The organism is Pseudomonas sp. NFPP12, from assembly GCF_900103205.1.
Lineage (GTDB): Bacteria > Pseudomonadota > Gammaproteobacteria > Pseudomonadales > Pseudomonadaceae > Aquipseudomonas > Aquipseudomonas protegens.
In genome coordinates this window covers 729,028-786,698 of the sequence record NZ_FMWW01000003.1, presented here as the reverse complement: position 1 = coordinate 786,698, position 57,671 = coordinate 729,028, and the positions used below count along the sequence as shown (strand labels likewise).

Genomic DNA, 57,671 nt, shown 5'->3' with positions numbered 1-57,671 from the left:
GGCCTCACCGGTAATGCTGGTGGCTTCCAGGGCAATGGCTTTGCCCGAAGTCTTCTGCTGAGTCTCTTCAGCCGCCTGGACCATATGGCCTGCGGAGCCGGCGGTGATCGCCACGCCAATTGCAGACGCCAGCAGGCGTGGTGAACTGACAGCGGATGGTGGTTGTTGGCGTGACATGTTTTTCCCCTCCCCAAGGATTTGAGGCGGCGGAATATAGGGGAAAGAAACATTTGTTATCAATTGCGAAATATTGCTATTCGCACTTAATTTACATTCTTTACAATTTGCCTTTACGGTTTTTACGTTCTCATGCGTCCCGGGGTTTTACACAGTCAATAAGAATCAATATCATTGACGGCCTTTCGCTCTGCAGGTACCTGGCCATGTTGCTGCACATCCCTGGCGTGTTCACCCGTGACGAGGTCGGGCGCATCCGTGAAGCCCTGGAACAGGCGGACTGGGCGGACGGCAAGATCACCGCCGGTTACCAGTCGGCCAAGGCCAAGCACAACCTGCAACTGCCGGAAGGTCACCCTCTGGCCCAGGAGATCGGCGCGGCGATGCTCGATCGCCTGTGGCAGAACCCGCTGTTCATGTCCGCCGCCTTGCCGCACAAGGTGTTTCCGCCGCTGATCAACTGCTACACCTCCGGCGGCAGTTTCGATTTTCATATCGACAACGCGGTGCGCCAGCCCAAGGGCAGCCCGGAGCGGGTGCGTACGGACCTGTCGTCGACCCTGTTCTTCAGCGACCCCGAGGATTACGAAGGCGGCGAGCTGGAGATCCAGGACACCTTCGGCCTGCAGCGGGTCAAGCTGCCGGCGGGGGACATGGTGCTGTATCCAGGCACCAGCCTGCACAAGGTCAACCCGGTGACCCGGGGCGCTCGCTACGCCTCGTTCTTCTGGACCCAGAGCCTGGTGCGCGAAGATAGCCAGCGCGCCTTGCTGTTCGAGATGGACGGCGCGATCCAGGAACTGACCCGGGACGTGCCCGAGCATCCTTCGCTGATCCGCCTGACCGGCACCTACCACAACCTTCTGCGTCGCTGGGTCGAGGTGTAAGCCGTGACTTTTCAACTTCGTCGCGAGGAGCTCCTCGACGGCGCGCAACTGAGCGCCATGCTTGAAGAGAGCCCGGCCCGCGCGGCCCAGGCGGTGCTGGCCGCTGCTTCCGAGGGCCTGCTGGAAGCCCAGGCGCTGCTGGGGCAGATCCTCCTCGACGGTCGCGGCATCCAGCAGGATCAACCCCTGGCGGTGCGCTGGTTCGAGATCGCCGCACAACGTGGGCACCTGATGGCGCGCAACATGCTCGGGCGCTGCCATGAGCACGGCTGGGGTTGCCCGGCGGACGCCGCCAGCGCGGCCGGGCACTATCGCCTGGCTGCCGAGGCGGGGCTGGACTGGGGGCTGTACAACTACGCCAACCTGTTGGCCACCGGTCGCGGCGTGGTGCAGAACCATGCCTTGGCCCTGGCCTGCTACCGTCGTGCGGCGGACCTTGGCCATGCCAAATCGATGAACCTGCTGGGGCGCTACCTGGAGGAAGGGCTGGTGTGCCAGGTAGACCTTGAAGCGGCGCGGGACTGGTACCGGCGCTCGGCCGAAGGCGGGGATTTTCGCGGGCAGTTCAGCCATGCGGCGGTGCTGGCCGATACCGGGCGTACCGACGAAGCCGTGGAGTGGCTGCAACGGGCTCTGGCCGGTGGCAACCTGAATTTTCTCCGGGTAGCTGGTGGTTCGTTATTGAGTGCTGGTAGTCCACAGGTCCGAGGTATGGCCCGGGCTTATTACCAGCGCGCTGCCGAGATAGGGGATGTGAGGGATCAAGAGCAGTTAGCTATTCTGCTTGAGCAGAAACTGCTCAGTTAACCAACGGCGAAGCTGTTTTTTGGATGACCCTGTGCTGAGGGGGCCCCCATGCGCCGTCAGATTCTGCTCTCAGGCACTACTACTATTTCTGCCTGGTCCTCGGAGTTGAGTTTTCGTTGGCCACCTTGCTTAGTAGCTTTTCCATCGCCAGGCGTCCTCTTATGGCGTCGAAGTTTTTCTGAATGTACTGCGCTCCGTTGCTGCCCATTCGCTCCCTTAGCGCCTGGTCTTTCATCAGAGTTGCCAGTACCGAGGCTAATTGACGGCTATTGTTCGGTGGAAAGTTCACCCCTGCATCAGCGGCGCTGATGATCGCTGCGGCCTCTCCTTCTACACCGCACAAGACCGGTTTTCCACAGGCCATGTAATCCAGCAACTTGGTAGGGATAGCTCCCTTGAACAGGGATATGTCCTGCAACGTAACCAAACACACATCTGCCGAATTTATGAACCCCCGGGCCAAGCTTTTGGATACCGGTGCCAGTAGCTGCACATTATCAATCTGCAACTGGGCGATGCGACGTTCTATATGAGCCCGCTTCATACCATCGCCGATCAGGAGAAAAAGTAGTTTCTCATCCTTGGAGTGAGCTGCGGCATCGATGATCACGTCCAGGTTGTTGGCTTCTCCCAAAGCGCCGAAGTACAGCACGATCTTGCGCCCCTCCCAACCTTGTTCTTGGCGCACAGCCTGGCCGGCCTTGGCGTCGGGGAAGAGCATCTGGGTATCAATGCCGCAGGTGATAACCTCCAGTTTCTTCGCAGGCCAGCCACGTGCCTGGATGTCATCGTGAATACCCTGGGTCAGGGTCACAATCCGTGCAGCCTTGTCGTATAGCAGGCGTTCCATCCAGTACATGATGCCGATCAGTTGCCGGTTGCTCAGGATACCCATCTGTATCGCTGACTCCGGCCACAAGTCACGAACCTCAAACACCATGGGGATCCGGCGTAACTTGCAGACCAGCCAGACGGATAACATCGGAAAAATCGGTGGCGAAGAAGCCAGTACTACATCAGGCCGAGAAACCTTCATCAATCCAATAGGGGCCGTCAAGGAGAAAGAAATGAAGCTGATCAGGCGTCCGAGGTAGCTGCGATGCAGCTCGGAGTAGGTATAAGTACGGATGATTTCAACGGCACCGTCCTGTTCCCGGCGGACTAGGCGCTTATACCAGGGTTGCATCGGTTGATCTCGTTGCATATACCCAGTTTCGCCAGACACTACTGTTACGTTGTGGCCTTGAGCTGCCAGGTGCTGGGTAAGTTCATATACCAGCGAATGCCCGGGTGAGGAGTGCCCTTGGTAGTATTGATAAACCACTGCCACTTTCATTTGAACATTCCATAAATCTGTTTGAGCTGCTGGCTCTCACGCTGCCAGCTCAGCTCCTCGCGGACTGCAGTAAGGCGTTCGCTCCAGCCCTGCAGGCGTTTCTCGTCGGCAAAGAAGTTTGTGATTGCCGAGGCAATTTGTTGGGGGCTGCCAAGGTTGGTAACGTGACCGATCTTATGGCCTTCTATCAGACGCCTCAGTTCAGGCAGGTCGCTGCCAAGAATCGGCAGGCCGGCCGCGATGAACTCGAACAGCTTGTTTGGTGTGCAGTAGTAGTTATTCAGACATATAGGCTGATAGGGAATTACTCCCGCATCGGCCGCTGCGGTGATTTCAAGCAAGCGGGCTTGCGGAACTGCAGGATGCAGATGCACTCGCGACTGCAACCCTCGGCGCGCTATCAGCCGCTGCAGGGAGGTGGTCAACTGCCCACCTCCCAGCAGTACCAGATGGATTGGCAAGGAACGCAGGAGTGCCATGGCTTCCACCAGTTCGGGCAAATTGCGTCCAGCGGAGAAACCTCCCTGGAACAACAGAATCTGGTGCTCCACTGGAACGCCGAAGCACTGGTGTAAATAAGCGGATTTTGGTTGTAGCGGGCCTATGCGTTCGGCGTTATGGATAACAGATACCTCGGCCAGTCCATAACGCTCCTGCAATTCATGGGCAATGGACGGGTTGACCGTAATGACCCGATCACAGGCATGTATATGCTTGCGCTCGATCTTTGCCCAGCTCAGTTGCTGGCCCCGGGAAAATTCCTGCTCGCAGTAGAGTTCATGACTGTCATACACCAAGCGGGCGCCAGACTCTTGCGCTAGTTGGCGTGCAACCGCAAGCATCGGCAGATCGTGAGCTACCACCACCTGAGCAGGATGTCGTGTCCCGTCAGCAAGAAACAGATTGAGATAAAAGCGTTCCTGATCAACGAGGAAGCGCCAGGCCAGCGACTTGAGGAAACGCATCAGCCGACCGTTCATGGGCAAATGCCGGCGTACTATCCGGTAGGCGTGCAATACCCTGTTTTCTCGGCGCGCTGCGGATTCTTGTTGCGCCCCTATGCGCACGACACGCGGGTCCTCTGTACCTGCAATATCATCCAGAGGCATGGCCAGTATTGTCACATGCCAGCCATCTTCTTCCAGGCTGTCCGCCTGCAGGAGAATGCGCCGATCGATCTGCCTATCGTTGCAAAGCATGAGGGCCCGCGGTTTAGGCTGCAGTTGTTCAGATTCCACTGGGTTTCATATCTCCATCGATGAAGATGCAATGCCACAGTTCGAGGCACAGAAGCCCCCAAACGACGCGGCCAAATTCACGCTCGTTGGACAGTGCTTGTTCCACTGCCGGGATGTGGTAAAGGCCTCTTTGACGGGCACGATCAGAGAGCAGGGTGTCACGAACGAAATCCCGTGCAACGCCTTTGGTCCATTGCGTCAAAGGTGTGGGGAAGCCCATTTTGTCTTTACGGTGAAAGATGTTAGGGGGCACCGCACTGCGTACGGACTCTTTGAAAAGGTGCTTCACCCGGCCGCCGGAGAACTTGATGTTGGGCGGGATGGTGGCGAGGAACTCCACGATGCGATGGTCCAACAGCGGTACTCTGGACTCGATGGAGTTCGCCATACTGGTCCGGTCTTCAACATGAAGGAGTGCCGGCAGAGACCCCTTTAGATCAAAATAGGTCATCTGGTTGACCAGCGAGTGCAATTCAGGGCGATTGAAGATTCGCTGGAACGAGTCGAATGATGAGTAGTTTGATGTGCCGCGCAAGGACTCCTGATTGAACAGCTGGCTCATTCCTTCGCTGCGATCAACCAGGCGGAAGTAACGCTCATCGGCGGGGCCAAACAGGCCATCTCGCCACAAGCTTTGCAACATGGGTTGATAAGTACCGAGCAGAGGCAGGTTGGGTACGATGGACTCAAGTGACACTGCATAGCGACGTTGGTGAGCTGTCTGATTAATTGCGCCAGACAAGCACTTCTCCAGGTAGGCGGCCATGTATCGTGCATAGCCAATGAACAGTTCATCACCACCTTGTCCGCCCATCACGACTTTCACATGATTGCTTGCCAGTTGAGAAACATAGTACTGGGGGATGGCCCCCGGGCCGGCCAGCGGCTCGTCCATGTAATACATCAGCTTGGGCAATATATCCGGCAACGTGTGACCAGAAATGTAGATCTCGTTGTAGTCTGTTCCTGCGAAGGACGAAACCTCCTTGGCGTAAGCGGTTTCATCAAATTGTGGTCCCTCGCTGAAGGCCCCGGTAAAGGTTTTCATCTGTTCGCCGCCGAGCATGCGTGATGCGAGGCAGACGATCGAACTGGAGTCCAGTCCACCCGAAAGGTGGGCTCCTAAAGGCAAGTCCGAGCGCATGTGCAGGCGAATAGAGTCGTCAAGTAAGCCTGAGAGAGTATCGATGAAGTAACGCTCATCATGCTCTTCATCGATGTTGTACTGCAGGTCCCAGTACTGATGGAGCTTGAGCTTGAGCGCAGAATCCTCATACCAGGCAGTCAAGCAATAGCCAGGTTCAAGCTTGTTGATTCCCTTGAAGAGGGTTTTCTCATCTAGGCAGAACTGAAAGGTCAGGTAGTCTTGCAGGCCTTCAGAGTTGGTTTGCGCTTGTACTGATTCATCGGCAAGGAGAGCCTTGATCTCCGACGCGAACATCAGGCGTTGCCCATCGAAACTGTAATAGAAGGGCTTGATGCCCAGCCGATCGCGTGCGCAGAACAACTTTTGTTCCGCCTTGTCCCAGATCGCTAAAGCAAACATTCCCTGCAATCGAGTCAGGCACCGCTCCCCCCACTCTCGATAGGCGTACAACAACACTTCAGTATCTGAATAGCTATGGATCGGATGTCCCTTGCTAATCAGTTCGCGGCGCAACTCTAAATAGTTGTAGATAGCGCCATTGAATACCAGGATATAGCGCCCGTCCTCGGTCACCATAGGTTGCTTGCCGTTTTCCGGGTCGATAATCGCTAGACGTACATGCCCAAGTCCGACCGGGCGCTGGTCATCAAGCCAAATGCCATCGTCGTCGGGGCCTCGGTGGCGAATTGCCGCCATCATTTTGGTTAACCTAGCCCGAAGTTCATTGGATGAGCCCGAGGTGCTCAGTTGACCTGTAATTCCACACATCAGTTTTTCACCGTGTTTCAAATATTGCCATGTCTATCTATTAACAGATAATTAGCTTGTTTCTCAGTTTCTGCTGATAAGCCCGATTAGTAGTTTTTTTCGGCAGGGCTTTTTAATGGTCGATACAAGCTTGATATGATTGTGGCGCATGAAGCTCATATTAAAAACCATATGAAAATCTTAGAGGCTGTTTTGGTAGAGAACTCCTTCAGTGATTTTTCCTGTACCCCAGGTAATGCTCAGGATATCTGCGTTCGGAAGAAAGTCTTGTGGAGCATACCCGCTGAAACGAGTATCCCATTTTTTTGCTCCTGTGATGGAGGACTCATCAGGCAAGCAATTTCCGCCTTGGATGTCCGTAAAACTGCAAGAAACTTTATACCCGAGGGTTGGATCCTTTATTTTCCAATTGTTATTCTCCTTTACCTCAACGATCGTATGGTTGGCCAAACCATTTCGTAGACCAAGAATCCGCCACTTACAGTTTTCTGTATAGCAGTTTTCATATACGTATCGAGCAGCAAAATGGCCGCAATGAAGAACATCATCTTTTTTCGGAGTATTGCCGTAGAAGGCTTTATTCGACTCCAATATACTTCTTGGGAAATGATGGGTTCCGTAGAATTTTTGCCCCTCGACGTCTAATGGTTCTATTTTTTCTGCTTTTCCTGACACAAGCTCGATGTTTCTGATCAGTAGCCTGTTTTGTGCTGCACCTTTTCCTAATGTTAAAGAAAATGTTGTAGGGCCATGGCTTTCAGGTAAGGGAATTATGCTATAGGGCGTGCCGAGTCTTGAGCTGAGATGCAGATTTTCGTCGTTTATTGTGTGGTTTATCGTGGCTGCAAAGCCTTTTTCGTTAGTAGACGTTATCTTCACCAAGTTTGGAACTTCGTTGCGATTTAACCAGAATATTTTAAGCTGTGCGGCTGTAGAGGGGGACGTGCTGGTTATGCAAAGCTCGGAGCCAGAGATATCTACTGCGGAAATATAGTGGCTGAGATCTCCAGGTTTTATTGTTTCTGGCTCATAGCCTTTGTAGTATTTTCCAGCACCGCAGGACTGTAGTTTTACGCTGGTCGTATCAGTCCAGTTCTTCTCTGAAATCAGGGATACCAAGGCCGCCTCCCCCAGGCTAACTTCATGATTGCTGTCCAAGCGTCTGAAAAAGCTCCATGCCATATCCTGAAGTTCATTTTTTGAACAGGATCTGCTGATGCTGCAGTAGCGCCAGAAGTTGTAGAAACTTTTTCCAGCAAAGCTTTTGAATGAAGAGTCTAATAAATCAGTGTTGTCTGCAGTCGCATATAGGCTGGCAACATCACTCACTGTAAGAGGGGCGCTGTTTCTTAATGAGTCTAATTTTTTAATGAAATCATGTTTTTTTGAGCTGATATCTTTCTGGTCAAGAAACTTGCCATTGCTGATGACTTTGTCGTTGACTAGCCAGTTGTCTTGGCTAGGTAGTTTAACTGGGATTAGAAGGTTGCTGGGCTTTTGCTCGGTGTAAAGAAGAGCTTGTGATGTCGAGGATGAAAATAGCAGTGTGTCATTATCTATTTTTTGGCTCTGCAGGAAGTCTAAGTTTGGTTTGATATTCCAGACGAGTTCGTTTGGTTCAGGGACTTTGTATGTAGTTAACGACCCGTCATGGTTATAGAGGCGACCAAAACCTAAGGTGGTACGTTTACCAAAAAAATACTGAGAGGGGGCGGCTGTATTTTGGTAGTTAGTCCAGTCGTTTCCAAATTTTTGGCTCTTGTATTTTTTGGATGACGCCCAACCTTGTTCTACTGGTGTGATAATTTCTTTGAGCTGGAGGTTGTGAAGGTTGTAGATATAGATGCTGGCACGCATTGATGAGGTGACTAGTATTTCGTCAAACTGATTTAATACTGCACTATATGGATAGCTAAAGTAATTAAGTCCTGGCCCCAGGCCACCAAAGGTTTGCAGCGGAGAGAGGGTGTTGGAGTCAAGCAGGCCGATCATTCCTGAATGAGCATCGGAAACGAGTAGCTTGCCCTCTCCGCTGTTAGTTATAGAGGTAGGCCAGAGGTACTCTCCATTCTGCATGTTCCACCCAGACTTGCCTTGGGAGAGGATGCTCTCGCCGGTATTTTTATTTAGTTTTTGGATATTCTTATTGGCAAGGCTTGTTGCGTATATGAAGTGCTCGTCCGCAGTGATGCCATGGGGTTTGCGTAACTCCGAAGTCCAGATTTTATTTCCATTCTTGTTGAAGGCTATAAGATTATCCGAGTCATGGTTGGCGGAGTAAATATTGCCAAAGCTATCCACGAAAATGTTTTTTGGACCTCTTCCAGAGTCGTCTTGAATAGAAGTCTCAACAGTGAACGTGCAGTCTTCAGGGCTTATATTGCCGGTCAATATGTTGTTGCCGGTTTGATTTGCGATATACAGAGTTTTGTTGGTAAAAAATAATCCTGTGGGAGTCCAGGTTTTTTTAATTGCTAAGTCTGATTGCCACTCCGGTTTTACTTCGCAGACGCTCTTTCTCGACTTGTTTAGCAGGATGATGTTTTTGTAGCTGGCAATCGCTATGGTGTCTTTGTCAATCTGGGCTGTTGAGAGCCAGTTATCCGGGGCCGTACTGCTTTCTTTGACATTGCTGTTATCGTATTTTGAGATTTTTACGTCTTTGGCAATTCCAGTGCCCTCAAAGTTCAGCATGGTCGAGGTTGTAGTTTTGTCTGTTGTATTGGATGACAATAGGCCGTAACTTAATACAATAGTTATTGTTATTGTGGAGGAGAATAAAAAAATCTTACTTGAAGTCTTCATTAAAAATTTGCGGCCGGAGTTGTTGGGCGGACTGCGTGATCTGTATTGGGTGAAATATGTTTTTCTAAAGTTTCGCTATAGATTTTTTTCTGGGTTTGCCATGTCAGCGTTACGCGATTTTCTTCTAGGTTTTTTTTCCAGGTTTTTAATGCGATGGCAGAAAATGCGATATCTATAGCCTCGGCAATTTGATGGGGGGTGTTCATTTTTCTGGTCATGCCGAAATCTTTTTTGCGGACGAAACGGTTAAGCTCGGGGGAGTCATTGGCCAAAATAGGAAGCCCAGCCTGAATAAACTCGAAAAGTTTGTTTGGAGTGCAATAATAGGAGTTCAGGTCAACATGTGGATACGGAATGATTCCTATGTCCGCAGAGGCACTATGTTGCAGAAGTTCACTTTGCGGTACAGCTTCCAAAAAGTAGATGCGTGAGCCCAGCAGTCCGAGTGACAGTGATTTTTTCTTAAGCAGCTCACCAAAACTTCCAAAGCCCATCATCACTAGATCTATATCTTTGGTTTTCACCAGGCTGATGGCAGCAATCAAGTTTTCGAGGTTTCTATATGGGGAAAAGCCGCCTTGAAATAGCAAAATTCGTCGTTTGGCTGAGATGTTGAGTTTTTCACGTAACAGGTCATAACGCACCTCGGGTTTGAACTCGGGAGGTGGATCGATTGCATTGAGGAGGGTGACCGGTGTGTCGATTTGATATCGCTGCGCCATTTCCTGAGCAATGGAATCATTGACTGCAAAAACCACATTTGCTTTTTTGATATGGCGCGCTTCTGATTCCGAGCAAATTTTACGCTGTGCTCGGGAAAAGGTTTTTTGCTCGGGATAAAGTTCGTGAGCATCATAAGCGAGTGGGACGTTCCACTTTGCCGCCAGTTCAGCACCTGCCTCTAGTGCTGGAAGGTCATGGACTTGAACTAGATCACTTGGGAACTCGAGCCCATGTTTGACGAAGGCTTGGCGAAAGGGTAGGGGGTCATGCAGCATACGGTTCTGGTAACGAAGTAAAAGAAGCGCCTTGTACAGGTTCCAGTTCAGATGACTAGCATATGTGAATAAGCGTTGAGATATTTTATGTACAAAGGCACGTCGATTTACTCTCCAATTTAGGAAGGTGTTTAGTTTGTACTGGCGTTTCATATATCCTTTGTAAGTTGGATTTTCTGGAACAATATGATCCAGACCTATACGAGTGAGCTGAATACCTTCAGCGGTCAGTTCGTGGGTAGTTTGCTTGTCAAACGATAAAGCAAGCAGGCGCACTGAGTGCTGCTGTAGTATCAATGTAACTGCTTGTGCAACGACCCGGCGATCCAGATGCTGATCGTGGCAAAGCATCAAAATACAAGCCATACGGTTTTAACTCCTAAATTTTCCAACCAAGCACTTCAGTGCTTTTCTGGTGGCAGCTCCTAGCCGATTTTCGAGATGTTGGCTTAGTTTTTTCAATTGCCCCTGGCAAGTATGAAGTTCACTTTGGAGTCTTTGTATTTCAGCTTCCAAGTTGGTTATCAGCTTGAAGGGGCGGATTTCAATCTGTTCTTGGTGAGCTTCAAGTGTTGTATTGCCAAGCTTTCGGTTTTCTGTCTCGGTCTTGCTTAAATGTTCATCGAATTGTGTTCGCACACACACACCAGGAGGCACTTCAGCCAAGTTTTTGATTTGTGCCAAGAGATGGTTTAGCTCTGTTGAATGAGATGAGTATTGCTCTTGGATTTGGCCGTCACTTTGATCCGCTCTGGCTAGAACCTGGCTTAGTACTGCTGCTGGCGTTGGGTTTACAGGGGGCATGGGCTGTTCCAAGGCAGCGGGATCCAGCCAGGTTGGCTTGGTGATCTGCACGAATAATGGCAGGCCCATATGTTCGAATTCGCAGTAAGCGCAATCTTCGTTGTCTGGTACTTGAGCCCAGACTACCTCCGGTCCATGGCCCAGTTTGATAGAGGCAAATGGCTCCTCTGGGGCGCAAGAGGCGAGTACTCCGTAGTAGCCCGAGGCAGGAGGGCGGGGAAGTGGAAGCACGGCACGCTCTTGTCCGTCCGACAAGACGCATCCGTTGAGCAGGATGCCGCAGGCGTCTTCCAACAGCAGGTGCAGTGGGCCGAGGCTGCCGGGCACTCTTCTTACTTCGAGTGCTGGTGTGGGCTCATAAAGCGGGAACTGCAAACGCCAGTGTCCTTCCGAAGACAGTACATGCTGGGCAACTTGGCTGTAGGGGTGCAAGTCAACTCCAGAGCGTTGGCGCTCGAAGTCGATGCATGTCGCGAGTTGGCTGTGATGACGTGCCTGGGTGACGCGCAGAGGGACGGGGGCGGAGATCTGGCGTTGGAAAACTACTAGCACTTCACTGTGGCTACGGCACATCCGGTAATCGCCCAGTGCTTTATAGAGATCTGCCCCTAGGGCTTCTGCAAACAGAGGAGGGAGTGCTGCTGGCACGATGGCCTGATGCCCTCTGCTGCCGCATACGGGGCAGATTGCGGCTTCCCAGCCAGACCACTCGTGAAGAGCCAAGCGCCGTAGGTGAGTTTCTGGAGGCAGCATTGCGCTCCATGGCTCTCCCGTTAATATTGTTGAACGAACTTGCCAACCCGGAGGCGTACGGCGATGGAGGTCGGCATGATCGTAGCTGCGTTGATGCCAGTTGACGTGATAGCAGTTGCCACACTCTGTACAGCGGGTCGTTGCATCCAGGAGCTCCTCGCGAAAGGGCACTGCGACCATGACGACTTTTCCGGCTACCCGGAATAGTTCGCTCCATGCAGCCTCTTCTTCGGCGTCAGGCATATGTTCCAGTGCATCAGTGCTCATGACCAGATCGAAGGCGCCGTCAGCAAATGGCAGGTGTCGTGCATCACCTTTTACGCCTTGCACAGCCAAGCGAGAGAGAGCTTCCTCACTGCTGTCGAGACCGACGATTGTGTCTACACCAAGACCTACCAGCTCCGAGGTCAGTTTGCCGTCACCGCACCCTACATCAAGGACAGAGCCGATGTCATTCGGCCAAAAATCTTGAATGGCTTTCAGCAGGTTGCGCTGTCCAGCCTGCATGGGCTGATCCCAAACCTGCGAGGAGCTGTAAAGTCGAATATCTTGGGTCAAGTAAGCAACTCCCATTGGGCGGGTTGGTTGACTACCCCAATCTGGACATGGATACCTGGGGGAGGTAATACCTTGAGAGCATGACAACGATCGTGAAGGTCGTACGACGCTGGCTCTATAGACGACGCAGGATTCAGCTCACGAAATATGGCGACTGAGACTAGGTAGTCGCCAGGGCCTAGCAGGAGTGGAGAGAAATCAACGCGGATGCCACCTTTGCCCTCAACACAGGCGAAACGCTGGCCGTTCATACTGGCGATCACTTGCATGACACAGATGCCGTCGGGCCGATAGATCGCCACCACCGGGACGGGGTCTTTCACTGCTTGGCTGGCTTCAAAGGCCATGACCGCAAATGCTGCTTCGCCGCTTATCAGAGTGTGTCGTCTTACACCCTCAGCATCAAAAAAGCCGAATCCATTTATGCGGATCTCACCGCTGCCGTACCTGTCGTCAGGCGCAAGCTCTTGCAGATCGGCAAGCAACTCAACGTTTTGGTCGTTGCCCAGCGCCTGATCACTGTGCAACGAAAAGCGCATGAGGTTCCATGAGGGGAACTGGTTCGCAGAGATTTCAGCTAGAGCGACATACTGGTTCTCTTTGGGGGAAAATTGCTCAAGCAGTATCGAGTGACTGGTACTGGCGCGAATATCCATCTTTACCCAGGCATCTTCTGGAACTGATGTGGGCCAGGAAATCTGTAAGGGGGCATGAATGTAACGCCCACCAAAGTTGCCGAATGCCCAGCATGGTTCAATCGGCTCCTGTTTTACCTGTCGCCAGTTCATCAAGGCTGGATCAACTATCAAGCGGGAATCGCCTGATTGCTGGGGCGTCATTTCTATGCGTCCGAGTACACCGCTTGCATTTCCATATTCCAGACTTCGAATCAGCAGAGGTTCAAGGGGAGGTGTGCCGTCTGCCCCGATCAGGCGGAGCAAAGTGGTCTGGCTACTCTCGCGGAGCAGGGCGCCAACCTGCCCTTTGGTCAATGACATGCTCTTGGCACGAACCCTCCGTTCTTCCTCTTCACGGATATTTGCCAAATAGGCTTTACTGACCGGCAAGAGCGGGCCGTCCTGCCGGATGCGTCCCCCTTCAAGCCAGACCCCCCGATCACAGAGCATTTGTACAGAGCTGATATCGTGAGAAACGAATAGGATGGTGGCTCCCTGGCCAGTCAGGGCTTTCATACGCTGGATGCATTTACCCAGGAAATAGGCATCCCCAGCGCCAAGGACTTCATCGATAATCAGTACTTCGGGAGTGATGGTCGTCGCCACGGCAAAAGCAAGTCGTGCATACATACCCGCGGAATATTCTTTGACTGGTCGGTGGAGAAAGCTATCGAGCTCGGTGAAGTCCGTAATCTCCTCGATGCATTCATCTACTCGTGAAGGCTGGATGCCTTGATAAGCGAGAGCTGACCTTATGTTTTCAATGCCGGTGAAGTCGGGATGGAAGCCGGTACCCAGAGTCATCAGCGCCTGTACCTTGCCACTCACCCGGATCTGTCCGCTATCAGCTCGCATCTGTCCGGAAACCAGTCGTAGCAATGTGCTTTTGCCGGCGCCGTTACGGCCAATAAGGGCCACCTTTTCGCCACGCGCTATGTCTAGGTTAATGTCCGATAGTGCTTGAAATACGTCATAGCGTTTTTTGGAAACAGGCCATCCCAACGCATCCAAGGCTCTCCAGCCAGGGTGTTGGAAGCGCCTAAAGCTCTTGTTTACGGCCTTGAGGGAGATTGTCAGATCAGACATGGTCAGCAAATAAAGGCTTGAGTCGAAAAATCAAACTGCCACCCAGCGCAAAAAGGGCAGTTGAGAAAAGTGCGAAGAATCCCAATTGTTGCAATGGAATTGTTCCTTGCATCAGGCATGCCCGATAGAGCTCCATCAGCCATGCCAATGGATTGAAAAGTAATAGGGCGTGCAGGCCCTCGGGCACCATGTCGGCGGTGTAAGCGATGGGGGAAACCATCATGAGGAAGAGGACAAGGATGGGTATCGCTTGCAATAGGTCACGAAAGAACACTGTCAGAGTTGCAGTGATCCAGACCAGGCCGAGCACCATCATGATCTGCAGCAGATATACCAGCGGTACAAGAAGATGGGTCCAGTGAGCTCCATGAAAATGTAGCACTGCTCCCCAAAGTAGCAGCATGCCCATACCCATGGTGGTATGACCAATTAGTACTTCTCTGGCTACTACCAGTTCGATGGGAAAGAGTGTGTTCATGAGTAAGTCGCGATTGGCGACGATACTGCCCGTGCCTGACCCGAATGCTTCTGCAAAAGCCAGGAAGGGAACAAGTCCGGAAAATACCACCAGGATATAGTCGCTCGTTCCTAGCCCAGGAATACGCACTTGGAGGATCTGGACAAAGACCAAGCTATACATGCCCAGGAACAGTAGTGGATAGAGCAACAGCCAAAGCGTACCCAGTACATTGCCACTGGTTCGTTTTTTCAGCCCCTGAACAACTGTGGAGTAGAGAATTTGACGGTGCTGCAAGAGGCTGGCTAACGCACCCATTTCAAGCTTCTTTCATCAGATGTTCAATAATCACGCGACTCGCGCTCCCGTTTCCATATGGAGTGCTCAGATCGTCTTGTTGACCGTCACTCAACTGGCTGAAAGCGTCTAGGATCCGTGTCTGGGATGCGCCCACTATATGGTTCCAGCCTAGAGCTACTGTTTCGACCCATTCGGTTTCGTCGCGCATGGTGATACACGGAACCTGATAGAAGAATGCTTCTTTCTGTACTCCGCCGGAGTCGGTAAGGATTACCTTGGCCGCCTGTTCAAGCGCCACCATATCCAAGAACGCCAGAGGGGGGACGATGGTGAGCTTTTGCAGCAGATGCTCCAATTGATGGTCGCTGATCAGTTTGCGGGTCCGGGGATGTAGCGGTAGAACCACTGGCAGTTCCGCTGTGATAGCGGCTAGCGCCGAAAGAATCTCATTCAGGCGCTCCGGGGAGTCGGTATTTTCCGCCCGGTGACAGGTTGCCAAGGCGAAGCCTTTTTCAGAGAGAGCCAGAGTATCGAGGACCTGACTGGTATTACGGGCACGGTCCCGGTAATAGAGGGCGACGTCATACATGACGTCGCCAACGTTGTGTACCCCTTGAGTGATGCCTTCCTGGGCCAGGTTCTCGACGGCCGTCATGGTCGGGCACAACAGTAGGGTCGAAACCCGGTCTGACAGAATCCGATTGATCTCTTCCGGCATGCGCATGTTGAACGAGCGCAAGCCTGCTTCGACATGGGCTACTGGGATATGCAACTTTGCCGCTGCAAGTGCCCCTGCCAGGGTCGAATTGGTGTCGCCGTAGATAAGCACCCAATTAGGTTTTTCGGTCAGCAGTATTTGCTCGATACCCTCGAGCATGCGAGCCGTCATTGCTCCGTGGCTCCCACCTGATATCTCAAGGTTGTATTTCGGAGCAGGAATCTCCAGCTCATCGAAAAATACCTGCGACATGTTCGGATCGTAGTGCTGACCGGTGTGGATCATGATTTCTTCCAAGATCCCGGGGTGCTTGAGGATTTCTCTTGAAACGGCTGCAGCTTTGATGAACTGAGGGCGCGCGCCAACGATGGTGATGATTTTACAGGTCATGCGTAGATACTCTTTTCAAGGCTTTTACGATTCCCTCGGGGGAGTCGGCGCTGATATTCAAATGCCGCCGGTTCGTACATGGGGTGTAATGATATCGCCCGCCGGCAGCAGAGCTTGATTGGTGATTGTCGGATCCATTCTATTTGGACAGTGTAATGCGTAGGAGGCTCCAGTACCTTTTCGTGGTCATGGGCGGTGTGAATGCATTGCCGCAAAGTTTTGTGACTATCCAGGTACGTATATGGCGAGTGGACAGTTGTACTGGCGAAACCATGGCGTCATGTTGAAGGTTGGGCAATGGATAGAAATAAGGAGTGTTTATTTCGCTACCTTGCCTGATGCCGAAGCTCATTTGGTGTGTGCCACAAGGGCGGGGCCTTTCCTTCACATTGCTCACGAACCGAACCTCAGACTTTTCACGTCCGGAGTGGCCTGATGCAGTGTATAGGCTGCTGCTTGTGGATGTGTTACCTCGGTTTTAAGCCCGTTCTCTATGGGGCGGGCCTCGAGGTCAATGAGCTCGATCATGGTGTAGTGTCCATTTGCGATATCTTTCCAAAGTACACCTGAAGATTATGGCCCTAGTTTCTGGTGTGTCACTCAATACTGTCCTTTTGGCTAGTAGAGTGATTCAACTTCGCAGTTACCCAAGGCGTTTGAACAATCTTCATCCGCTCAGCGATGATTTCATCCCCGTGCGGTACATGGCGCTTTTATGGAGGTCGCACACCATGCGCAAATACGGCAGGTTAGAGCAGTGGATCCTGGTATTCCAGCCACTACCAAGGATTGCCAAGAAATATCTACCTGTTTTTTGCTGTGCAGATTCTATCAGCCGAAAAAAATTGTGACCTTAGGACAAGTCTGTTTTTTCATGAGATCTATCTGTCGCCAGCTGTCAATTCTTGGGTTTTTCCTAGGGGGACAGATGCCACGCCCTGGCGTAGCTGACTGGGGATCTTTCAGCAGCGCAGGTAGCTTTTTCAGAGTCCTCAGCTTCAACACCAATCACAAGTGGGTGTATTGATTGGCGTGGGGTTGCAGATAAAAAAGCCCATGACAAGTCATGGGCTTTTTCTTGCAGCTAGCTGCCGTCTTTAAACGTAGAAGGCCTTCAGCGGCGGGAAGCCGTTGAATTCCACCGCGCTGTAGCTGGTGGTGTAGGCGCCGGTGGACAGCCAGTACAGGCGGTCGCCGATGGCCAGGTTCAGTGGCAGGCCGTACTTGTAGTTCTCGTACATAATATCGGCGCTGTCGCAGGTCGGGCCCGCGATCACCACTTCTTCCACTTCACCTTTCTTCTCGGTCCAGATCGGGAACTTGATGGACTCGTCCATGGTTTCGATCAGACCGGAGAACTTGCCCACGTCGGTGTACACCCAGCGCTCGACGGCGGTGCGGGATTTGCGCGCCACCAGTACTACTTCGCTGACCAGGATGCCGGCGTTGGCGATCAGCGAACGGCCTGGCTCGAGGATGATTTCCGGCAGGTCGTCGCCGAAGTCTTCCTTGAGGAAGCGGATGATTTCCTCGGCATAGGTTTCCAGGCTGTTGGTGCGGGTGATGTAGTTGGCCGGGAAGCCGCCACCCATGTTGATCAGCTTCAGCTCGATACCGTCTTCTTCCTTGAGGCGCTCGAAGATCACCTTGACCTTGGCAATGGCGGCGTCCCAGACGCTGATGTCGCGCTGTTGCGAGCCCACGTGGAACGACACGCCGTAAGGCACCAGGCCCAGGTCGCGAGCGAGGATCAGCAGGTCCATGGCCATGTCGGTCTGGCAGCCGAACTTGCGCGACAGCGGCCAGTCGGCGGTGGTGGAGCCTTCGGTGAGAATGCGCACGTAGACTTTCGAACCCGGGGCGGCCTTGGCGATGTTGCGCAGGTCGGCTTCGGAGTCGGTGGCGTACAGGCGCACGCCCTTGTCATAGAAGTAGCGGATGTCCTTGGACTTCTTGATGGTGTTGCCGTAGCTGATGTTGGCCGGGTTGACGCCGCGGCCCAGCACCTTGTCCAGCTCGTAGATCGAAGCGATGTCGAAGCTGGAGCCTTTTTCGTGCAGCAGGTCGATGATCTCGACGGCCGGGTTGGCCTTGACCGCGTAGTAGACCTTGGCGAATTCGAAACCGGCGCGCAGGTCGTCGTAGGCCTGGGAGATCATCTGGGTATCGATGACCACGAACGGGGTTTCTTGCTGGTCGGCGAAAGACTTCATTTTCTGAAAGGTTTCGCGCGCGAAATAGTCTTCGACGTTAATCGACATGCGTTGGGAACTCCTACTGGCAAACGTTGGTAATCAATGGGTTTAAGGACATGTCATTGATGACAGTGCCTTGTGAACGTCCTCCGTATCCCCACTTTGGTTCGCCTACTTCCCAAGGCATGTCGCCGAAAGCAAAAAGGCCATGGGAAATCTGCCCTTGGCCTTGCTGTCTCGTCGTCAGTACTTGAGCCGGATGGATCGTTTCCAGCATGGACGTTCGGCGCGAACTTTAGGCGGTGAGGGGGCTGAGATCAACAAAAAATGTCGCGTTTTTGCACTTGTCTGACGTGCGTTATCGACACCTCTCTTTGTAGCCGACACAGATGACGGACAGATGTTCCCGAAGAATTCGTCAGTGTTAAAAATACCTGCACGTTCGACGCTTTTGCGTGCCAAGTAGCTGGGAAGTATGAAAGCGTCAACATCGGCGACGTTAGCGGCGAGAGGGCGGTTTGAGGGGGATTTTGGCTGTTTCGGAGGAGGGCGCCGGACAGCTCTGACCGGGGCGGCTGTTGATATTTTTTTCCGGCGTGTGGGTGGGCCAAAAACACCTGGTGGCGAGGGCGCTTGCTTGCGCCGGATGCGCAGCAGCCCCATTCTTTTTGCAAAGAGGGGCCGCTTCACGGTCCCGCGGGAGCAAGCGCCCTCGCCACAGGTTGGTTATTGGCTATTTATTGATCAGGCGACCACTGTTTCAGCCGGCGAGACGATATTGGTCTTCATCCCCCGCGAACGCCCGGAGCTCAGGTAGGCGGCGATGGATTCCTGAGTCACCTCGCCCAGGAACACCCGCTCTGCATCCATCACCGGCAGCCACGAGCGGTTGAACTCGTACATGCGCGACAGAAGAATCCGCAGGTGTTCGTCGTAGGCGGCTGTAGCGTTGAACTCTCGCAGGAACTGGGCGCAGGTGCCGGTCTGACGGTGCAGGTCGCGACGACGTACATAACCCAGAGCCTTGTTCTCGGCACAGGTCACCACCACGTAGCGCCGGTCGTGTTCGTCCATCAGTTCCAGGGCGTCGGCTACCGGGGTTTCCGGGCTGACCGACGGGGCGTTGTCCGCGGCGTCTTCGGCCTTGACCAGCAACAGGCGTTTCAAGGTGCTGTCCTGGCCGACGAAGTTGCTGACGAAGTCGTCAGCCGGGTGCGCCAGCAGGGTGTCGGGGTGATCGATCTGCAGCAGCTTGCCGGCACGGAAGATGGCAATCTTGTCCCCCAGCTTGATGGCTTCGTCGATGTCATGGCTGACCATGATCACGGTCTTGTTCAGCGCCCGCTGCATCTCGAAGAATTCGTTCTGGATCATCTCGCGGTTGATCGGGTCCACCGCGCCGAAGGGCTCGTCCATCAGCAGCAGCGGGGCGTCCGCCGCCAGGGCGCGGATCACCCCGATGCGCTGTTGCTGGCCGCCGGACAGTTCCCGTGGGTAGCGATGCAGGTACTGCTTGGGTTCGAGCTTGATCATGCTCATCAGCTCGCGGGCCCGGTCGTGGCATTTCTGCTTGTCCCAGCCCAGCAGGCGTGGCACCACCACGATGTTTTCCTCGATGGTCATGTTGGGGAACAGGCCGATCTGCTGGATCACGTAGCCGATGTTGCGGCGCAGGGTCACTTCGTCGAGATCGGTGGTGTCCTCACCATTGATCAGCACCTTGCCCGAGGTGGGCATGATCAGGCGGTTGATCATTTTCAGCGTGGTGCTCTTGCCGCAGCCGGAGGGCCCGAGGAACACGCAGATCTCGCCTTCATTGACGGTCAGGCTTACCGAGTCGACGGCTTTGACATCCTTGCCGTTGCTGCGAAAGGTCTTGGTCAGGTTTTGAAGTTCGATCATTTCAGGAGTCCTTTTGGAGTCAGCGAGCGTTGCAGCCATTGCAGAAGCAGGTCGGCGAAGATGGCCAGGAGACTGACCAGCACGGCGCCGACGATCAGCATCGACATGTCGCTGCGGCTGATGGAAGCAAGAATGAGTACGCCCAGGCCGCCGGCGCCGATGGTGGCGGCGATGGTCATGACGCCGATGTTCATCACCACGGCGGTGCGTACCCCGGCGAGGATCACCGGCACCGCGATCGGCAACTCGACCATGCGCAGGCGCTGGCCGAAGGTCATGCCGATGCCGCGGGCGGCTTCACGAATGCCCGGTTCGACGCCGGTCAGCGCCAGGTAGGTGTTGCGCATGATCGGCAGCAGGGAATAGAGGAACACCGCGGTGATAGCCGGTAGCGGGCCCAGGCCCTGGCCGAACTTGGAGTAGAACGGCAGCAGCAGGCCGAACAGGGCGATGGACGGAATGGTCAGCAGCACGGTGGCGCTGGCCTGCAGTGGGCCGGCAAGGGTCGGGAAGCGGGTCATCAGCACGCCCAGGGGCACGCCGAAGACGATGGCCAGGGTGACGGCGATGCCCACCAGGGTGATGTGCTGCCAGGTCAGGCGCAGGACCTGGGCCCAATCGAGATGGGAAAAGGCGTTCAGGAATTCCATGTCTTCTCCTCTTTAGTTGATCGGGTGCTGGCGCAGGAAATCTGCGGCCACGGCGGATGGGCTTTCATGGTCGACGTCGACCCGCGCGTTCAGCTGGCGCATGGTTTCGTCGTCGAATAGCGCCGCCAGCGGCTTGAGCTCGGCGGCCAGTTGCGGGTGGGCGTCGAGGTAGGCCTGGCGTACCACCGGCGCGGCGGTGTAGTCCGGGAAGTAGTGCTTGTCGTCTTCCAGCAGTTTGAGCTTGAAGGCATTGAGGCGCCCGTCGGTGGTGTACACCAGGCCGGCGAACACCTGGCCGTTGCGCAGGGCGGTGTAGACCAGGCCGGCGTCCATCTGCCGGGTGTTCTTGCGGGTCAGGGCCATGTCATAGAGCTTGACCATCCCGGCCATGCCGTCGGAGCGGTTGGCGAACTCGGTGTCCAGGGCCACCAGGCGGTTTTCCTTGGTGTTTTCGGCCAGGGCCTGGGTCAGGTCGCTGATGCTATTGATCTGCGGATGTTCCTTGGCCACGTTCTCTGGCAGCGCCAGGGCATAGGTATTGCTGAACTTGGACGGTGACAGCCAGACCAGGCCTTTTTTCGCATCCAGTTCTTTCACCCGGGCGTAGGACTGTTCGCTGTCGAGTTTCTCGTCGATGTGGTTGTAGGCCACCAGCGAGACTCCGGTGTACTCCCAGATCAGGTCCAACTGGCCACTTTCCTGGGCACTGCGGGCCAGGTTGCTGCCCAGGCCCCCGGTGACGCGGGTGTCGTAGCCCTTGCTGCGCAAGTACTGGGAGGTGATCTCCGCCAGCAGGGTCTGTTCGGTGAAGACCCGGGCGCCGATGCGGATCAGCGGTTTTTCCACGGCGTGGGCCAATGTGCTGAAAAGCAGGGCGCAGCCGAGTATCAGGCTTAATTTCTTCATGTCGGTTCCTTGGCTCTGACGGGCTTAAGACGGGCGCAGACCACGTTCCAGCCAAAGTCGGCTGGCCAGGGTCACCAGGCCATCGAGGAGCAAGGCCAGCAGCGCGGTGCAGGCGGCGCCGAGCAGCAGTTGCGGCTGATTGTTCAGGGCGATGCCGGGGAAAATCAGGCTGCCCAGGCTGTTGGCGCCGATCAGGAAGGCCAGGGGCGCGGTGCCGACGTTGATCGCCAGGGCCACCCGCACACCGCCGATGATGATCGGCACGGCATTGGGCAATTCGACTTTCCACAGCACCTGGCGTGGCGTCATGCCGATGCCGACCGCGGCCTCCTTGAGGGAGCCCTGGACGTTCTTCAGGCCTTCATAGGTGTTGCGCACGATGGGCAGCAGGGAGGCGAGGAACAGCGCGAAAATGGCCGGGCCACTGCCGATGCCGAGGATCCCCAGAGCGATGGCCAGGACGGCCAGGGGAGGGACGGTGTTACCGATGTTGAACACTTGCATGAAGCGTTCGGCGCGTCCGACCATGCTCGGGCGGCTGAGGACGATGCCGGCGGGGATCCCCACCACCAGCGCGGCTAGCATTGAAGCCAGGACCAGGAACAGATGGGCTTGCAGGTAGAACAACAGATCGTCGCGGTAGTGTTCGATCGTAGTGATGCCGATCCAGTGGACCAGCAGGGCCAGGAGGGCGATTACCGCAGCGCCTCCTATCAGCCCTTTGCCATAGCGAATAGCCACAGGCGGACTCCTTTTTGTCGGTCGGCGGGCACTTTCCCGTGTGGCAGGGCCATTCCTGGCTGCCGGGAAAATACGCGCGAAAAGCAGCTCGTCGAGCGCCGGCAGAGCGGCGGGTGAACGGGCCATGAGCGCAGCTTCGTCAAGCTAACTTGCTGATATTTCAGCCCCTGACGACAGTGCGTGACAGGGGAGTGGACGTCTCCACGTTTTAAAAGGTTCCATAATTGGCAGCATTTAGCCACCGTTAATCTGCCGTCCGGTCGCCCGGGCGACGGGGGGAGCTGTGGCCCGCAAGGCTATGTCTGGGCTATAATCTGCGCCCTTTTTTGATCACCGCCAGGCGATTTCCCATGACCCAACAGGCCGCCGAAGTCGCGAAACGCCGCACTTTCGCCATTATTTCCCACCCGGATGCGGGTAAGACCACGATCACCGAGAAGCTGTTGCTGATGGGCAAGGCCATTGCGGTGGCGGGTACCGTCAAATCGCGCAAGTCCGACCGCCACGCCACTTCCGACTGGATGGAGATGGAGAAGCAGCGGGGTATTTCCATTACCACGTCGGTCATGCAGTTCCCCTATCGCGAACACATGATCAACCTGCTGGACACCCCCGGCCACGAAGACTTCTCGGAAGACACCTACCGCACCCTGACTGCCGTGGACTCGGCGCTGATGGTGCTCGACGGCGGTAAGGGCGTAGAGCCACGGACCATCGCCCTGATGGACGTCTGCCGCCTGCGCGACACGCCCATCGTCAGTTTCATCAACAAACTCGACCGGGACATTCGCGACCCGATCGAGCTGCTGGACGAAATCGAAGCGGTCCTGAAGATCAAGGCCGCGCCTATCACCTGGCCGATCGGTTGCTACCGCGACTTCAAGGGTGTGTACCACCTGGCCGGCGACTACATCATCGTCTACACCCCGGGCCACGGCCACGAACGCACCGAAACTAAGATCATCGAGAAACTCGACTCCGACGAAGCCCGGGCCCACCTGGGTGACGAGTACGAGCGCTTCATCGAGCAGCTGGAACTGGTGCAGGGCGCCTGCCACGAGTTCAACCAGCAGGAGTTCCTCGACGGCCAGCTGACGCCGGTGTTCTTCGGGACCGCGCTGGGCAACTTCGGTGTCGACCACGTGCTCGACGCCGTGGTGGACTGGGCGCCGCTGCCGCTGGCCCGCGTTGCCAACGAGCGCAGCGTGGCCCCCCAGGAAGAGAAGTTCTCGGGCTTCATCTTCAAGATCCAGGCGAACATGGACCCCAAGCACCGCGACCGCATCGCCTTCATGCGCATCTGCTCGGGCAAGTACGAGAAAGGCATGAAGATGCGCCACGTGCGCACTGGCAAGGACGTGCGCATCGGCGACGCCCTGACCTTCTTCTCCTCCGAGCGTGAGCAACTGGAAGAGGCCTATGCCGGCGACATCATCGGCCTGCACAACCACGGCACCATCCAGATCGGCGACACCTTCACCGAAGGCGAGGCGCTGGGCTTCACCGGTATCCCGCACTTCGCCCCGGAGCTGTTCCGCCGTGTGCGTCTGAAGGACCCGCTCAAGTCCAAGCAACTGCGCCAGGGCCTGCAACAGCTGGCCGAAGAGGGCGCGACCCAGGTGTTTTTCCCTGAGCGCAGCAACGACATCATCCTCGGCGCCGTGGGTGTGCTGCAGTTCGACGTGGTGGCCAGCCGCCTGAAGGAGGAATACAAGGTGGAGTGCTCCTACGAGCCGATCACCGTATGGTCCGCCCGCTGGATCGAATGCAGCGACAAGAAGAAGCTCGAAGAGTTTTCCAACAAGGCGGTGGAAAACCTGGCCCTGGACGGCGGCGGCCACCTGACCTACCTGGCGCCGACCCGGGTCAACCTGGCGCTGATGGAAGAGCGCTGGCCGGACGTGAAATTCCGCGCCACCCGCGAACACCACTAAGTTCGCCGGTCACCCCCGAGCCCCGCTGTGCAGACAGCGGGGCTTTTTTTTGCGCGCAGGACTGGCCTGCCGCCGCCCCGTAGGCGCCGGCTTGCCAGCGACGGCGGCGGACGCTGTTGTGCCTGGCTTGCGGGTTTCTTCGCCGGCAAGCCGGCTCCTGCGGGTTGTGGTGTTTTCAAGGGAGCGCCGTTAGTCGGAAGGGCTTTGACGGCTCGGGAATCGATAGGGAGCTATCTGGAAAAGCCGGGATATCACGACTAGGTTTCAGACAGTGCTGTGGCCGCCGCAAGGCTGGCGCGCAGCCATTGATGATTCACCTATGAAAGGATGGAATCGGCTATGAGAATTTTCCAACGCGTTGTGCTGTTGATCAAAGTGCTGGTGATGCTGTCGCTCGGAACCTCGGCGGCCTGGGCCCACAACCTGATGCAGGTGAGCGAGCCGGGTTACTCCTCGAGCCAGAGTGCACCGGTGCAGATGCTTGCCAAGTCCGAATCGGAGCCGGGCGATGAGGGCCAGGGTGGCAGTTCCGGCGATGACGACCAGACCACCGACGAGGATGACGGCGACAGCCAGGGCTAAAAGAAACCCCCGACGACGGACTGATGCGCAATCCGTCGCCGGGGGCGGGTCGAACAAGGTTCAGGCGCTCCCGGAGGCATCCGGGAGCGCCTTTTTCATGGCCGCTACAGCACGAATTGCTCGGCGTAGTGGCAGGCCACCTGGCGGCTGTCGAGCTGGCGCAGGGCCGGCTCTTCAGTGCTGCAGCGCTCGGTGGCATAAGGGCAGCGCTTGTGGAAGGCGCAGCCCGGTGGTGGGTTCAGCGGGTTGGGCAGCTCGCCGACGATCTTGATCTTCGGCTTGTCCGGGTCCGGGTGGATGGTTGGTGTCGCCGACAGCAGGGCCTGGGTGTAGGGGTGCAGGGGGCGGGTGTAGATGTCCTCCTTGGGGCCCATTTCCACCGGCCGGCCGAGGTACATCACCAGCACCTGGTCGGCCACGTGGCGCACCACTGCCAGGTTGTGGGAAATGAACACGTAGGCGGTGTTGAATTCCTGCTGCAGGTCCATGAACAGGTTCAATACCTGGGCCTGGATCGATACGTCCAGGGCTGAGGTCGGTTCGTCCGCCACCAGCACCTTGGGCTGCAGCATCATTGCCCGGGCCAGGGCGATACGCTGGCGCTGCCCCCCGGAGAACATGTGCGGGTAGCGCTGGTAATGTTCGGGACGCAGGCCTACCTGCTTCATCATCGCCTGGACTTTTTCCCGGCGTTCGGCGGCCGACAGCTTGGTGTTGATCAGCAGCGGCTCGGCCAGCTGGTCACCGATCTTCTGCCGCGGGTTGAGCGAGGCATAAGGGCTCTGGAACACCATCTGCACGTCTTTGCGCAGTTGCTTGCGCTGGGCCTTGTCGGCGCCGGCGACTTCCTGGCCGGCGATCTTCAGCGAGCCGGAAGACGGTTCCTCGATCAGGGTCAGGGCCCGCGCCAGGGTGGATTTGCCACAGCCGGATTCACCCACCACAGCCAGGGTCTTGCCGGCTTCCAGCTCGAAGGACACGCCGTTGAGTGCGCGCACGGTGGCGTGGCCCTTGAACAGGCCACGGGACACTTCGTAGTGACGGGTGAGGTCGCGGGCGGTAAGAACGACGGCCATTACGCCACCTCCTGATTCAGCGGGTAGAAGCAGCGCACCAGGCTGGCGGCTTTCGGGTCGAGGCTGGGGCGCTGGGCGCGGCAGTTGTCTTGCACGTAGGGGCAGCGCGGCGACAGCAGGCAGCCTTGAGGCCGGTCGTAGCGCCCGGGGACGATGCCCGGCAGGGTCGACAAGCGAGTGGCGCCGAGGCTGTGCTCGGGAATCGCCGCCAGCAGCGCTTCGCTGTAGGGGTGCGCGGGGATGTCGAACAGCTCCGGTACCTGGCCCACCTCAACCGCCTGGCCGGCGTACATCACGCACACCCGCTGGGCGGTTTCGGCGACCACGGCGAGGTCGTGGGTGATCAGCACCAGGCCCATGTTCTGCTCTTTCTGCAGGTTCAGCAGCAGGTCCATGATCTGCGCCTGGATGGTCACGTCCAGGGCGGTGGTGGGTTCGTCGGCGATCAGCAGCTTGGGCTCGCCGGCGATCGCCATGGCGATTGCCACCCGCTGGCTCATGCCGCCGGACAGTTGGTGCGGGTAGGCGTCCATGCGGCTGGCGGCGCCGGGGATCTCGACCTTTTCCAGCAGTTCGATGGCGCGCTTGCGTGCGGCCTTGCTGGACATCTTCAGGTGCAGGCGCAGCACTTCCTCGATCTGGAAGCCCACGGTGTAGCTGGGGTTCAACGCGGTCATCGGGTCCTGGAAGACCATGGCCAGGTCCTTGCCGACGATCTGCCGGCGCTGGCGCGCGCTGAGCTTGAGCATGTCGCGGCCGTCGAAGCTTAGGGCATCGGCGGTGACGATGCCGGGGTGCTCGATCAGGCCCATCAGGGCCATCATGGTCACCGATTTACCGGAGCCGGACTCGCCGACGATGGCCAGCACTTCGCCCTTGTCGACCTTGAGGTCGAGGCCATCGACCACCGGCACCGCAGTGGCGTCGCCGAAACGGACATTGAGATTCTTGATTTCTAGCAGTGACATGGGAATCTCCTCAGGCGGCGTTCTTGAGTTTCGGATCCAGCGCATCGCGCAGGCCGTCGCCCATCAGGTTGATTGCCAGCACGCTGAGCAAAATGGTCAGGCCCGGCAGGCTCACGACCCACCAGGCGCGTTCGATGTAGTCCCGGGCCGAGGCCAGCATGGTGCCCCACTCCGGAGTCGGCGGTTGCACGCCCAGGCCGAGGAAGCCCAGGGCGGCGGCGTCAAGGATCGCCGAGGAGAAGCTCAGGGTGGCCTGGACGATCAGCGGTGCCATGCAGTTGGGCAGCACGGTGATGAACATCAGGCGCGGCAGGCCGGCACCGGCCAGGCGCGCGGCGGTCACGTAGTCGCGGTTGAGTTCGCCCATCACTGCGGCGCGAGTCAGGCGTACATAGGACGGCAGGGACACCACGGCAATGGCGATCACGGTATTGATCAGGCCTGGGCCGAGGATGGCGACGATAGCCACGGCCAGCAGCAGCGAGGGCAGGGCCAGCATGATGTCCATCAGGCGCATGATGGTCGGGCCCAGCAAACGCGGGAAGAAGCCGGCGAACAGCCCGAGGAGGATCCCCGGGATCAGCGACATCACCACCGACGACAGGCCGATCAGCAGCGACAGGCGTGAACCCTGGATCAGGCGCGAGAGCAGGTCGCGGCCCAGTTCATCGGTGCCCAGCAGGAACTGCATCTGGCCGCCTTCGAGCCAGGCCGGAGGGGTCAGCAGGAAGTCGCGGTACTGCTCGCTGGGGTTGTGCGGCGCCACCCAGGGCGCGAACAGTGCGCAGAACACGATCAGCAGCATGAACAGCAGGCCGGCCACCGCGCCCTTGTTGCGGGAGAAGTGCTGCCAGAATTCTTTGTAGACGGACGGATAGAGCAGGCTTTGATCGACTGCTACTGAGGAAGTTGGAGTGCTCATTAGTCTTGATCTCAGCGCTGATGACGGATGCGTGGGTTGGCAAAGCCGTAGAGGATGTCCACCACGAAGTTGACCATGATCACCAGGCAGGCGATCAGCAGGATGCCGTTCTGCACCACGGGATAGTCCCGGGCGCCGATGGCCTCGATCAGCCACTTGCCGATGCCCGGCCAGGAAAAGATGGTTTCGGTCAGGACCGCACCGGCCAGCAGGGTGCCGACTTGCAGGCCGACCACGGTCAGTACCGGAATCAGCGCGTTGCGCAGGCCGTGGACGAACACCACCCGAGCCGGCGACAGGCCCTTGGCCTTGGCAGTACGGATGTAGTCCTCACGCAGCACTTCGAGCATCGAGGAGCGGGTCATCCGCGCGATCACCGCCAGCGGAATGGTGCCCAGCACGATGGCGGGCAGGATCAGGTGCTGCAGGGCGTCGAAGAAGGCGTCGGTGTCTTTGGCCAGCAGGGTGTCGATGAGCATGAAGCCGGTTTTCGGCTCGATGTCGTAGAGCAGGTCGATACGCCCGGAAACCGGGGTCCAGCCCAGGCTTACCGAGAAGAACATGATCAGGATCAGGCCCCACCAGAAGATCGGCATCGAATACCCCGCCAGCGAGATCCCCATTACCCCATGGTCGAACAGCGACCCTCGCTTCAAGGCGGCGATCACCCCGGCCAGCAGGCCGAGCACACCGGCGAACAGCAGGGCGGCCATGGACAGTTCCAGGGTCGCGGGGAACAGCGAGGTGAATTCGCTCCAGACGCTGGTGCGGGTGCGCAGGGACTCGCCCAGGTCGCCGTGGGCCAGCTTGCCGATGTAGTCCAGGTACTGGGCGTACAGCGGCTTGTTCAATCCAAGGCGTTCCATTGCCTGGGCATGCATCTCAGGGTCGACCCGACGCTCGCCCATCATGACTTCCACGGGGTCGCCGGGAATCATGCGTATCAAGGCGAAGGTCAGCAAGGTGATGCCGAAGAATGTGGGTATCAGCAACCCCACACGGCGGGCAATAAAACTAAACATCTTCTGAAGTACCTCAATCAGCCGGTTAGGCGTTCCCGCCATCCTTGGGGTCAAGGACGGCGGGCGTTTCTTATTACTTCACTTGGGTGGTAGCGAAGTTGTTAGTGGTCAGGGGGCTAATGTGATAACCCTCGACGTTCTTGCGCATGGCGGTGAACATTTTCGGATAGGCCATGGGGATCCACGGTTGATCCTGTTCGAAAACCAGCATGGCCTTTTCATAGAGCTCGGCGCGTTTGGCGGGTTCAGCGTCGGAGCGTGCTTCGTCGATCAGATCCTGGAACGTCTTGTTGCACCAGCGGGCGTAGTTTTCGCCGTTTTTCGCCGCGTCACAACTCAGGTTCGGGGTCAGGAAGTTGTCCGGATCGCCGTTGTCCCCGGCCCAGCCCGCCGACACCATATCGTGTTCGCCGTTTTTCGCACGCTTGAGCATCTCGCCCCACTCCATCACGCGGATGTCGAGCTTGAGGCCCACCTTGGCCAGGTCGGCCTGCATCATCTGTGCGCCGAGCATCGGGTTGGGGTTGGTCGGGCCGCCGCCGTTGCGGGTGAACAGGGTGATAACCGTACCCTCCGGTACGCCGGCTTCCTTGAGCAGCGCGCGGGCCTTGTCCAGATCCCGGGGCGGGTTCTTCAGGCTGTTGTTGAAGCCCAGCAGGGTCGGCGGATACGGGCCGGTGGCCACCAGGGCGTTGCCCTTGCCGTACAGGCTGTTGACGTAGGCTTCCTTGTCGAAGGCGATGTCGATGGCCTTGCGCACTCGCACGTCGCTCATGTACTTGCGCGTGGTGTTCATGGCGATGTAGCCGGTGGTCATGGCGGCCAGCTCGTCGACCTTGAGATTGGCGTCGGCCTTGATGCTGGGGATGTCGTCGGGTTTGGGGTACAGGGCGATCTGGCATTCGTTGGCCTTGAGTTTCTGCAGGCGCACGTTGTTATCGGTGGTGATCGCCAGCACCAGCGGGTCGGCCGGCGGCTTGCCGCGGAAGTAGTCCGGGTTGGCCTTGAAGCGTACCTGGGCGTCCTTGGCATAGCGGGTGAAGATGAACGGGCCGGTGCCTATGGGCTTGCTGTTGAGCTCAGAGGTCTTGCCTTCCTTGAGCAGCTTGTCGGCGTATTCGGCCGGGAAGATCGACGAGAAGGCCATGGCCACGTCGGCGAGGAAAGGGGCTTCGCGGCGGGTCAGGGTGAAGACCACGGTGTGGTCGTCGATCTTCTCGACGCTTTTCAGCAGTTCCTTGAAGCCCATGCTTTCGAAATAGGGGAAGCCCACGCTGGACTTGTCATGCCAGGGGTGCTTCGGGTCAAGCTGGCGCTGGAAGCTCCAGAGCACGTCGTCGGCGTTCATCTCGCGCGTCGGGGTGAAGTAGTCGGTGCTGTGGAATTTGACGCCCTTGCGCAGATGGAAGGTGTATTGCAGGCCGTCGGGGCTGATGTCCCAGGATTCGGCCAGGGCCGGCTCGATGTCAGTGGTGCCGGGCTTGAAGTCCACCAGGCGGTTGAAGATGGTTTCCGCCACTGCGTCGGCCGTGACTGCAGTCGTGTACTGGACCATATCGAAGCCTTCCGGGCTGGCTTCGGTACAGACCACCAAGGGTTTGGCTGTGGCGCCCAGGGCGACGCTCAGCAGGGCGGCGCCAACGGCCGCTTTCAGGGGAAGCATTTTCATCAGGAACCCTCTGCAATCGATTGAACCAGATTAGCTTGAATGGCGGATTCGTCATGAATCCGCCCTTCAACTGGTGGGTTAGAGAATATTGAACGGGATGGTGGTAACCAGTCGGAATTCATTGATGTTGCCGTCGGCCTGGTTCTCGCTGGCGCGGTGCGTGGTGTAGGTGGCACGGATCGCGGTGGCTTTCAGCGGGCCGCTCTGTACGGCGTAGGAAGCACCGATGCCGTATTCGTAGTGGTGCTCGCCGTCCATGGTGCGTACGCCATAGACCGTACCGTCTGCCTTGACGCCGCTGTAGGCGGTGCCGTTGTAGTGGGTACCGTCGATGCCCCAGCCACGGGCCTGGTAGATGTTGAACTTGAGGCCGGGCACGCCGTACTCGGCCATGTTCAGGCCGTAGGCGATCTGGAAGGATTTCTCGTTCGGGCCGTTGAAGTCCGAGAGCAGGGAGTTGGCCAGGTAGATGCCGTTGGTTTCGTGCAGGTAGTCGAAGTACTCGTTACCGTTAATTTCCTGGTACGAGAAGGTCAGGCTGTGGGCCTGGTGGGTCAGGCCGAGCGACAGCGAGTAGGTGTCGTTGTCGATTTCGCCCATCTTCTTCTTGCCGGTATCGACGGTCTTGTAATAGTTCAGGCCGGTGGTCAGGCTCAGCACCGAGCTGTCGCCCAGCTCGTGGGTGGCGCCGAAGTAGTACTGGTTCCAGAAGTCTTCCACCTTGGAGGCGTAGAGGCTGGTCTTCAGGCTTTTCAGCGGCTGGTAGTTGGCGCCGACCAGGCTTACGCGATCGGTCTCGGCACCGTTGCTGTTGTACTCGGAGCTGAACTTGGACAGGCTCTGTTCGGTCCGTGGCGATACCCGGTCGAAGCTGCCGGCGTCGAACGACAGGTTGTTGAACTCTTCGCTGTGGATGCTCACCCCTTCAAAGCTCGAAGGCAGCGGACGGTTGCCGATGACGTCGACGATCGGCGTGCTGAAGTTCTGCCGGCCGGCGGTCAGGGTGGTGTTGGACACGCGGAACTTGACGTTGGCCAGGCCCAGCTTGCTCCACTGGCCCACGGCGTCGCCGTCGGAGTGGGTCAGGGTGCGGTTGTTCTTGCCGGCGATGTCCTTGCGGTCACGATCCAGAGCAATAGCGTTGTAGGCGGCGACTTCCGTGCTGACGCCCACGGTGCCTTCAGTGAAACCCGAGGTGTAGTTGAGGATGGTGCCCTGGACCCAGTTGATACGTCGCGGGGTCGAGGTCTCTACACCATTGTGGTTGTACGAAAAACGGTCGTTACGACGTTTCAGCTCGTTGGCGTACCAGTTGCGCGTGGTACCCGACAGGCTCTGCCCTTCGATAAAACCCTTGGTCTCAGCCTGGGCACTGGTGGCGTTCAGTTCAGTCGGGACGAAGTCCTGGCTGACGTTCTCCGCATAGGCCGAGGCGGTGATGCTACTGATAGCCAAGGCTAGCAATGCGCTGCTGCTCAGTTTCATGGGTGAAGCTCCTTTGTTTTCTTTTTTAAATGCCGGTTTTTTTGGGCCGGCTGGTTTTTGGAACTCATTCACAGCATCGCAAACGTTTGCATGTGGCTTGATCGCCGAATTCAGGCAAAGCGTTTGCGTGAGGGCGAAAATCGCCCCCAGGGTTTTGGCTCATCGGTTATGGGGCTAGGCTGACACCCGAAAAGGAGTTGCGGCCGAAAGGACTGACCTTGAAACCTTCGACTTTCGCGCTCAGCGGCTGGTTGATCGTCGAGTGGGCCACGGGTGTGATAGGGACCTGTTGCTTGAGCAGTTGCTGGGCCTGTTTGTACAGCAGGCTGCGCTGTTCACGGTCGGTGACGACCTTGGCCTGCTTGATCAGCTTGTCGTACTGCGGGTTGCACCACATGGAGTAGTTGTTGCCGCCAATGGCGTCGCAGCTGTACAGCGTGCCCAGCCAGTTGTCCGGGTCACCGTTGTCGCCGGTCCAGCCGATCAGGCTGATGTCGTGTTCGCCGTTCTTGGTGCGCTTGATGTACTCGCCCCACTCGTAGCTGACGATCTTCACCTTGAGGCCGATCTTCGCCCAGTCGGACTGCAGCATCTCGGCCATCAGCTTGGCGTTGGGGTTGTAGGGGCGTTGCACCGGCATGGCCCAGAGGGTGATTTGCGTGCCTTCCTTGACCCCGGCGGCCTTGAGCAGCTCCCGGGCTTTTTCCGGGTTGTAGGCGGCGTCCTTGATGGTTTCGTCGTAGGACCACTGGGTCGGTGGCATGGCGTTGACTGCCAGCTGCCCGGCACCCTGGTACACAGCGTTGAGGATGCTTGGCTTGTTCACCGCCATGTCCAGCGCCTGGCGCACTTCGAGCTGGTCGAAGGGTTTGTGCTGCACGTTGTAGGCGATGTAGCCCAGATTGAACCCGGGCTTTTCGATGACTTGCAGTTTCGGGTCGTTTTTCAGCGTGTCGATATCGGCGGGGCGCGGGTGCAGGGTCACCTGGCATTCGCCGGCCCGCAGCTTTTGTACCCGTACCGAGGCGTCGGTGTTGATGGCGAAGATCAGCCGGTCGAGCTTGACCCGGCTTGGGTCCCAGTAGTGCGGGTTGGCGCTGTAGCGGATCTGTGAGTCTTTCTGGTAACGCTGGAACACGAAGGGCCCGGTGCCGATGGGTTTCTGGTTGATCTGGCTCGGGGTGCCGGCCTGGAGCAGTTGCTCGGCGTATTCGGCGGAAAGGATCGCGGCGAAGCTCATGGCCAGGTTCTGGATGAAGGCCGCATCCACGGTATTGAGGGTCATGACTACGGTCAGCGGGTCGGTCTTTTCGACCCGGGCGATGTTCTTGTTCAGGCTCATGCCGTTGAAGTAGGGAAACTCCGTCGGGTAAGCCTTGCGGAATGGATGTTCGGCGTCGAGCATGCGGTTGAAGGTGAACAGTACGTCGTCGGCGTTGAGGTCTCGGCTCGGCTTGAAATAGGGCGTGCTATGGAACTTCACCCCTTCGCGCAGGTGAAAACTGTAGGTGAGGCCGTCCTCGGAAATGTCCCAGCTCTTGGCCAGCGCTGGCAGCACGTTGGTGGCGCCTCTTTCGAACTCCACCAGGCGGTTGTACAGCGGCTCGGCGGCATCGTTGTCGGTAGCAGTGGTGTATTGGGCGGTGTCAAAGCCCGCCGGGCTGCCTTCGGAACAGAACACCAGGCTGCGTTCGGCGGCGGTGCCGAACGAACTGGCGGCCAACAGGCCGCTGCCCAGCAGGGCCGGGAAAATCCAGGAATGACGCATGACCGTACTTCTCCATTTTTGTTGTGATGAACAATGGGCCATGACTCCTTCCTGGAGCCTGTACAGGCCATTGATGCCAAACCACTACGTGCGGCAGGTGCCCGTTGGCAGACGCAGCTTCGCCTTGCACCGACCTTGAGGGTCGAGGGCCGGGCGGTAACTGCGTCGAACCTGAAATGCCTGTAGGAATCGGCTCTGAATTCGCAAGACAGTGCGCCAGTGGCGGGTCGTTGCGCAGTAGAGACCGAGCTCCAGCGGGCCGGGCTGGTAAAGCAACGGCGACGTCATGGACGTCGCCGTTGCAGAACCTTATTTGCCGATGCTGACGCCGTAGAAGGAGTTCAAGCCAAAGGGGCTGATTTTGAAATCCTGCACGTTGGCGCGCATGGGTTGGAACACCGTCGAGTGAGCGATAGGTGTCATCGGTACTGCATCTTTGAGGATGTGTTGCGCCTGCTTGTACAGCTCGGTGCGCTTGGCTACATCAGAGGTAGCCTTGGCTTGCTTGATCAGGGCGTCGTAAGGCTTGTCGCACCATTTCGAGAAGTTGTTGCCGTTCATTGCATCGCAACCGAACAGGGTGCCGAGCCAGTTGTCGGGGTCACCATTGTCGCCGCTCCAGCCGATGATCATCGCCTGGTTTTCGCCGCCCTTGGAGCGCTTGATGTACTCGCCCCACTCGTAGCTGACGATGTTCACTTTCAGGCCGATCTTCGCCCAGTCCGACTGCAGCATTTCGGCCATCAGCTTGGCGTTGGGGTTGTAGGGACGCTGTACCGGCATGGCCCACAGGGTGATCTGGGTGCCTTCCTTGATGCCGGCTTCCTTGAGCAGCTCCTTGGCTTTCTCGGGGTCGTACTTGGCGTCCTTGATGGTGGTGTCATAGGACCACTGGGTTGGAGGCATGGCGTTGACCGCCAGCTGGCCGGCGCCCTGGTACACCGAATCGATGATCTGCGGCTTGTTCACCGCCATGTCCAGCGCCTGGCGAACCTTGAGGTCGGCCAGCGGGTTGGCATCGGTACGGCCCTTGAGGACCGGCATCACGTTGTAGGCGATGTAGCCGAGGTTGAAGCCTGCCTGCTCAGGCATCTTCAGGGTCTTGTCTTCCTTGAGGGCCTTGAGGTCGGCCGGACGCGGGAAGAGGGTGACCTGGCATTCGTTCTTCTTCAGCTTCTGGATACGCACCGAGGGGTCGGTGGTGATGGCGAAGATCAGGTTGTCGATCTTCACGTCTTCAGGCTTCCAGTAGTCCTTGTTGCCGGTGTAGCGGATGTTCGAGTCTTTCTGGTAGCTCTTGAACACGAAGGGGCCAGTGCCGATCGGCTTCTGGTTGATGTCGCTGGCCTTGCCTTCCTTGAGCAGCTTGTCGGCGTATTCGGCGGACTGGATCGAGGCGAAGCTCATGGCCAGGTTCTGGATGAAGGCTGCGTCCACGGTCTTGAGGGTGAACTTGACGGTCTTGTCGTCGACTTTCTCGACCTTGGTGATGTTGGTGTCCATCCCCATGTCGGTGAAATACGGGAATTCGGTGGGGTAGGCCTTACGGAACGGCATGTCCTTGTCGATCATGCGGTTGAAGGTGAACAGCACGTCGTCGGCGTTGAAAGTACGGGTCGGGGTGAAGTACGGCGTGGTGTGGAACTTGACGCCTTCGCGCAGGTGGAAGGTGTAGGTCAGACCGTCGTCCGAGATGTCCCAACTGGTGGCCAGGCCCGGAATGACCGCGGTGCCGCCGCGTTCGAACTGGCTGAGGCGGTTGTAGAGGGTTTCGGCTGAGGCGTCGAAGTCGGTTCCGGTGGTGTACTGGCCAGGGTCGAAACCGGCCGGGCTCCCTTCAGAGCAGAACACCAGGTTAGTCGCCGCTTGGGCGAAGGGTGCGCTGGCGAGCAAGCCGGCGCTGACTAATAACGGAAGGACTGCTTTCTTGAACATGGTGGCCTCATGATTTGTTGTCATTTTTGGTGTAGAGGGCGACCTTGTGAGTCGACCCGCCGATACTTATGCAGCCCTCATACCCAATGCAAGATGCAGGGCTGCCACAAGTCTCAAAGAGTGGAACGAACGTACAGGAATGACGCATTTGTATAAATCTTGACGCATTTGATCGTTTGCGCCGGTGTTTTGTGGTGCATGCGCTGCCTTTTCACGGAGCAATCGAAGCCCATCGCGCCCACTCTTGGTGCGGTGCTGGCTGGTGTGCCGGGTGATGCTTGGCCCAGGCGCCCGGCCTTGTCTGACCGGATGGAGATGGGCGGCTGGGTGAGGGAGGCCGTGGAGAACGGATGCCCGCAATTTTGCTGGCGATGGCGCGTGCTCGGCACATCGTCGCAGGTGCTGAATTCGGGGCTCGCAGTGAGGTTGTCACTGTGGAGGTCGCTGCGGGTTTGTGACGGCGTAGTGCCGCGGATCAGACCAGTTGTCTGCCAAACCTGGAGCGGAAAGGTCTTATCCATGCAAACCTCATTTTTTCTTTTTCTAGGGCATATCTGAGGATTGGCCTTGTGGGCCATGGAAACTCGCCTTCTTATGGGGAGTGGATGCAGCCCCATGGAGCCTGTGCGGCGACGGCGATCGCTTTGTTGTGTTGTTGATAGTCGATTCGCCGATGCCGAAATTAAGTCATGCTGAAATCGTGGTCAACGAAAATTAAGCGTGACTAACATTTCTCCTTGTGCACAGGTTTGTCCCAGGGGTTCGACTGACGGCCGTGCGCTGGGCTCAGGCCGCGGAATGGTCGTCGAACAGGCCCATGGTGGTGACGGTCAGGACTTCTGCCGGGCCATTGCCGACGTTGGCCAGGCAATGAGTCTTGGTGGCGTCGAAGTGCACCGAGTCACCGGCACTCAGGGGATATTGACTGCCCTCGATGGTGTAGACGATCTGTCCTGAAAGCACGTAGGAGAACTCCGAGCCGTCATGGGAAATCAGCTCGGACTGGTAGCCCACCGGTATGTTCATCTTGACCGCGTTGATCAGGTTTCCGGGAAAGGAGCTGGACAGGCGCTCGTAGGCCAGTGGCTGGCCTTCGATGGTGTAGCGCACCCGCTTGCCGTCGTGGGAGTCGGGTTGCGCCTGGATCGGCTGGTCGAACAGGGCGTTCAGCGGAACGTTCAGAGACTTGGCGATATTGACCAGGGAAGAGATCGATACACCCGTGAGATTACGCTCTGCCTGGGAGAGGAAACTGGCGGTCAGACCGGATTCGCTGGCGATCTGGCGCAGGGTTTTCTTGGCGGCGCGGCGATAGCGACGCAGGCGTTCGCCGATGCGATCTGCGGTCATTGAAGAGACTCTTATAGGAAAGAAGCAGTATACCCGGCGGACGTCAGCAACATCTGAGCCGCTGCGTACCGGGGGGCATAACTCTAACACCACAAAGCCGGGTTCCCCCGGGTCCGGGTTGAAATAGCCGGTAACGAAAAACGGCGATAACCTTGATGCCGAAGGTTATCGCCGTTGGAAGACGCAGGGAAAAGGTCAGGGCATCAGCACTTCGATGGCGCCGTCGGCGGTCATGCTGACCTGGCTGGTGCCGGCCTCGACTTCTGGTGTCACTGGGGCCGAATCCATGCTGGCGGCCTTCATCATCATCGGCGCGCGCATGTAAGGCTGTGGGTAACCATTGCTGTTGAGGTTCAGGTTGACGATCTTGTAGCCCTTGCCGCCCAGAGCCTCGGTGGCCAGTTGCGCACGGGCCTTGAAGGCCTTGACCGCATCCTTGAGCAACGCGTCTTCGCTGGCCTTGCGGGTCGGGTCGGCGATGGCGAAGTCCATGCCACCCATCTTCAGGTCGCCCAGCAGTTCACCGGTGAGCTTGGACAGCGCGGCGAAGTCGGAGCTTTCCAGGCGCAGTTCGGCGCGCTCACGCCAGCCTGTGATCTTCTGGCCCTTGCCGTCGTAGATCGGGTAGCTGTTGCGGCTGCCCTGGCGCAGGGTCACGTCCTTGACCTGGCGCGCCTGGTCCAGGGCCTTGTTCATGGTGGTGGTGATTTCTGCGGCGAGCTTGGCCGGGTCGGTGTTCTGCGATTCGCTGTAGAGGGTCACGATCATCAGATCCCGAGCCACTTCCTGGCTGACTTCGGCGCGCAGGGAAATCTGGTTGTAGTGCAGTTCATCGGCGGCCAGGGCGGGCAGGCTGGTGAGGGTGCCGGCGCTGAGTGCGAGAAGGGCGACGCTGCGACTGAAATGCTGCATGAAAACTCCTTGAGTGCGGTCCGCAGGATAAGGTCAGAGCCTGGGTGAAACCTTCAGACTGTGGTTTTTATTCCTCGTTGCGGCCAATTACAACTTTGATACACATGATCGCCATGGATCGTCCGCGGCCGCTCAAGCCAGTGTGGCGCTTTGCCGCAGTTTTGCCTGTGCCGGGGGCTGCTTGGTTATACTCCCGGCGATTGCCCTGGAGCGCTCATCAGGAGAGCTCATGCTCGCCCCCGTAAAATTGCTGTCCGCAACCCGTCAGAACCTCTGGCGCCTGACCTTTATCCGTACCCTGGTGCTGGCCGCTCAGGCCGGTTCGGTGGGGCTCGCCTACTGGCTGGACCTGCTGCCGCTGCCCTGGTTGCAACTGGGCGTGACCCTGATGTTTTCCATGGTGTTGTGCGCTTTCACCGCGATCCGCCTGCGCACCTCGTGGCCGGTGACGGAGCTGGAATACGCCCTGCAACTGGCCTGTGACCTGTTTATCCACAGTGTCCTGCTGTACTTCTCCGGTGGTTCCACCAACCCCTTCGTCTCCTATTACCTGGTGCCCCTGACCATCGCCGCGGTGACCTTGCCGTGGCGCTACTCGGTGGTCCTGTCGGGTATCGCCCTGACGCTCTATACCCTGTTGCTGGCGCGTTTCTACCCGTTGCAGACCTTCCCCATTGCCCGGGAGAACCTCCAGGTCTACGGCATGTGGCTGAGCTTTGCCCTGGCTGCAGCGGTGATCACCTTCTTCGCTGCACGCATGGCGGAAGAGCTGCGCCGCCAGGAAGAACTGCGGGCGATCCGGCGCGAAGAGGGGCTGCGCGACCAGCAATTGCTGGCAGTGGCGACCCAGGCCGCCGGTGCCGCCCACGAATTGGGCACGCCCCTGGCGACCATGAGCGTGCTGCTCAAGGAAATGCGCCAGGACCATCCCGACCCGCTGCTGCAGGATGACCTCGGCGTGCTCCAGGACCAGGTCAAGCTGTGCAAGGAAACCCTGCAGCAACTGGTGCGCGCGGCCGAGGCCAATCGCCGCCTGGCGGTGGACATGCAGGAAGTCACCCAGTGGCTGGACGAAGCCTTGAACCGTTGGCACCTGATGCGCCCGGAAGCCAGCTACCGTTTCCATCTGTTGGGCGAGGGGCCGGTGCCGCGCCTGGCGCCGCCGCCGGACCTGACCCAGGCCCTGCTCAACCTGCTGAACAATGCCGCCGATGCCTGCCCCGAAGGCCTGGAAGTACGCCTGGACTGGGACGCGGAAAACCTCACCATCAGTATTCGTGACCACGGTGCCGGAGTACCCTTGGCCATCGCCGAACAGATCGGCAAACCGTTTTTTACCACCAAGGGCAAAGGCTTCGGCCTGGGCCTGTTTTTGAGCAAGGCCAGCGTGACCCGCGCTGGAGGCTCAGTGAAACTCTACAGTCATGAGGAAGGCGGAACGCTCACCGAGCTGCGCCTGCCCCGTGCCGCCCGAGGAGACGACCATGAGTGAAGAGATCCAAGTCGAAGGCGAGGAACTGCCGCACCTGTTGCTGGTGGATGATGACGCCACCTTTACCCGCGTGATGGCCCGCGCCATGAGCCGCCGCGGTTTTCGCGTGAGCACCGCCGGTTCCGCCGAGGAGGGCCTGGTCATTGCCCAGCAGGACCTGCCGGACTACGCCGCGCTGGACTTGAAGATGGATGGCGACTCCGGGCTGGTGCTGTTGCCCAAGCTGCTGGAGCTGGACCCGGAGATGCGGGTACTGATTCTCACCGGCTATTCGAGCATCGCCACCGCGGTGGAAGCGATCAAGCGTGGCGCCTGCAACTACCTGTGCAAGCCGGCGGATGCCGACGATGTACTGGCCGCGCTGCTCTCCGAACACGCCGATCTCGACACCCTGGTGCCGGAAAACCCGATGTCGGTGGACCGCTTGCAGTGGGAACACATTCAGCGCGTGTTGACCGAACACGAAGGCAACATCTCCGCCACTGCCCGGGCCCTGGGCATGCACCGCCGTACCTTGCAGCGCAAATTGCAGAAGCGTCCCGTGCGTCGCTGAACCGCGACTGAACGAATGTCCGCTGGGCGTCGTGAAAAAGCGAGCCGATCTACTATGATCGGCTCAACGCTTGCCCTTCTTCCTATCGAGCCTCAACGATGAATCAGAACGCTGAATACTCCGCGGTCAACGATGCCGTGCGCGGGCAATTCTTTCGCCGGGTCTGGGCCATGATCACGCCGTACTGGCGCAGTGAGGAAAAGGGCAAGGCCTGGCTGTTGCTGGTTGCGGTGATCGGCCTGTCGCTGTTCAGCGTGGCCATCTCGGTGTGGATCAACAGCTGGTACAAGGACTTCTACAACGCCTTGCAGAAAAAGGACGAAGCGGCGTTCTGGCACTTGATCCTGTATTTCTGCGGGATTGCCGCGGTGGCGATCCTGGGGGCGGTGTACCGCCTGTACCTGACCCAGATGCTGACCATCCGCTGGCGGGCCTGGCTCACCGAGAAGCACTTTGCCCGCTGGCTGGGCCACAAGAACTACTACCAGCTGGAGCAGGGCGGCTACACCGACAACCCGGACCAGCGGATTTCCGAAGACCTCAACAGCTTTACCAGCAATACGCTGTCCCTGGGCCTGGGGCTGATCCGCAACATTGTCAGCCTGGTGTCCTTCTCGATCATCCTGTGGGGGGTGTCCGGCAGTATCGAGGTGTTCGGCTACACCATTCCCGGCTACATGTTCTGGTGCGCGCTGGTCTATGCCGCTGTCGGCAGCTGGCTGACCCACTTGATCGGGCGCCGCCTGATCGGCCTCAACAACCAGCAACAGCGCTTCGAAGCCGACCTGCGTTTTTCCATGGTGCGGGTACGGGAGAATGCCGAGAGCATTGCCCTGTATGACGGCGAGAAGAACGAGAACCAGCGTCTGAGCAGCCGTTTCGGCAAGGTCTGGCACAACTTCTGGGACATCATGAAGGTCTCCAAGCGCCTGACCTTCTTCACCGCCGGGTATGGCCAGATTGCGATCATTTTCCCCTTTATCGTGGCAGCCCCGCGGTACTTTTCCGGCAAGATCGAGCTGGGTGAGCTGATGCAGATCAACTCGGCATTCGGGAACGTTCAGGAGAACTTCAGCTGGTTCATCAGTGCGTATTCGGACCTGGCGGCCTGGCGCGCCACCTGTGATCGTCTGCTGAGTTTCCGCCAGGCCATGAGTGATAACGAAGAACGGACCCCGGCTATCGACGTGCAGCATCAGGGCGAACAATTGTGCGTACGTGACCTGGGCCTGGACCTGGCCGATGGCCGGCATCTGCTGGCCGGCGCCGAAATGACCGTGAACCCAGGTGAGCGGCTCATGCTCAGCGGCCGTTCCGGCAGCGGCAAGAGTACCTTGCTGCGGGCCATGGGCCGGCTGTGGCCGGCCGGGCACGGGAGCATCCTGCTGCCGAACCGGCGTTACCTGTTCCTGCCGCAAAAGCCCTATCTGCCCATTGGCAGCCTGCGCGAAGCCTTGAGTTATCCACAGTCTGGCGACAGCTACCCCCAGGAGCGTTATGCACAGGTCCTGGAAACCTGCCGCTTGCCCCATCTGGTGGCGCGCCTGGACGAGAGCAATCACTGGCAGCGCATGTTGTCGCCGGGCGAGCAGCAGCGCCTGGCCTTTGCCCGGGCCCTGCTCTATGCACCGCAGTGGCTGTACATGGATGAGGCCACCTCGGCCATGGACGAAGAGGACGAAGCCACCTTGTATCAGGCGCTGATCGATCAGTTGCCGGGCCTGAGCGTTGTCAGCGTCGGCCATCGCAGCAGCCTCAAGCGCTTCCATCCACGGCTCGTTCGTATCGAGCAGGGGCATCTGCAAGAGCAGACTCTCACGGCCTGACGGAGGGCCGAGCGCTAGCCTCAAGCCCAGCGCCATGCACCGCTGGTGCAAGGGTGCTGGGCCGTTTCGCGAGCGAGCCGTTCCTACAGGCCGCGATCAGCCCTGGTGCAGGATCGAACGGTCCACACGTACGGCCAACTGGCCGCCGCCCGGCTTCGCGTTGAAGGCCACATTGCCGTGTTCATCCACGCTGGCTCGGGCGATCGGGGCGCCGTTGAGCAGCAGCTCCAGTGGAGCATCCTTGAGAGACTGGCCGGAGGCCAGTTGCAGTTTCAGGTTGATAGCCATGGTGATCTCCTTATCAGGCGTTGCTGTCGATGAAGTGGCTGGCGTTCTTGTCGATGGAGCCGACCAGCTCCGGTGAGCCCCCACGGAACTGGCGGAACACATTGCGCCCGGTGGCGCTGCTGTTGCTGGTACCGGCCGGAATGCTCAGGGTAGGCTGGAAGCTGTCGCTCAGTTCCACATAGGCCGACCAGGGGCCGATGTAGGACTCGTTCAACCCGTTGGTTTCGCTGAGGGCGTAGCGCACCGCGTGGCCTGGCAGCCAGTTGGGTTCGCTGGGGCTGTGGCTCTGCCAGCCATCGGCGAGGATCACCGGAACCGCGCTGGGGGTTTCCAGGTAGCCGGCCGGCTTGTTCGGGCTGTAGTTCTGCAGCAGCAGGTAGGTGCTCCAGCCCCACCAGTTGTCGATGGTCTTGCTGTCATTGAGGTTGTTGACGTCGCTGCGGCGCAGGACCTTGTCGCCACTCATCACGAACAGTGGCGAGAAGTTGCCGGTTTTCGCGGCATTCAGGTCCGGCAGGGTTTTCAGGGCTGCGTAGCTGGCGGGTGCGGGGAGGTTGCCGCTGAGGTAGCTGGCGAAGATTTCGTCTGCCGAACTCTGCACTGCCATCTTCACCTGCTGGCGATTGCGATGGTCGACGCTGTCGAAGTAGCGCTTGTCGCCATACGCGTGCCAGCGATCGCCCTGGGCATTGCTGACATTCAGGCCGAACTTGCTGTCCTCGTCATGCATGAAGCGGGTAATCAGCGAACCCAGGTCGCTGGGGGTGACGACTGCCGCCACCTGTTTGCGCGGCACCCGTACGTGGCCGGAGGAAAACAGATCGGTGAGGAAATGGTCGGCGAAGGCGTTCATTGCGTAAGCCAGTTCCAGCTGCTTGTCGTCCGCGCTCTTGCCCGCCAGTACCGCTTGCTGCAGCGCTGCGGTATGGCCTGCGGTGTAGGCAGCCAGGGCCCACTCGCCGAAGTGATCGGCGTTGTTGGCCGCCAGCTTCAGGTAGCGCCCCAGGGGGAACAGGGCGGATACCACGCTGCCGCCGCCGGTAATCTTGTTCCACTCCTCGGACAGGGTGTCGCCCAGGGTGTCATAGGCTTCATGGGGCTGCTTGCCGTCGCGGATCGCCTGGTTGGCGGCGACGATTTCCTTTTGCATCACTGCAAGGATCTGCCGGGCTTCGTCTTTCGCGGCCGGCAGTACCGCAAGGGAGTTGAACGCCGCGATAAAGCGCTGCACTCGATCACTGGGGGTTGCGCCTTCGCAGATCGGCTGCTCGGGAATGCCATAGAAGTCGCCCCCCAGGGCCACCACCTGGCCGTAGGTCAGCGCCAGGCCGTTAGGCAGGTGCAGTTCGACCTGCCATGCCGGGATGGCCGGTGCATCCTTGACGAAGCGCAGCAGGGTGCTGTCGCCGATGGCTGTGTGTTCGCCGCCCTCGAAACGCAGCTGTGGCTGGCCCTTGGTGGCTTTTTGTGCAGAACGAGGCAAGTCTTCCGGGCGGTGGTACTTGATGGTGTGGTGGCCATCGGCGACCAGTACCAGGGTGTCGCCATCGCCGGAAATGGCGATGCCTGGTTCACTGAACAGGCGGTCCAGGTCGGCGACGATCTTGCCCGCGTGTTGTGGCTGTTGCTGCTTCTGTGCAGAGAGTCCTGACATTTCTAGCTCCTTGATATGTCATGGGGATATTTCCTTATTTAACTGTATGCATATACAGTTAAATCGAGCATAGAGGAAAACGTTTTCCCGTCAAGAAGCGAATGCACCGCTGCAGCATTTTTTCTTCCGCCCCGCAATGGAGCCGCAGGCTGGGTACTGCGTGGGGCAGGCAGATCCCATGGAAGCGAGGCTCCAGACGCCAGCGTGCGGATTGAATTATCATTAGCGCCCTAACGACAGGCTCAAGGTCCACCCGCCCATGCTGGCTATTTTTCTCGAAACCCTGACGATCACGGCGCCGGTCTTTGCCATGTTGCTGCTCGGCCTGTTGCTCAAGCGGGTGGAATGGATCGACGACAACTTCATTCATACGGCCTCGGCCCTGGTGTTCAACGTCACCATGCCGGCGCTGCTGTTTCTCGGTATTGTCCATGCCGACCTGCATTCATCGTTGAAACCCGGGGTGCTGATCTATTTCTCCTTGGCCACCCTGGCGTGCTTTGGCCTGGCCTGGGGCTGGGCGATCTGGCGTTGCCCCAAGGCCGACCGCGGGATCTATACCCAGGGCGCGTTTCGCGGCAATAACGCAATCATCGGCCTGGCCCTGGCAGCCAGCATGTACGGCGATTACGGAATTTCCCTGGGCGCAGTGCTCGCAGCCCTGGTGATCCTGTTCTACAACACCCTCTCGACCATCGTCCTGGCGGTCTACAGCCCGGTGATCAAGTCCGATCCCTGGAGCATCTTCAAGAGCGTTGTCAGCAACCCGCTGATTGTCAGTGTGCTGGTGGCCGCACCGTTCGCCTACTGGCAGATCGGCATTCCCAACTGGCTGGAAACTTCGGGGCGCTACCTGGCGCAGATGACCCTGCCCCTGGCGCTGATCTGCATTGGCGGCACCTTGTCCCTGGCAGCCTTGCGCAACAGCGGCGAGCTGGCGATGAGCTCCAGTTTGCTGAAGATGGTCAGCCTGCCGGCCCTGGCGACCCTGGGGGCCTGGCTGTGCGGGTTTCGCGGGGCGGAGTTGGGGATCCTGTTCCTGTACTTTGGCAGCCCCACCGCGGCGGCCAGTTTTGTCATGGCCCGGGCGGCCAATGGCAACCACGAACTGGCGGCGGCGATCATCGTCATCACCACGGTGATGGCGGCGGTGACCACCAATATCGGGATTTTCCTGTTGCAGTGGGGTGGGTGGATCTAGGCTTTGCCGCGAGCCGGCTCCTGCACGGCTATTGCGTAGGAGCCGGCAGCAGGTTCACTGCGGTTGCTGATAGGTGTCTATCACTTCCTGGGCCGCGCGAAACGCATCGATGGCCGCCGGCACTCCGGCATACACCGCGCAATGCAGCAGCGCTTCACGAATCTCTTCGACACTGCAGCCGTTGTTCAGTGCGCCGCGCACGTGGCCCTTGAGTTCCTGTGGGCACTTGAGTGCGGTCAGGGTCGCCAGGGTGATCAGGCTGCGGGTCTTGAGCGGCAGGCCCTCACGGTTCCATACACCGCCCCAGGCATGCTCGTTGACGAAGTCCTGCAAGGGCTGGGTGAATTCGGTGGCGTTGCCCAGGGCGCGATCGACGAACGCATCGCCCATGACCTGGCGACGCATCTGCAACCCGCTTTTCTTGTTCTCGCTCATGGTGCTTCCTTCTTGTGTTGGCGGCGCCAGGCTCGCAGCGAACTGAACAGCAGGAACGCCACCAGCGCTGGCAGGACGAAAAACAGCATCAGGTGTTCCAGCTTGCCGGCCAGAGGCATGCCAGTGGTGAAGGACACCACATGCAGCCCGTAAGCCAGGTACAAGCCCAGAAACAGCAGGCCTTCGGTCCGGGTCACGCGGTATCCGGAATAGAACACCGGCAGGCACAGCACGGCCACGCCGAGCATGACCGGCAGGTCGAAGTCCAGGGCATTGGGCGAGACCGAAAGAGGTGTCGGTGCCACCAGGGCGGTGAAGCCCAGCACTCCCAGCAGGTTGAACAGGTTGCTGCCGATGATGTTGCCCACGGCAATCTCGCGCTGGCCGCGCAGGGCCGCCAGCAGCGAAGTGGCGAGTTGGGGCAGGGAGGTGCTGACGGCGATCACGGTCAGGCCCATGACCCGCTCGGAAAGCCCCAGGTCGTCGGCCACGGAGACGGCGGCGCCCAGCAGCAAGTGCCCGGCGAAGACCAGCAGGCCGAGGCCGAGCAGGACCATCAGCAGGCTGCTGATGCGCGGTGCCCAACTGCGCTGGCCGGCTGGTGCGGGTGAGTGGGGGCGGTGCGAATGGCGGGACTGGCGCAACAGCAGGCCCAGGTACAGCACCAGGGCTGCCAGCAGGATCAGGCCGTCGCTGGGGCTGAGTTGTTCGTTGTAGGCCAGCACGAACACTAGCAGGCTGGCGCCGATCATCAGCGGGATGTCCAGGCGCACCAGTTGCCGCGAGACCCGCAGCGGGATGATCAGCGCGGACAGGCCGAGGGTCACCAGGATGTTGAAAATGCTGCTGCCGATCACGCTGCCCACGGCAATGTCGGTGTTGTCGGCCAGGGTCGCCTGCAGGCTGATGGCCATTTGTGGCGCGCTGCTGCTGAAGGCGACGATGCTCAGGCCGATGATCAGTGGGCGCATGTGCAGGCGTGCAGCCAGGCGGATGGCCGCGCGCACCAGCAGTTCGGCGCCGGCGATCAGCATCACCAGGCCGCTGATGAGCTGGATCAGGCTGAGCAGGGGCAGTTCGGCAAAAGCGGTAATGGCGTGGGCTCCCGGGGTCAGTCGCTGAGGGCTTGGACGCGGACTTTGGCAGTTCCGCTGCGTAGCATGTCCAGTTGTTGGGCGGCGGCGCGGGACAGGTCGATCAGGCGGCCTCGGGTGTGCGGGCCTCGGTCGTTGATACGTACCACGACGCTCTTGTCGTTGCCCAGGTTGGTGACCTGTACCCGGGTGCCGAATGGCAGTTCGCGGTGGGCGGCGGTCAGGCCGTTCTGGTCGAAGGGCTCGCCACTGGCAGTGCGATTGCCGTGGTGCCGAGCGCCGTAATAGGAGGCGGTGCCGGTTGCGTCATAACCTCGGGGGTCGATGACGTGGCTGGTGGCGCAGCCGGTGAGCAGAGCGAGCAGGGCGCTAGTGGCAACCAGACGCTTCATTCGGGAGCTCCGATGGTTGATGTGGCGAGGGAGCGTACTCCCGCTGGTCTGTCTGGCAGACCGCAAGCCGACGGCGATGTTCCTTGCTGGAGCGGCGCCGGCCGGTTTGCAGTCGCTGTCGGACCGAGCGGGAGCACGCTCCCTCGTCACGCGCAAGCGGCCGGGGCCGCTTGCGGTTAAACCGCGATCAGCCCTCGAGCTTGCTCTTCAGCAGCTCGTTGACCTGTTGCGGGTTGGCCTTGCCTTTGGATGCTTTCATCGCCTGGCCGACGAAGAAGCCGAACATCTTGCCGCGCTTGGCCTCATCGGCGGCACGGTACTGTTCGACCTGTTCGGCGTTGGCTGCGAGCATCTCATCGAGCACCGCAGAGATCGCGCCGCTGTCGGTGACTTGCTTGAGGCCACGCTTGTCGATGATCTCGTCGGCATTGCCCTCGCCATTGGCCATGGCTTCGAACACGGTCTTGGCGATCTTGCCGGAGATGGTGTTGTCCTTGATCCGCAACAGCATGCCGCCCAGTTGTTCGGCCGAGACCGGGGCTTCGTCGATTTCCAGGCCCTGCTTGTTCAGCAGGCTGCCCAGCTCGACCATGACCCAGTTGGCGGCGAGCTTGGCGTCACCGGCGATGCTGGCGACCTTCTCGAAGTAGTCCGCCTGCTCACGGCTGGTGGCCAGGACGCTGGCGTCGTAGACCGACAGGCCGAACTGCTCCTGGAAGCGCTCGCGTTTCTGCGGTGGCAGTTCCGGCAGGGTGGCACGTACCTGGTCGAGGAAGGAATCCTCGATGACCACGGGCAGCAGGTCCGGATCGGGGAAGTAACGGTAGTCGTTGGCTTCTTCCTTGCTGCGCATCGGACGGGTTTCGTCCTTGTTCGGGTCGTACAGGCGGGTCTGCTGGATCACCTTGCCACCGTCCTCGATCAGCTCGATCTGGCGCCGGATCTCGGAGTTGATGGCCTTCTCGATGAAGCGGAACGAGTTGACGTTCTTGATCTCGCAGCGGGTGCCGAACTCGACCTGGCCCTTGGGACGGATCGAGACGTTGCAGTCGCAACGCAGGGAGCCCTCGGCCATGTTGCCGTCGCAGATCCCCAGGTAGCGCACCAGGGCGTGGATCGACTTGACGTAGGCCACGGCTTCCTTGGCGCTGCGCATGTCAGGCTCGGAAACGATTTCCAGCAGCGGCGTGCCGGCACGGTTCAGGTCGATGCCGGTGGCGCCGTTGAATTCTTCGTGCAGGCTCTTGCCGGCGTCTTCTTCCAGGTGCGCGCGGGTGATGCCGACGCGTTTCATGGTGCCGTCTTCCAGGGGGATGTCCAGGTGGCCCTTGCCGACAATAGGCAGTTCCATCTGGCTGATCTGGTAGCCCTTGGGCAGGTCCGGGTAGAAGTAGTTCTTGCGGGCGAACACGTTGTGCTGGCCGATCTCGGCGTCAACCGCGAGGCCGAACATCACCGCCATGCGCACCGCTTCCTGGTTCAGCACTGGCAGCACGCCGGGCATGCCCAGGTCGATCAGGCTGGCCTGGGTGTTGGGCTCGGCACCGAAGGCGGTGGAGCTACCGGAGAAAATCTTCGATTGAGTGGTGAGCTGGGTATGAATCTCCAGCCCGATCACGACTTCCCATTGCATGTGTGTCTCCTCAGAAGCCGGTTGGGGTGCGGGTGTGCCAGTCAGTGTTCAACTGATACTGGTGCGCAACGTTGAGCAAGCGGCCTTCCTGGAAATACGGAGCGAGCAGTTGCACGCCGACCGGCAAGCCGTCGACGAAACCGGCCGGCATCGACAGGCCCGGCAGGCCCGCGAGGTTGGCGGTGATGGTGTAGACGTCTTCCAGGTATGCAGCGACCGGGTCGCTGCTCTTGGCGCCGAGCTTCCAGGCCGGGTTGGGCGTGGTCGGGCCGAGGATGATGTCGACTTCGTTGAACGCGCTCATGAAGTCGTTCTTCACCAGACGGCGGATTTTCTGCGCCTTGAGGTAGTAGGCATCGTAGTAGCCGGCGGACAGTGCGTAGGCACCGACCATGATCCGGCGCTGCACTTCGCTGCCGAAGCCTTCGCCGCGGGAGCGCTTGTACAGGTCTTCCAGGTTTTCCGGGTTCTCGCAACGGTAGCCGAAGCGCACACCGTCGAACCGCGACAGGTTGGAAGAGGCTTCCGCCGGGGCGATCACGTAGTACGCGGGGATGGCGTGCTGCATGTTCGGCAGGCTGATTTCCTTGATCACCGCACCGAGCTTTTCCAGCTCCTTGATGCTGTTGTGGATCAGCTCGGCGATGCGCGGGTCCAGGCCGGCGCTGAAGTATTCCTTCGGCACGCCGATGCGCAGGCCCTGCAGCGAGCCGTTGAGGCCGGCGCTGTAGTCCGGCACCGGTTCATCGATGCTGGTGGAGTCGTTCGGGTCGAAGCCGGCCATGCCTTGCAGCAGGATCGCGCAGTCTTCGGCGGTGCGTGCCAGCGGGCCCCCCTGATCGAGGCTGGAAGCGTAGGCGATCATGCCCCAACGGGAAACGCGACCGTAGGTCGGCTTCAGGCCGGTGAGGTTGGTGAAGGCGGCGGGCTGGCGGATCGAGCCGCCGGTGTCGGTAGCCGTGGCGGCTGGCAGCAGGCGCGCAGCGACCGCGGCGGCGGAACCACCGGACGAACCGCCGGGTACGTGTTCCAGGTTCCACGGGTTTTTCACCGCGCCGTACCAGCTCGACTCGTTGGCCGAGCCCATGGCGAATTCGTCCATGTTGGTCTTGCCCAGGGTCACGGCCCCGGCAGCGGCCAGCTTGGCGACCACGGTGGCGTCGTAGGGCGCCTTGAAGTTGTCGAGCATCTTCGAGCCGCAGCTGGTGCGGATGCCCTGGGTGCAGAACAGATCCTTGTGGGCGATTGGCGCGCCCAGCAGGGCACCGCTCTCACCATTGGCGCGACGCTCGTCCGCGGCCTTGGCCTGGGACAGTGCCAGGTCCTGGGTGAGGCTGATGAAGCTGTTGATCTGCGGATCCAACTGGGCGATGCGCGCCAGCAGGGTCTGGGTCAGTTCTACAGAAGAGAATTTCTTGTCGGCGAGGCCGCGGGCAATCTCGGCCAGAGTCATGTGATGCATTGCAGGCTCTTTCCCTTTAGTCGATGACTTTCGGAACCAGGTACAGGCCGCTTTCGACCGCTGGTGCGATGGACTGATAGGCCTCGCGATGATTGGACTCGGTCACAACGTCTGCGCGCAGGCGCTGGCTGGCTTCCAGGGGGTGGGCCAGGGGCTCGATACCGTCGGTATCGACTGCCTGCATTTCATCCACCAGCCCGAGAATGCTGTTCAGGGCGGAGGTGATGTGTGGAAGATCGCCTTCATTGAGCTTGATGCTGGCCAAATGAGCGATTTTTTCCACGTCGGAGCGTTCAAGCGCCATGGGATTCTCCAGTGGAAAACAAAAACGGATTTCGTCCGCGTGTTAGATTGTCGGAACACTACCGCATTTCTACGGTCTTATGGCCGCGATTGTGGGGGTTGGTGCACAGAAAAGCGGCCAATTTAACATATTGGCGCCTTGCCCAAAATCCCTGTCGTTGTTAGAGTTTGCCGCACTTTTTTACCCACGCGTTGCCTAGGGTCCCTTTCCCATGTTCAAGAAACTGCGTGGCATGTTTTCCAGCGATCTTTCCATTGACCTGGGCACTGCCAACACCCTTATTTACGTGCGCGAGCGCGGTATTGTCCTGAATGAACCATCGGTTGTGGCCATTCGGACCCACGGTAATCAGAAAAGTGTTGTCGCGGTTGGTACTGAGGCCAAGCGCATGCTCGGTCGTACCCCGGGCAACATCGCAGCCATTCGTCCGATGAAAGACGGCGTGATCGCCGACTTCAGCGTTTGCGAAAAGATGCTGCAGTACTTCATCAACAAGGTTCACGAAAACAGCTTTCTGCAGCCCAGCCCACGTGTGCTGATCTGCGTTCCATGCAAGTCCACCCAGGTTGAGCGTCGCGCCATCCGTGAGTCGGCCCTTGGCGCCGGTGCCCGTGAAGTGTTCCTGATCGAAGAGCCGATGGCCGCTGCGATCGGTGCCGGCCTGCCGGTTGAAGAGGCCCGCGGTTCGATGGTCGTGGACATCGGTGGTGGTACCACTGAAATCGCCCTGATCTCCCTGAACGGTGTGGTCTACGCCGAATCCGTACGGGTTGGCGGCGACCGTTTCGACGAAGCGATCATCACCTACGTGCGTCGCAACTACGGCAGCCTGATCGGTGAATCCACCGCCGAGCGCATCAAGCAGGAAATCGGCACCGCCTACCCGGGCGGCGAAGTGCGTGAAGTCGACGTCCGCGGCCGTAACCTGGCCGAAGGCGTGCCACGTGCCTTCACCTTGAACTCCAATGAAGTGCTGGAGGCTCTGCAAGAGTCTCTGGCAACCATCGTTCAGGCGGTGAAAAGCGCCCTGGAGCAATCGCCTCCGGAACTGGCCTCGGACATCGCCGAGCGCGGCCTGGTGCTGACCGGTGGTGGCGCGCTGCTGCGTGATCTGGACAAGCTGCTGGCCCAGGAAACCGGCCTGCCGGTGATCGTTGCCGAAGACCCGCTGACCTGTGTCGCTCGCGGCGGTGGCCGTGCATTGGAAATGATGGACAAACACACCATGGACCTGCTCTCCAGCGAATAACTTCGCCGGTTGCATCTATGCTGTTGCGCTCACAGGCAGCACTTTGCAGTGCTGCCTGTGGCGTTTATCTTCTGTCAATCTGCATCCAGGCCGGTTTGATGCCGTATGAATAAACACAACATTTGCCTGGGAGGAGCGGCCTATTAAACCGCTTTTCGCCAAAGGCCCCTCATTAGGCGTGCGCCTCCTGGTGCTGGTCGTTCTCTCGGTCGCACTGATGGTGGTCGATGCCCGCTTCACACTGCTCAAGCCAGTGCGTAGCCAAATGTCGCTGGTGTTGATGCAGTCCTACTGGATCACCGACCTGCCGCAGCGGCTATGGCAAGGCGTGGCCAGTCAGTTCGGCAGCCGTACCGAGCTGGTCGCTGAAAACGAAAAACTCAAGACCGAAAACCTGCTGCTGCAGGGGCGCATGCAAAAGCTCGCGGCCCTCACCGAGCAGAACGTGCGCCTGCGCGAGTTGCTCAATTCCTCGGCACTGGTCAACGAGAAGGTTGAAGTGGCCGAGTTGATCGGCATGGACCCGAACCCCTTTACCCACCGCATCATCATCAACAAGGGTGAGCGCGATGGCGTGTTCCTCGGCCAGCCGGTGCTAGATGCCCGTGGCCTGATGGGCCAGGTGGTGGAGTTGATGCCCTACACCTCCCGCGTACTGCTGCTCACTGACACCACCCACAGCATTCCGGTGCAGGTCAACCGCAACGGCCTGCGCGCCATCGCCAGCGGCACCGGCAATCCGGAGCGCCTGGAGTTGCGCCATGTGGCCGACACCGCGGATATAAAGGAAGGCGATCTGTTGGTCAGCTCCGGTCTGGGCCAGCGTTTCCCCGCCGGCTACCCGGTGGCCACGGTCAAGGAAGTGATCCACGACTCCGGCCAGCCGTTCGCCATTGTGCGGGCGGTACCCACCGCTGCGCTGAATCGCAGCCGCTACCTGCTGCTGGTATTCAGCGATCCGCGTACCGCCGAAGAGCGTGCCAACGATGCCGCCCAGGCCCAGGAAGCCCAGGACCAGCAGGGCGCCAGCGCCGCGCCAGTGGTCCCGGCCACCGTGCCCAAGCCGGCCGCGGCGGCAAACGCCGGGGCTGCGCCCGCCACTGCGACTCCTGCTGCGCCGGCGACCCCGGCCAAACCCGCGGCTCACGCTCCGGCCAAGCCGGTCCATAAACCTGTGGTGAAACCGGCCGCTGCCAAACCACCGGCAGCAGCACCGGCTACCACCGGAGGAAGAGAATAATGGCGGGTAGCACCTATTCGCGAAATGGCTGGATCGTCTGGTTGACCTTCCTTATCGGGCTGCTGCTGAGCGTCTCGCCCTTGCCGCAGTTCATGGAGATCCTGCGTCCGCTGTGGCTGGCGCTGTTGCTGGCGTTCTGGGCCCTGGCCCTGCCGCACAAGGTCGGCATGGTCACTGCCTGGTGCCTGGGGCTGGCAGAGGATGTGCTCTACGGCACCCTGCTGGGGCAGAATGCCCTGATCCTGACGCTGATCACCTTCCTTGTACTGTCTCTGCAACAGCGCCTGCGGATGTTCCCGATGTGGCAGCAGAGCCTGGTGATCCTGGTGATCTTCGGCCTGGCGCAGTTGGTGCAACTCTGGCTCAGCGCCCTGACCGGCAACCGCCAGCCGACCCTGGCCCTGGTGCTGCCGGCCCTGGTCAGTGCCTTGTTGTGGCCCTGGGTCAGCTTCGGCCTGCGCGGCTTGCGTCGACGTTTCAAAATCAATTAATTCGGTCAGGCATTGGCCCGCACCTCGACAGGGAGATGTCTTGATGAATCCGCTTTACCTCGCTTCCGGTTCGCCTCGTCGGCGTGAGTTGCTGACGCAGATCGGCGTGCCGTTCACCGCCATCAGTGCGGACATCGATGAAACCCCGCTAGCCGATGAGTCACCTGCCGCCTACGTCGAGCGCCTGGCCCGAGGCAAGGCTGCGGCGGGGCGCGGGCTGATCACCAGCAGTGAATCCCAGGCCCCGGCCTGTGTGCTGGGGGCCGACACCGCGGTGGTGCTCGATGGGCGGATTCTCGGCAAACCGCTGGATCAGGCTGATGCGTTGCAGATGCTCATGGCGCTTTCGGGGCGTGAGCATGAAGTGTTCACCGCCATTGCCCTGCTTGACGGTGAACGCTGCGAGTCGCGAGTGGTGCGCAGCCTGGTACGTTTTCGCCCGATCTCGCCTGCAGAGGCCGCGCTCTACTGGGCCAGCGGCGAGCCCTGCGACAAAGCCGGTGGCTATGCTATCCAGGGACTGGCAGCGGTGTTTGTCGCCGGCCTCAATGGCAGTTATTCCGCGGTGGTCGGCTTGCCGGTGTGCGAAACCGCAGAACTGCTCGGGCATTTCGGCATACCCTGTTGGCAAAACCTTCCAGTGCGCTAAAGCGCCGTACCCGATTGCTGCGGCCCTCTATGAACACGCCTGAACGAGACACTGCCATGAGTGAAGAGATTCTGATCAACATCACGCCGATGGAATCACGCGTGGCGGTGGTCGAAAACGGAGTGCTGCAAGAGGTTCACGTCGAGCGCACCCAGCGCCGGGGGATCGTCGGCAACATCTACAAGGGCAAGGTGGTGCGGGTCTTGCCGGGCATGCAGGCGGCCTTCGTCGACATCGGCCTGGACCGGGCGGCGTTTATCCACGCCTCGGAAATTTCCACCCGCGAAGGCACGGCGGTAGAGAGCATCAGCGCTCTGGTGCACGAAGGGCAGAGCCTGGTGGTGCAAGTCACCAAGGACCCCATCGGTTCCAAGGGCGCGCGCCTGACCACTCAGTTGTCGATCCCTTCCCGCTATCTGGTGTACATGCCGCGTACCGCCCATGTCGGTATCTCGCTGAAGATCGAGGACGAAGCCGAGCGTGAGCGCCTGAAGCAGGTCGTCAGTGATTGCGTGGCCCAGGAAGGCATCAAGGAGGCCGGTGGTTTTATCCTGCGCACCGCCGCCGAAGGCGCCGGGGCCGATGAGATCATGATGGACATCCGTTACCTGCGCCGGCTCTGGGACCAGATCGGTGCGCAGATCAAGACCATTGGCGCGCCCAATGTGATCTACGAGGACCTGGGCCTGGCGCTGCGCACCCTGCGCGACCTGGTGAGCCCGAAGATCGAGAAGATCCGCATCGACTCCCGGGAAACCTTCCAGAAGACCACGGTGTTCGTGGCCGAACTGATGCCGGAAATCGCCGACCGCCTGGAGCACTACCCCGGCGAGCGGCCGATCTTCGACCTGTACGGCGTCGAGGACGAAATCCAGAAAGCCCTGGAGCGCAAGGTGCCGCTCAAGTCCGGAGGCTACCTGGTGGTAGACCCGGCGGAAGCCATGACCACCATCGACGTCAATACCGGGGCCTTCGTCGGTCATCGCAACCTTGAGGAAACCATCTTCAAGACCAACCTCGAGGCGGCCACCGCCATTGCCCGGCAACTGCGCCTGCGCAACCTGGGCGGGATCATCATCATCGACTTCATCGACATGGAAGATGAAGAGCACCAGCGCCAGGTATTGCGCACCCTGGAAAAGCAGCTGGAGCGTGACCACGCCAAGACCAACATCATCGGCATCACCGAGCTGGGCCTGGTGCAGATGACTCGCAAGCGCACCCGCGAAAGCCTGGAGCAAGTGCTGTGCGAGCCTTGCAGCAGTTGCCAGGGGCGGGGCAAGTTGAAAACCCCGGAAACCGTCTGTTACGAAATATTCCGAGAAATCCTCCGCGAGGCCCGGGCTTATCAGGCAGAAGGGTATCGGGTGCTGGCCAATCAGAAGGTGGTCGACCGGCTGCTGGACGAAGAGTCGGGCAACGTGGCGGAGCTGGAGGGTTTTATCGGCCGGACCATCAGGTTCCAGGTCGAAACCATGTATTCCCAGGAACAATACGACGTGGTGCTGCTCTGATTCCGCGTGTTCTACATCCGTGGAAATGGCTGGCTTCAGCTTTTTGCATGACTTTTACCCTGGGAGCCAACTGAAATGGAGCGGCTGATGCGCCTGTTCACCACGCTGATTCGCTGGGGGCTTGGCTTCTGTGCGCTGGCGCTGGTGGCGACTGCCTTGTATGTCAGTCTGGGCCGGGAACTGACCCCGCTGGTGGCCGAGTACCAGCCCGAGGTAGAGGCCAAGGTGCAGCAGGCCGTGGGCTTGCCGGTGCATATCGGTAGCCTGGAGGGGCGCTGGAGCGGCTTGTCGCCGATCCTGCTGGCCCACGACGTGCAGGTGGGCGAGGGCGCCAATGCGCTGCGCCTGGATCAGGTGAGCGTGGCGCCGGATATGCTCGGCAGCCTGCTGGCCCGTGACCTGCGGATCGGCCGCCTGGAGCTCAGCGGCCTGAGCCTGAGCCTGAAAGAGGGCGCGGACGGCCAGTGGCAGCTTGAAGGCCTGCCGGTGCAACAGGACCAGCCGATGGACCCCCAGCAGTTGCTGGGCCGCCTGCAACAGGTTGCCGAGCTGTCGCTGCTGGACAGCCAGGTCACCTTGCAGCCTCTGGACCGCCAGCCCGTGGCCCTGACCTACGTCGGGCTCAACCTGCGCAGCGGTACCAGCCGCCAGCGCCTGGACCTGCGCCTGACGCTGCCGGACGGCCAGCCCCTGGCAATGAACCTGCGGACCCGGATGCGGGCCGAGGCCTGGCGCGATGCCCAGGCCGACTTGTACCTGAGCCTGCCGCAAAGCGACTGGTCACGTTGGGTGCCGGCCCGGCTGACCCGGGAGTGGAAGCTCTCCGAGCTCAAAGCGGGTGGCGAGCTGTGGCTGAAGTGGGCCAAGGGTGGGGTGCAAAACGCCACGCTGCGCTTGAATGCCCCGCAATTCACCGGGGCCTATGCCGAGCGCACGCCGGTGTCCCTGAGCAACCTGGCATTGAATGCCTACTTCCAGCGTGACGAACAGGGCCTGCAGGTGCAGCTTGACTCCCTGGCGCTGAACCTCGGCGAGACCCGCTGGGAATCCCGTGTGCAGGTGCAGCAGCGCAACGCGACCGAGCAGCAGGAAGAACTCTGGCATGTGCAGGCCGACCGCTTGGACCTGAAGCCGATCACCCCGATCCTCGATGCCCTGGCCCCCTTGCCGGAAGGCCTGGCCACGGCCATCGACCGACTGAAAGTCACTGGTGGCCTGCGCAACGTGCTGCTCGACTATCGTCCCCAGAACAGTGGCGACCAGCGCCTGAGCTTCGCTGCCAACCTCGACCGGGTTGGCTTCGATGCCTATCACGGTGCTCCGGCAGCACGAAATGTCAGCGGTAGCATCAGCGGTGACCTGGGCAAGGGCGAGCTGCGCATGGACAGCAAGGATTTCTCCCTGCACCTGTACCCGATCTTCGCCAAGCCCTGGCAGTACATCCAGGCCAACGCCACCCTGACCTGGAAGCTCGACAAGGAAGGCTTCACCCTGATTGCCCCCTACCTGAAGGTGCTGGGCGAAGAGGGCAAGATCGCCGGCGACTTCCTGATCCGCCTGCATTTCGACCACAGCCAGGAAGACTACATGGACCTGCGAGTCGGCCTGGTGGACGGCGATGGGCGCTACACCGCCAAGTACCTGCCCCAGGTGCTCAACGCCGGTGTGGATGAATGGCTGCGCACGGCGATCCTCAAGGGCGCCGTGGACCAGGGCTTCTTCCAGTACCAGGGTTCGCTCAACCATGACGCCGTCGAGGCCGCCCGCAGCATCAGCCTGTTCTTCAAGGTGCATGACACCGAGCTGGCGTTCCAGCCGGGCTGGCCGCACCTGACCAAGGTCAGCGGCGATGTGTTCATCGAAGACAGCGGCGTGCGCATCGTCGCCAGCAAAGGCCAGTTGCTGGACACCAAGGTGCGGGATGTCTTCGTCAACATTCCCCATGCTGCCAGCGGGCAGGAAAGCCACATGTACATCGATGGCGCCTTTGCCGGTGGCCTGGGCGATGGCGTGAAAATTCTCCAGGAAGCGCCGATCGGCACCGGCTCGACCTTTGCCGGCTGGCATGGCGAGGGCGATCTGCAAGGCAAGCTGGATCTGGATATTCCCCTGGTCAAGGGCCAGGAGCCGAAGATCGTGGTGGCGTTCAAGACCGACAAGGCGCGCCTCAAGCTCAGTGAGCCTGAGCTGGAACTGACCCAGCTCAAGGGTGATTTCCGCTTCGATAGTGCCAAGGGCCTGAGTGGCGAGGGCATCAGTGCCCAGGCGTTC

At 59.2% G+C, this 57,671-nt stretch carries 48 protein-coding genes (2 of these 48 only partly in view); 14 read left to right on the top strand and 34 right to left on the bottom strand.

The window, feature by feature from the left end; all coding sequences use genetic code 11:
- Window positions 1-177, bottom strand: the 5' portion of a protein-coding gene (locus BLS75_RS16400) for a TonB-dependent receptor (protein WP_065364619.1). The gene continues 2,130 nt to the left of window position 1, outside the view; the window shows 177 of its 2,307 coding nt (coding positions 1-177); the start codon lies at window positions 175-177; the stop codon falls past the left edge of the window.
- A 206-nt stretch (window positions 178-383) separates the two neighbouring features.
- Here BLS75_RS16400 and BLS75_RS16395 point away from each other — a divergent pair, with 206 nt between their 5' ends.
- Together BLS75_RS16395 and BLS75_RS16390 are read left to right on the top strand one after the other, a co-directional pair.
- A complete protein-coding gene (locus BLS75_RS16395) occupies window positions 384-1,064 on the top strand; it encodes a Fe2+-dependent dioxygenase (RefSeq protein ID WP_072451291.1) in 681 nt (226 codons plus the stop codon).
- A gap of 3 nt (window positions 1,065-1,067) precedes the next feature.
- Window positions 1,068-1,871 carry a tetratricopeptide repeat protein gene (locus tag BLS75_RS16390; protein ID WP_072451290.1) on the top strand — a complete coding sequence of 268 codons (804 nt, stop codon included), beginning with the start codon at window positions 1,068-1,070 and terminating at the stop codon, window positions 1,869-1,871.
- An 82-nt stretch (window positions 1,872-1,953) separates the two neighbouring features.
- On the opposite strand, the gene BLS75_RS16385 is transcribed toward BLS75_RS16390, so the two are convergent.
- The 14 genes from BLS75_RS16385 to BLS75_RS16325 form a co-directional block, all read right to left on the bottom strand.
- Window positions 1,954-3,207: a glycosyltransferase family 4 protein gene (locus tag BLS75_RS16385; protein WP_072451289.1), complete on the bottom strand. Its 1,254-nt coding sequence runs from the start codon at window positions 3,205-3,207 to the stop codon at window positions 1,954-1,956.
- A complete protein-coding gene (locus tag BLS75_RS16380; protein ID WP_143031431.1) occupies window positions 3,204-4,445 on the bottom strand; it encodes a glycosyltransferase in 1,242 nt (413 codons plus the stop codon). The genes BLS75_RS16385 and BLS75_RS16380 overlap by 4 nt, the downstream gene beginning before the upstream one ends.
- Window positions 4,435-6,360, bottom strand: coding sequence for an asparagine synthase (glutamine-hydrolyzing) (gene asnB, locus BLS75_RS16375; protein ID WP_072451287.1), 1,926 nt, complete (start codon window positions 6,358-6,360; stop codon window positions 4,435-4,437). The genes BLS75_RS16380 and asnB overlap by 11 nt, the downstream gene beginning before the upstream one ends.
- Before the next feature lie 180 nt (window positions 6,361-6,540).
- Window positions 6,541-9,165: an NHL repeat-containing protein gene (locus BLS75_RS32110; protein WP_143031430.1), complete on the bottom strand. Its 2,625-nt coding sequence runs from the start codon at window positions 9,163-9,165 to the stop codon at window positions 6,541-6,543.
- Window positions 9,165-10,529 (bottom strand): glycosyltransferase, encoded by a 1,365-nt coding sequence (locus tag BLS75_RS16370; protein ID WP_072451286.1) that lies wholly within the window; start codon window positions 10,527-10,529, stop codon window positions 9,165-9,167. Before BLS75_RS16370 ends, BLS75_RS32110 begins: the two co-directional genes overlap by 1 nt.
- A 6-nt stretch (window positions 10,530-10,535) precedes the next feature.
- The gene (locus tag BLS75_RS16365) at window positions 10,536-12,278 is read right to left on the bottom strand and encodes a class I SAM-dependent methyltransferase (RefSeq protein WP_176876749.1); all 1,743 of its coding nucleotides are present in this window, start codon (window positions 12,276-12,278) and stop codon (window positions 10,536-10,538) included.
- Window positions 12,275-13,966 carry an ABC transporter ATP-binding protein gene (locus BLS75_RS16360; protein ID WP_158267412.1) on the bottom strand — a complete coding sequence of 564 codons (1,692 nt, stop codon included), beginning with the start codon at window positions 13,964-13,966 and terminating at the stop codon, window positions 12,275-12,277. Before BLS75_RS16360 ends, BLS75_RS16365 begins: the two co-directional genes overlap by 4 nt.
- 67 nt (window positions 13,967-14,033) lie before the next feature.
- Window positions 14,034-14,816, bottom strand: a complete 783-nt coding sequence (locus BLS75_RS16355; protein ID WP_072451283.1) for an ABC transporter permease — start codon at window positions 14,814-14,816, stop codon at window positions 14,034-14,036.
- Between the two features lies 1 nt (window position 14,817).
- Window positions 14,818-15,906, bottom strand: coding sequence for a non-hydrolyzing UDP-N-acetylglucosamine 2-epimerase (gene wecB, locus BLS75_RS16350; RefSeq protein WP_072451282.1), 1,089 nt, complete (start codon window positions 15,904-15,906; stop codon window positions 14,818-14,820).
- Window positions 15,907-17,003: 1,097 nt separating this feature from the next.
- A complete protein-coding gene (locus tag BLS75_RS16345) occupies window positions 17,004-18,167 on the bottom strand; it encodes a type III PLP-dependent enzyme (RefSeq protein WP_015634137.1) in 1,164 nt (387 codons plus the stop codon).
- Between the two features lie 678 nt (window positions 18,168-18,845).
- Window positions 18,846-20,003 carry an osmoprotectant ABC transporter ATP-binding protein OsmV gene (locus BLS75_RS16340; RefSeq protein WP_015634138.1) on the bottom strand — a complete coding sequence of 386 codons (1,158 nt, stop codon included), beginning with the start codon at window positions 20,001-20,003 and terminating at the stop codon, window positions 18,846-18,848.
- Entirely contained in the window at window positions 20,000-20,653 is a 654-nt protein-coding gene (locus tag BLS75_RS16335) for an ABC transporter permease (protein ID WP_072451281.1), read from the bottom strand. Before BLS75_RS16335 ends, BLS75_RS16340 begins: the two co-directional genes overlap by 4 nt.
- 12 nt (window positions 20,654-20,665) lie before the next feature.
- Window positions 20,666-21,559 carry a glycine betaine ABC transporter substrate-binding protein gene (locus tag BLS75_RS16330; protein WP_015634139.1) on the bottom strand — a complete coding sequence of 298 codons (894 nt, stop codon included), beginning with the start codon at window positions 21,557-21,559 and terminating at the stop codon, window positions 20,666-20,668.
- Between the two features lie 24 nt (window positions 21,560-21,583).
- Window positions 21,584-22,300, bottom strand: a complete 717-nt coding sequence (locus BLS75_RS16325) for an ABC transporter permease (RefSeq protein WP_011059227.1) — start codon at window positions 22,298-22,300, stop codon at window positions 21,584-21,586.
- Window positions 22,301-22,650: 350 nt separating this feature from the next.
- On the opposite strand from BLS75_RS16325, the gene BLS75_RS16320 reads away from it, so the two are divergent.
- Together BLS75_RS16320 and BLS75_RS16315 are read left to right on the top strand one after the other, a co-directional pair.
- Window positions 22,651-24,234, top strand: a complete 1,584-nt coding sequence (locus BLS75_RS16320) for a peptide chain release factor 3 (RefSeq protein ID WP_015634141.1) — start codon at window positions 22,651-22,653, stop codon at window positions 24,232-24,234.
- Between the two features lie 339 nt (window positions 24,235-24,573).
- The gene (locus tag BLS75_RS16315) at window positions 24,574-24,816 is read left to right on the top strand and encodes a hypothetical protein (RefSeq protein ID WP_015634142.1); all 243 of its coding nucleotides are present in this window, start codon (window positions 24,574-24,576) and stop codon (window positions 24,814-24,816) included.
- A gap of 104 nt (window positions 24,817-24,920) precedes the next feature.
- Here BLS75_RS16315 and BLS75_RS16310 read toward each other — a convergent pair whose 3' ends face one another.
- The 11 genes from BLS75_RS16310 to BLS75_RS16260 form a co-directional block, all read right to left on the bottom strand.
- A complete protein-coding gene (locus BLS75_RS16310; protein ID WP_011059230.1) occupies window positions 24,921-25,892 on the bottom strand; it encodes a peptide ABC transporter ATP-binding protein in 972 nt (323 codons plus the stop codon).
- Entirely contained in the window at window positions 25,892-26,860 is a 969-nt protein-coding gene (locus tag BLS75_RS16305) for an ABC transporter ATP-binding protein (protein WP_011059231.1), read from the bottom strand. The genes BLS75_RS16310 and BLS75_RS16305 overlap by 1 nt, the downstream gene beginning before the upstream one ends.
- A gap of 10 nt (window positions 26,861-26,870) precedes the next feature.
- Window positions 26,871-27,782 carry an ABC transporter permease subunit gene (locus BLS75_RS16300; RefSeq protein ID WP_011059232.1) on the bottom strand — a complete coding sequence of 304 codons (912 nt, stop codon included), beginning with the start codon at window positions 27,780-27,782 and terminating at the stop codon, window positions 26,871-26,873.
- Between the two features lie 11 nt (window positions 27,783-27,793).
- Window positions 27,794-28,804 (bottom strand): ABC transporter permease subunit, encoded by a 1,011-nt coding sequence (locus BLS75_RS16295; RefSeq protein WP_011059233.1) that lies wholly within the window; start codon window positions 28,802-28,804, stop codon window positions 27,794-27,796.
- 73 nt (window positions 28,805-28,877) lie between these two features.
- Window positions 28,878-30,473, bottom strand: a complete 1,596-nt coding sequence (locus BLS75_RS16290; RefSeq protein WP_011059234.1) for an ABC transporter substrate-binding protein — start codon at window positions 30,471-30,473, stop codon at window positions 28,878-28,880.
- Between the two features lie 78 nt (window positions 30,474-30,551).
- Entirely contained in the window at window positions 30,552-31,958 is a 1,407-nt protein-coding gene (locus BLS75_RS16285) for an OprD family porin (RefSeq protein WP_011059235.1), read from the bottom strand.
- Between the two features lie 166 nt (window positions 31,959-32,124).
- Complete coding sequence (locus BLS75_RS16280; RefSeq protein ID WP_015634146.1) at window positions 32,125-33,726, bottom strand: ABC transporter substrate-binding protein; 1,602 nt, start codon at window positions 33,724-33,726, stop codon at window positions 32,125-32,127.
- Between the two features lie 309 nt (window positions 33,727-34,035).
- Window positions 34,036-35,661, bottom strand: a complete 1,626-nt coding sequence (locus BLS75_RS16275; protein ID WP_011059237.1) for an ABC transporter substrate-binding protein — start codon at window positions 35,659-35,661, stop codon at window positions 34,036-34,038.
- 113 nt (window positions 35,662-35,774) lie between these two features.
- Window positions 35,775-36,182 carry a hypothetical protein gene (locus BLS75_RS16270; RefSeq protein WP_072451280.1) on the bottom strand — a complete coding sequence of 136 codons (408 nt, stop codon included), beginning with the start codon at window positions 36,180-36,182 and terminating at the stop codon, window positions 35,775-35,777.
- 265 nt (window positions 36,183-36,447) lie between these two features.
- A complete protein-coding gene (locus tag BLS75_RS16265) occupies window positions 36,448-37,011 on the bottom strand; it encodes a helix-turn-helix domain-containing protein (protein WP_015634148.1) in 564 nt (187 codons plus the stop codon).
- A gap of 195 nt (window positions 37,012-37,206) precedes the next feature.
- On the bottom strand, window positions 37,207-37,923 hold the full coding sequence (locus BLS75_RS16260) for an SIMPL domain-containing protein (protein ID WP_011059238.1): 717 nt from the start codon (window positions 37,921-37,923) through the stop codon (window positions 37,207-37,209).
- A 229-nt stretch (window positions 37,924-38,152) separates the two neighbouring features.
- Between BLS75_RS16260 and BLS75_RS16255 the strand changes: the two genes are divergently transcribed.
- The 3 genes from BLS75_RS16255 (at window position 38,153) to BLS75_RS16245 (ending at window position 41,794) form a co-directional block, all read left to right on the top strand.
- Window positions 38,153-39,415 (top strand): ATP-binding protein, encoded by a 1,263-nt coding sequence (locus BLS75_RS16255; protein ID WP_011059239.1) that lies wholly within the window; start codon window positions 38,153-38,155, stop codon window positions 39,413-39,415.
- Window positions 39,408-39,968 (top strand): response regulator transcription factor, encoded by a 561-nt coding sequence (locus tag BLS75_RS16250; protein WP_011059240.1) that lies wholly within the window; start codon window positions 39,408-39,410, stop codon window positions 39,966-39,968. Before BLS75_RS16255 ends, BLS75_RS16250 begins: the two co-directional genes overlap by 8 nt.
- Before the next feature lie 98 nt (window positions 39,969-40,066).
- Complete coding sequence (locus tag BLS75_RS16245) at window positions 40,067-41,794, top strand: ABC transporter ATP-binding protein/permease (protein ID WP_072451279.1); 1,728 nt, start codon at window positions 40,067-40,069, stop codon at window positions 41,792-41,794.
- A gap of 96 nt (window positions 41,795-41,890) precedes the next feature.
- Here BLS75_RS16245 and BLS75_RS16240 read toward each other — a convergent pair whose 3' ends face one another.
- Together BLS75_RS16240 and BLS75_RS16235 are read right to left on the bottom strand one after the other, a co-directional pair.
- Window positions 41,891-42,082: a hypothetical protein gene (locus tag BLS75_RS16240; protein WP_072451278.1), complete on the bottom strand. Its 192-nt coding sequence runs from the start codon at window positions 42,080-42,082 to the stop codon at window positions 41,891-41,893.
- Between the two features lie 13 nt (window positions 42,083-42,095).
- Window positions 42,096-43,736, bottom strand: coding sequence for a phospholipase (locus BLS75_RS16235; protein ID WP_072451277.1), 1,641 nt, complete (start codon window positions 43,734-43,736; stop codon window positions 42,096-42,098).
- Between the two features lie 259 nt (window positions 43,737-43,995).
- Between BLS75_RS16235 and BLS75_RS16230 the strand changes: the two genes are divergently transcribed.
- Window positions 43,996-44,937 (top strand): AEC family transporter, encoded by a 942-nt coding sequence (locus BLS75_RS16230; protein WP_011059244.1) that lies wholly within the window; start codon window positions 43,996-43,998, stop codon window positions 44,935-44,937.
- A 54-nt stretch (window positions 44,938-44,991) separates the two neighbouring features.
- Here BLS75_RS16230 and BLS75_RS16225 read toward each other — a convergent pair whose 3' ends face one another.
- The 6 genes from BLS75_RS16225 to gatC all read right to left on the bottom strand — a co-directional run bounded on the left by BLS75_RS16225 (window position 44,992) and on the right by gatC (window position 50,257).
- Entirely contained in the window at window positions 44,992-45,372 is a 381-nt protein-coding gene (locus tag BLS75_RS16225; RefSeq protein WP_011059245.1) for a carboxymuconolactone decarboxylase family protein, read from the bottom strand.
- A complete protein-coding gene (locus tag BLS75_RS16220; protein WP_072451276.1) occupies window positions 45,369-46,433 on the bottom strand; it encodes a calcium/sodium antiporter in 1,065 nt (354 codons plus the stop codon). The genes BLS75_RS16225 and BLS75_RS16220 overlap by 4 nt, the downstream gene beginning before the upstream one ends.
- Before the next feature lie 50 nt (window positions 46,434-46,483).
- The gene (locus BLS75_RS16215) at window positions 46,484-46,858 is read right to left on the bottom strand and encodes a septal ring lytic transglycosylase RlpA family protein (protein WP_011059247.1); all 375 of its coding nucleotides are present in this window, start codon (window positions 46,856-46,858) and stop codon (window positions 46,484-46,486) included.
- Between the two features lie 187 nt (window positions 46,859-47,045).
- Window positions 47,046-48,491: an Asp-tRNA(Asn)/Glu-tRNA(Gln) amidotransferase subunit GatB gene (gatB, locus tag BLS75_RS16210; RefSeq protein WP_011059248.1), complete on the bottom strand. Its 1,446-nt coding sequence runs from the start codon at window positions 48,489-48,491 to the stop codon at window positions 47,046-47,048.
- A 10-nt stretch (window positions 48,492-48,501) separates the two neighbouring features.
- The gene (gene gatA, locus BLS75_RS16205) at window positions 48,502-49,953 is read right to left on the bottom strand and encodes an Asp-tRNA(Asn)/Glu-tRNA(Gln) amidotransferase subunit GatA (RefSeq protein ID WP_053149031.1); all 1,452 of its coding nucleotides are present in this window, start codon (window positions 49,951-49,953) and stop codon (window positions 48,502-48,504) included.
- 16 nt (window positions 49,954-49,969) lie between these two features.
- The gene (gene gatC / locus BLS75_RS16200; protein ID WP_011059250.1) at window positions 49,970-50,257 is read right to left on the bottom strand and encodes an Asp-tRNA(Asn)/Glu-tRNA(Gln) amidotransferase subunit GatC; all 288 of its coding nucleotides are present in this window, start codon (window positions 50,255-50,257) and stop codon (window positions 49,970-49,972) included.
- A gap of 211 nt (window positions 50,258-50,468) precedes the next feature.
- On the opposite strand from gatC, the gene mreB reads away from it, so the two are divergent.
- The 6 genes from mreB to BLS75_RS16170 form a co-directional block, all read left to right on the top strand.
- Window positions 50,469-51,506: a rod shape-determining protein MreB gene (gene mreB / locus BLS75_RS16195; RefSeq protein ID WP_002555108.1), complete on the top strand. Its 1,038-nt coding sequence runs from the start codon at window positions 50,469-50,471 to the stop codon at window positions 51,504-51,506.
- Between the two features lie 142 nt (window positions 51,507-51,648).
- Window positions 51,649-52,746 (top strand): rod shape-determining protein MreC, encoded by a 1,098-nt coding sequence (gene mreC / locus BLS75_RS16190; protein ID WP_072451275.1) that lies wholly within the window; start codon window positions 51,649-51,651, stop codon window positions 52,744-52,746.
- The gene (mreD, locus tag BLS75_RS16185) at window positions 52,746-53,237 is read left to right on the top strand and encodes a rod shape-determining protein MreD (protein ID WP_011059252.1); all 492 of its coding nucleotides are present in this window, start codon (window positions 52,746-52,748) and stop codon (window positions 53,235-53,237) included. Before mreC ends, mreD begins: the two co-directional genes overlap by 1 nt.
- A 43-nt stretch (window positions 53,238-53,280) precedes the next feature.
- On the top strand, window positions 53,281-53,886 hold the full coding sequence (locus tag BLS75_RS16180; RefSeq protein ID WP_011059253.1) for a Maf family protein: 606 nt from the start codon (window positions 53,281-53,283) through the stop codon (window positions 53,884-53,886).
- Window positions 53,887-53,942: 56 nt separating this feature from the next.
- Window positions 53,943-55,400: a ribonuclease G gene (gene rng, locus BLS75_RS16175; RefSeq protein WP_011059254.1), complete on the top strand. Its 1,458-nt coding sequence runs from the start codon at window positions 53,943-53,945 to the stop codon at window positions 55,398-55,400.
- A 75-nt stretch (window positions 55,401-55,475) separates the two neighbouring features.
- A protein-coding gene (locus tag BLS75_RS16170) for a YhdP family protein (RefSeq protein ID WP_072451274.1) crosses the window boundary here: on the top strand, window positions 55,476-57,671 show its 5' portion. 1,608 nt of this gene lie beyond the right edge of the window; only the first 2,196 of its 3,804 coding nucleotides appear in the window; its start codon is at window positions 55,476-55,478; the stop codon falls past the right edge of the window.

Coding starts and splice junctions, on each gene's coding strand:
- BLS75_RS16255 (WP_011059239.1), top strand. CDS start 38,153: ATGCTCGCCCCCGTAAAATTGCTGTCCGCAACCCGTCAGAACCTCTGG.
- BLS75_RS16275 (WP_011059237.1), bottom strand. CDS start 35,661: ATGTTCAAGAAAGCAGTCCTTCCGTTATTAGTCAGCGCCGGCTTGCTC.
- BLS75_RS16345 (WP_015634137.1), bottom strand. CDS start 18,167: ATGTCGATTAACGTCGAAGACTATTTCGCGCGCGAAACCTTTCAGAAA.
- BLS75_RS32110 (WP_143031430.1), bottom strand. CDS start 9,165: ATGAAGACTTCAAGTAAGATTTTTTTATTCTCCTCCACAATAACAATA.
- BLS75_RS16180 (WP_011059253.1), top strand. CDS start 53,281: ATGAATCCGCTTTACCTCGCTTCCGGTTCGCCTCGTCGGCGTGAGTTG.
- BLS75_RS16305 (WP_011059231.1), bottom strand. CDS start 26,860: ATGTCACTGCTAGAAATCAAGAATCTCAATGTCCGTTTCGGCGACGCC.
- BLS75_RS16270 (WP_072451280.1), bottom strand. CDS start 36,182: ATGGATAAGACCTTTCCGCTCCAGGTTTGGCAGACAACTGGTCTGATC.
- gatC (WP_011059250.1), bottom strand. CDS start 50,257: ATGGCGCTTGAACGCTCCGACGTGGAAAAAATCGCTCATTTGGCCAGC.
- BLS75_RS16330 (WP_015634139.1), bottom strand. CDS start 21,559: ATGAAGAAATTAAGCCTGATACTCGGCTGCGCCCTGCTTTTCAGCACA.
- BLS75_RS16235 (WP_072451277.1), bottom strand. CDS start 43,736: ATGTCAGGACTCTCTGCACAGAAGCAGCAACAGCCACAACACGCGGGC.
- BLS75_RS16250 (WP_011059240.1), top strand. CDS start 39,408: ATGAGTGAAGAGATCCAAGTCGAAGGCGAGGAACTGCCGCACCTGTTG.
- BLS75_RS16225 (WP_011059245.1), bottom strand. CDS start 45,372: ATGAGCGAGAACAAGAAAAGCGGGTTGCAGATGCGTCGCCAGGTCATG.
- gatA (WP_053149031.1), bottom strand. CDS start 49,953: ATGCATCACATGACTCTGGCCGAGATTGCCCGCGGCCTCGCCGACAAG.
- BLS75_RS16215 (WP_011059247.1), bottom strand. CDS start 46,858: ATGAAGCGTCTGGTTGCCACTAGCGCCCTGCTCGCTCTGCTCACCGGC.
- BLS75_RS16340 (WP_015634138.1), bottom strand. CDS start 20,003: ATGATCGAACTTCAAAACCTGACCAAGACCTTTCGCAGCAACGGCAAG.
- BLS75_RS16310 (WP_011059230.1), bottom strand. CDS start 25,892: ATGGCCGTCGTTCTTACCGCCCGCGACCTCACCCGTCACTACGAAGTG.
- BLS75_RS16295 (WP_011059233.1), bottom strand. CDS start 28,804: ATGTTTAGTTTTATTGCCCGCCGTGTGGGGTTGCTGATACCCACATTC.
- BLS75_RS16280 (WP_015634146.1), bottom strand. CDS start 33,726: ATGCGTCATTCCTGGATTTTCCCGGCCCTGCTGGGCAGCGGCCTGTTG.
- BLS75_RS16230 (WP_011059244.1), top strand. CDS start 43,996: ATGCTGGCTATTTTTCTCGAAACCCTGACGATCACGGCGCCGGTCTTT.
- mreD (WP_011059252.1), top strand. CDS start 52,746: ATGGCGGGTAGCACCTATTCGCGAAATGGCTGGATCGTCTGGTTGACC.
- BLS75_RS16385 (WP_072451289.1), bottom strand. CDS start 3,207: ATGAAAGTGGCAGTGGTTTATCAATACTACCAAGGGCACTCCTCACCC.
- BLS75_RS16335 (WP_072451281.1), bottom strand. CDS start 20,653: ATGGAATTCCTGAACGCCTTTTCCCATCTCGATTGGGCCCAGGTCCTG.
- BLS75_RS16285 (WP_011059235.1), bottom strand. CDS start 31,958: ATGAAACTGAGCAGCAGCGCATTGCTAGCCTTGGCTATCAGTAGCATC.
- gatB (WP_011059248.1), bottom strand. CDS start 48,491: ATGCAATGGGAAGTCGTGATCGGGCTGGAGATTCATACCCAGCTCACC.
- asnB (WP_072451287.1), bottom strand. CDS start 6,360: ATGTGTGGAATTACAGGTCAACTGAGCACCTCGGGCTCATCCAATGAA.
- BLS75_RS16355 (WP_072451283.1), bottom strand. CDS start 14,816: ATGGGTGCGTTAGCCAGCCTCTTGCAGCACCGTCAAATTCTCTACTCC.
- BLS75_RS16290 (WP_011059234.1), bottom strand. CDS start 30,473: ATGAAAATGCTTCCCCTGAAAGCGGCCGTTGGCGCCGCCCTGCTGAGC.
- BLS75_RS16370 (WP_072451286.1), bottom strand. CDS start 10,529: ATGGCTTGTATTTTGATGCTTTGCCACGATCAGCATCTGGATCGCCGG.
- BLS75_RS16315 (WP_015634142.1), top strand. CDS start 24,574: ATGAGAATTTTCCAACGCGTTGTGCTGTTGATCAAAGTGCTGGTGATG.
- BLS75_RS16245 (WP_072451279.1), top strand. CDS start 40,067: ATGAATCAGAACGCTGAATACTCCGCGGTCAACGATGCCGTGCGCGGG.
- mreB (WP_002555108.1), top strand. CDS start 50,469: ATGTTCAAGAAACTGCGTGGCATGTTTTCCAGCGATCTTTCCATTGAC.
- BLS75_RS16265 (WP_015634148.1), bottom strand. CDS start 37,011: ATGACCGCAGATCGCATCGGCGAACGCCTGCGTCGCTATCGCCGCGCC.
- BLS75_RS16260 (WP_011059238.1), bottom strand. CDS start 37,923: ATGCAGCATTTCAGTCGCAGCGTCGCCCTTCTCGCACTCAGCGCCGGC.
- BLS75_RS16320 (WP_015634141.1), top strand. CDS start 22,651: ATGACCCAACAGGCCGCCGAAGTCGCGAAACGCCGCACTTTCGCCATT.
- BLS75_RS16395 (WP_072451291.1), top strand. CDS start 384: ATGTTGCTGCACATCCCTGGCGTGTTCACCCGTGACGAGGTCGGGCGC.
- rng (WP_011059254.1), top strand. CDS start 53,943: ATGAGTGAAGAGATTCTGATCAACATCACGCCGATGGAATCACGCGTG.
- BLS75_RS16240 (WP_072451278.1), bottom strand. CDS start 42,082: ATGGCTATCAACCTGAAACTGCAACTGGCCTCCGGCCAGTCTCTCAAG.
- wecB (WP_072451282.1), bottom strand. CDS start 15,906: ATGACCTGTAAAATCATCACCATCGTTGGCGCGCGCCCTCAGTTCATC.
- BLS75_RS16300 (WP_011059232.1), bottom strand. CDS start 27,782: ATGAGCACTCCAACTTCCTCAGTAGCAGTCGATCAAAGCCTGCTCTAT.